Origin of the sequence: Nesterenkonia alba DSM 19423 (assembly GCF_000421745.1) — a bacterium.
GTDB lineage: Bacteria > Actinomycetota > Actinomycetes > Actinomycetales > Micrococcaceae > Nesterenkonia > Nesterenkonia alba.
Genome location: NZ_ATXP01000014.1, coordinates 1 through 57,671 on the forward strand (window position 1 = coordinate 1; position 57,671 = coordinate 57,671).

Below are 57,671 nucleotides of genomic sequence, written 5' to 3' on the forward strand. Positions count from 1 at the left end.
GCTTCTGGAGCTCTTTGAGTCGCTTGGCGTCCTCGGCCTTGAGCCCGCCGTATTGGTTCTTCCACCGGTAGTAGGTGCCCTCAGTAACTCCGAGTTCCCGGGCAACCGCGGCGACATCATGGCCTTGGGCCAGCATCTTCTCAGCCTCACCGAGCTTGCGGATGATCTGCTCCGGGGAGTGCCGCTTCCTCTTCGCTGTCATGGTTACACCAGTCTTCCTCCCGCCAAGAGCGGGCGCCAGTGCAACTCACATAACTACTGGACCGAAATCAAGGGGTCACTCCATTCGGATCGGTAGCACGAGGCACCGCTCACCAAAACAGCGACATCGACATCCTGGTGGAGATGGACCCGGAGGATGGAAATCTTCTGATGCGTGCCTCAGGGCTCCTAGAGGAAACCCGGGCACTCTTCGGACATGAGGACATCGACGTGTTCCCCGTCCAACTGCTCAAACGGCCGATCTCCGAGGCTGCCTCCAAGGAGTCAGTCGCCCTGTGAGCCGAGACGCCCAACAGCGCATCGCCGACATCTTGGATGCGATTGAGCGCTGTCGGAGGTACGCCGCTCACGTCGACGACGCCGATCAAGGCGTCCTGGCAGAGATGGCGGAAGACGCCATCGAGAGGAATCTCCAGATCATCGGGGAGGCCGCAAACCACCTTCCCAACGAGATTACCGATGCTCACCCTGAGATCCCCTGGCCTCAGATTCGCGGGTTCCGCAATATCCTGGTCCACGAGTACGTCGGCGTTGACCTAGCTGTGGTGGAAGACGTGGTGGCCTCCCACCTGCCAGCTGTGGAGTCAGCCCTGCGCCAGCACCTCGCTCCTTAGCTGCCCAAGCCTGCCTAGGCAGTCAGCGCCGTCCAGAGGTTATTCCGCTTCTGAACTCCACCGGTTTTAGGTCACCGCGGACCGGTTTCTTGGGCGATGGGCACGTCGTCCATCTGCGTCTCAGCTAGGCGCGTCGAGAACTTCCTTCGCGTGAGGGGGGGCGCCACCCTGTTTTCAGCAGCTCCGCCACCGGTGGGAAGAGGGGGTCAGGCAAGCTATCCCATGGGAACCATCCCCATTCTGCGATCTTCTCCGGCTCCTGGGTGACGGGCTCACCGGTGGCCTCCACAAGATGATGCAAGGTCACATAGTGCAGACCCCGATCCGCGAAAAGATCATGGGTCCAGGTGATGGGAGTGACCCTCGCCGGAATCAGGCCGGTCTCCTCGGTCAGCTCCCTGCCTGCCGCCTCCGCCGGTTCCTCTCCGGGGTCAACTTTACCTCCGGGGAACGACCATTCACCGTCTCCGTGAGAACTACGACGACACCCCAGTAGAACCTTGCCCTCACGTACGACGACACTGCTTGTCCCCAGCAGAGGTCCGCGCGGCGCAAGGGTCACATCACGCTCTGCAGCATCCTGCCACTTACCCACCGTGGCCGGCTGCCATAGGCTCAGCTCTTTCAGCAACTGGTCGATCTGGTTGCCGATCAGCAGCTGCTGGCGGTGCTCGACGCGCAAGAACCGCTCCCGTACCGCATGGTCAAGGAGTCGATCAAGGTCGTCATAGAACCCACCGGCAGAGAGCAGGCCTACCGGCTTGGCGTGGATTCCCAGCTGGGTCCAGGTGGAGACCTCCAGCACCTCTTCGAAAGTGCCCAACCCACCAGGCAGCGCAATGAACGCGTCAGCAAGCTCCGCCATCATCGCCTTGCGCTCATGCATGGAACTGACCACATGCAGCTCCGTAAGCCCGCGGTGTCCAACCTCGACTCGGTCCAGAGCTTCGGGGAGCACTCCAATGACTTCTCCACCGGCTTCCAGTGCAGCGTCAGCAACAGCGCCCATCAGCCCCACTTTTCCGCCGCCGTAGACCACGCCGACACCACGTTGCGCCAGCGTCCGGCCCAGTTCAACCGCTGCCTGGGCATACAGGGGATCTGCTCCAGGACTGGAACCGGCAAAGACACAGATACGCGACAAATGCATCCCACTATCCTCACACAAGCCCACGGCTGCTACCCGGAACAATCGAGACTGCCCAATCCTGCGTAGGCAGTCAGCGCCGCCCAGAGGTTATTCCGCTTTTGAACTCGACCGATTTCAGTGCCGCGCTCCGGCCTCTCCGAATGGGAAGCTGCATCGGCTGGTGTCGCCGCTCGGTAGAACGGAAGCATGACACCGGTCATCGATCCCGACCTACCGAGAAAATGCGTTGGTGGCCAGTGCCGTCGAACGGCAGTTCATCACCATCACGTCACGTCTCTCTTAGACGGCCCGGCTTAGAGCTCGACCGGCTTCGGTGATGTGCCCCAGCCTCAACTCGAAGCAGCGTGGACCTGCGACTCCGATAATGGCCTGTCAGCAGCAACTAGCCGGATGGCCTCCGGGTCGGGGTTTCCAGCATCGGGACCACGGTGCTGGACAGTGAGACCAACCTTCTCCGCAACACGAGCCGAAGCCTTATTGTGCTCAAGCAGTATCGCCACGACCGGTAACTCGGGGCGGACCACACGAGCTTCTTTCACGGCATGCCCGGAGACTCTGCTCGCGATGCCTCGGCCCTGTGCATCGTAGGCAAGCCGATACCCCAGATTCCAGAAAACATCCCGCTTGACCCAACATCCAGCATTCCCCAGCACAACTCCAGAGTCAGCATCGCGCACGATCCACGAGGAGAGCCCGTCTCGCTCCCACCCGTCAATCCACGCCTGCACCATCACTTCAGTCCTTTCCCTCTCGGTATGGCGACCGGAGGGAAGATGAGTCCACACTCGGGGATCGCTGTAGATGTCGAAGATGGCAGGCACATCGTCGAGAGTCGGCATATCGAGCCGTAGGTCATCCAACTGCACGCCCTCAAGCCTACCCGGCGCCTCTATCCCTCTCGCCGGTGTTGGCCACGGCTGCGTTGCCGGGCTCAGTGGAAACATCCAGACATTCACCTATGACGGGGCCGGCCGAGTCTCCATCAGCCTGAGCACAGTGGAGGTCGGCAGTACTCCCGCAAGCCGCCGGATCCACCGGTTGAACCTGCCAGAAATGATGCTGCTCGGCGGGCTGTTCTGCTCCAGCGCACGCAGGGTGGTGCTGACCACCTCCGCAGGGGTCTGGAACCGAACTCCCCTCTCACTGGTACCGGAGATGCTGTAGAACTCCGTGGCGGTGGGCCCTGGCGACACCGCGAGAACGGTCACACTCGTTGCGCGCACCTCATGGGCCAACGCCTCGGTCAAGCGAACAACAAATGCCTTCGACGCCGCGTAGACGGCCATTCCCGGCACGGGCATATAGGCCGTCAAACTCGCCACGTTGACGAGGGCACCTCGGCCAGATTCCACAAGTTGAGGAAGAAACGCATGAGAGACATCAACCGTGGCGTGGAGGTTGACGTTCAACTGCCGCCGAATCTCACCTTCGGTCGAGTTGCTGAAACTTCGGGTCACCCCCACACCGGCACAGTTGATGACGGTGTCGATCACGATGCCTGCCTCAGCGAGCTGGGTCGCCAGCACATAGCCGGCACGTTCGGCCGAGAGGTCGAGGGAGACGATATGCACCTGGCTGCCGGTGGTTGCACGAATGTCCTCGGCCACGGACTCCAGAGCATCAGCACGCCGCGCCACAATCACCACATCGGCACCCATCTCACCCAGACGCCGCGCGAACTCTGCCCCGATACCTGAACTCGCCCCGGTCACCAGGGCGGTCGTTCCCTTGTATTCCATTGCATCTCCCTCACATGTGAAGCTCACAGGCCTCTCAATGTGAGAGGTTTACACATCAACCTACGCCAGGAGTGTGAGAGGCTGCAACATTGGAGGTGCTCACCATGCCTGAACGCGGATATCACCACGGTGATTTACGCAATGCGCTGCTGGCCGCGACCCGGGAACTTGTCCGCCAGCGCGGGGCGCGCGGCTTCAGCGTCTCAGAAGCGGCACGGCAGGTGGGAGTCTCTTCCTCCGCCCCATACCGACACTTCGCAGACCGAGACGCCCTACTCGCTGCTACAGCCTTGGAGGGCTTTCTCGAATTGGAGGAGCAGCTCGCTGAGCTGCAGGCCCTCGAAACACTCCCCCATACGGCAGCGCAGATCACCACCGCGTACCTACGCTTCGCCCACGAGGATCCCGCTCGGTTCGAGGTGATGTTCGCCCATGGGCTCGATAAGACGCAGCATGAGGATCTGCTGCAGCAGACATTCCGGATTCAGGACCAGCTCAATGTCAGGATGGCCCGGCATCTCCCCCGCGCACAGGCGACCCAACGGGCCGCGGAGCTATGGTCGTTGGCCCACGGACTCGCCACGCTGTCCATCGGAGGCAATGTGCAGCATGTACTTCCTGAAGTCCAGATCGGCGAGCTTGCCGCATCGGCCGCGAAAGCGTGGGCGCGAGGCCTCACCCAGCGGCCCGGCGACTAACTCAGGGTCTGCCGAAACCTGAACCGACACCCCTGCCCTCATCCGCTGAAGCTACTTGCGCCCGCCCGAGGTGAGCCCGCTTTTGAACTCGACGACGTCGCCGTCGCGCATGATGTAATCCTTGCCTTCTAAACGGACCTTTCCGGCGGCTTTGGCCTCGTTCATGGAACCGGCCTCCACCAGATCCTCAAAACTGACCACCTCAGCCTTAATGAAGCCGCGCTGGAAATCCGTATGAATCACACCTGCCGCCTCAGGTGCCGTAGCGCCCTTGCGGATGGTCCACGCCCGTGCCTCCTTTGGCCCCGCCGTCAAGTAGGTCTGCAACCCCAGGGTGTCGAAGCCGGTGCGGGCCAACTGATCCAGGCCGGATTCCTCCTGCCCGTTGAGCTCGAGCATCTCGCGAGCTTCCTCCTCGTCGAGTTCCACCAGATCCGCCTCTAGCTTCGCGTCGAGGAACACCGCCTGCGCCGGTGCCACTAACTGCGCCAACTCAGCCTGCTTCTGTGCCGAACCCAAGACGGCGTCGTCGGCGTTGAACACGTAGATCTGCGGTTTAGCGGTGAGCAGGTTCAGTTGCCCCAGCTGCTCCATGTCCAGGCTGTCCTGGGCAGAGAAGACAGTACGCCCGTCGTCGAGCACCTCTTTGGCTGCCACGTAAGCATCCAGCGTGGCCTTCTCTGCCTTCTTACCGGCGACTTGCTTCTCCAGTTTGGGGATCGCATTCTCCAGGGTCTGCATATCCGCCAGGACCAGCTCGGTGTTGATGGTCTCCATATCGGAGGTCGGATCCACCTTGCCATCCACATGGGTGACATTCTCATCCTCGAACACCCGCACCACCTGGGCGATGGCGTCAGCCTCACGGATATTCGCCAGGAACTGGTTACCCAGCCCCTCCCCCTCCGAGGCGCCCTTGACGATGCCCGCGATGTCCACAAAAGACACTGTGGCGGGGATGATCTTCTGGCTGCCGAAAATCTCAGCGAGCTTCTCCAACCGCTCATCGGGGAGGTTGACGATCCCCACATTCGGTTCGATGGTGGCGAAAGGATAATTCGCCGCGAGGATCGTCTGCCGGGTCAGTGCGTTGAAGAGGGTCGACTTGCCCACATTGGGCAGTCCCACGATTCCGATAGTCAGTGCCACGGGGATACAGCCTACCGTGACGTTGACTCCGGTCTCTCCGGTTCTGCATGACCCTATGAACTCTGCAGCACGTGATAACCATATGCAGCGTTCATAGGGTTATGCAGGAATGGTGGTGGGTGTCAGAGCCAGCCGTTCTCGGCAGCCGTGCGGGCGGCGTCGTGCCGGTTCTCCGCCCCCGTCTTACCGATCGCTGCACTGAGATGGTTCCGCACGGTCCCGGCCGATAAGTGCAGGCGCGCGGCAATCGACTTCACAGAGCCACCATCGGCCGCAGCTTGTAGCACCTGCTGTTCCCGTGTGGTCAGCGGGTTCACCCCACCGGCCAGGGATTCCGCGGCCAGAGCCGGATCCACCACCCGGTAACCGGCAGCGACCCGACGCACCATATCGGCTAACTGCTGGGCGGGAGTGTCTTTCACCACAAAGCCGGCAGCCCCCGCATCCATGGCTCGGCGCAAGTACCCTGGTCGACCAAAAGTGGTGACAATCAGGCACCGCACTGCAAGCCCGGCCTCGGTGAGCTGGCGGATCGCCTCGATCCCGTCGATGCCGGGCATCTCGATATCAATGAGCGCGACGTCGGGGCGGTGCTTTTCGACGGCGTCGTACACCTGGTCACCGCGCCCGACTTCAGCAACCACCTCCACGTCCGGTTCCAGGTTCAGCAGTGCCGAAAGCCCACCGCGCACCAGATCCTGGTCATCGGCGAGCAGCAGTCTGATCCGCCGGTCGGCAGCCACAGCGCCCTCAGGTCTTGCAGTACCCACTGTCATGACAATGCCACCTCCACTCGAGTGCCGGGACGCTCAGCCGAGGTGCCCTCCAGCTCAGGGAAGGCCCGCCCCAGCACCACGCGTGCCCCGTTGCGCTGGGCCCGTTCGCGCACACCGCGCAACCCGTTGCCTTCCCGCGAGGTGCCGAGCCCCAGGCCGTCGTCGGCCACCTGGAGCCGGTTCGGGGTGACGGTGATCGCGCAGCGGGAAGCCTCCGAGTGGCGGACCACATTAGTGACCGCTTCCCGCAGCACCCAGGCAAGCAGCCGGTGGCTGTCGCGGTCAGTGTCACCGAGTTCTCTGTGGATCTCCGCCTGGATACCGGCCGAGGCCAGGGTGGAGCGGGCCACGTCGAGTTCGCCGGGCAGCTGAGGGGCTTTCAGCCGGGAAACAGTCGAACGCACCTGAGTCAGGGACTCGCGGGAGATTCGTTCGATGTCATCAAGTTCGGCCCGTGCCCGGTCCGGTTCAGCCTCCATGAGTCGGCGTGCCAGCTGCGCTTTGATGGACAGCACCGTCAGTGAGTGCCCCAACACATCGTGCACGTCCCGGGCGATGCGGTCCCGGTCCTCAGCGGCCCGGAGCGTCTCTGCCCGGCGGCGGTCCCGGTCCTCGTAGTACTCGGTGAGGCGCATCGCCACGATGAACCCCATGCCGATACCCGGCCCTGCGGCGATCCACAGCGGGTCGAAGTCTGCCCATATCAGCGCCAACAGGCTGGGTACCGCCCAGATGAGCACCCCGATGGGGATCCCCACCCGGGGCGATCGGGTGTAGATGATGAGTGCGGCCAGATAGGGGGTGAAGGCCACCACCCAGGGCCCGATCGCCGGCATGCTGACCGCCGCGATGAGTCCCAGCACCAGCTGACTGGCCCAGAGGTGGGACCAGCTGGGCGCGGAGGTGGGCTCCTCAGTAAACCACCGCCAGGCGCTCCACAGGTAGAGCACCGCGAAGAGCACTACAGATATGCCCGCCAGGACCCGCCACCCGATCGCCGCTTGACTGTAGTAGATGGCGATGACCGGCACGGCCAGAAACACGATCCAGACTCCGGCGTAGAGGAAGCCGGCGATGTGCTGAGTCCGGGTGGTCGGCTCGGCATCACCTGGTGTACCACCGGCGTCAGAGGCATCGGGGGGTTCTGCCTCTGTGCTGTGCGGCGTCGTCGTGCTCATGTGTCTTATCCTTCCACGCAGGGCCGTCTAGAGACTGCCTGCTTCCCGCCAGTGCCAGTCCCTGCCCTGGCTCGTTCAGCGTCGGGCGGTGGCGCGCCGCTGTAGCAGGATGCAACCGACGGCGAAGACGACCGTCCACACTGCGACGTTGAGCAGCAGCATCCACAGCGGGTCGGCGCCCTGAGTGGCGTCTCCGGCGGTGAGCAGCTCACCTTCGGTCAACGGGTAGCGCGCAATAGCGGTGACCCCATACATCGGGGTAAAGCGGCCGATATCCAACAGCAGTCCTTCCAGAGGGAAGAAGTTATTGCCGAGGAAGCCCAAGATGACCAGTACCCCGGAGGCTGCCCCCACGGCTGCGTCGGAGCGGAACGCCAGCCCGGCCAGCAGTCCGTAGAGCGCAAACGGCAGTGAAGCCGCCACGGTGAGCACGGCGGTACCCACCCAACGGCCAGGGTCCATCTCGGTGGCGGTCAACAGCCCCACCAGGTTGATGAGCAGCACCGGTAGTGCGGCCATGGTCAGTGCAATGATGGATTTGGCCAGTACGAACATCCCATGCGGCATAGCGGTCAGGGCCAGCTGCCGGCCCCACCCTTGCTGTAGTTCCACCGCAGCGGAACCGGCCAGCGATGTGGTGGCTGTGGCGGCCCCGTAGACCGCGATCCCCACCAGTGTGTGGGCACTGACATTCCCGGTACCACCGGGTAGCTCGAAGGCGTTCCATTCGGTGCTGACCCCGAAGATGAGAAACAACACAGTAGGCAGCACGATGATGAAGAAGGAATTGGCGAAGTTCCGTAGATTCCGCCAGAAGTCCATGAGGATGTAGGTGGTCAGGCTCATCGGGTGGCCTCCTGTGTGGTCTCGGGTGCCGCGTACTGGCTGGGTTCAGGCGGCGCGGGGTCTGTGGCCTGGGCGGTCAACTGCATGAATGCCTCTTCGAGGGTGGCCGGGCGCACGGTGATGCCGTGGGCTTCGGTGGCGGTGAGCAGGTAGCGGGCCAGCGCATCGGCGTCGTCAGTGCGGAAGGTGACCGTGGAGCCGTGGATTTCGTGGGAGATCACATGGGGCACTGCGTGAAGATCAGCCGACGACGGCGACCAGCTCACTCGCACATGGGCGGCCCCTGCCTGCTGGCGCACCTCATCCGTGGGACCGTCGGCGATGATCCTCCCGTGATGCATCAGTACTGTGCGCCGGGCGAACTGTTCGGCTTCTTCCAGGTAGTGGGTGGCGAACAGGACCGTGGTGCCCGCATCGGCGGTGATCCGCATCCGGTCCCAGAATTCGTGCCGGGCGGAGACGTCCATCCCAGCGGTGGGTTCATCAAGCACGATGATCTCCGGGCTGGGCAGCAATGCCAGGGCGAACTTCAGCCGCTGCTGCTGTCCCCCGGAGCATTTGCCGACGGTGCGGGAGGCGATCTCGGTCAACCCGGCGGTGGCGAGGACCTCACCTACCGGCAGCGGGTCAACGTGCAGGGCCGCGATGATCTGTACGGTCTCCTTGACCGTGAGATCAGGTAGCAGCCCGCCGGTTTGCAGCAGGGCGCCGATGCGCCCGCGTTGGGCGGCTTTCTTCGGTGATCCACCCAGCACGGTCACGGAGCCGGATTCGGGGTGGTTCAGCCCCAGCATCATGTCGATGAGGGTGGTCTTACCGGCCCCGTTGGGACCTAGGAGGGCGGTGACCTCACCGCGGGCGAAGCTCAGGCTCACAGAGTCGACCGCACGGAATCTCCCGCCGCTGCCGTCGGGAAAGGAACGGACGACCTCATCGAGGGTGATCGCTTCTGTTGAGTTTGTGTCTGGTGAGTTTGCGTCTGTGGTCATGTCTCCACGGTGCCGCCGACGCTGGCAGGACGCGTAGAGCAGGTGTCATGAGTTGAGCATGACGTTTGTCATCGGATGGTGGGTCCGGGCGCTTCCTCGGGGTTGAGCAGCTCCGGGGAGAGGTTGAATAGTCTCAGCCGGGCGCTGTTCTGGATCTGTTGGTCACTCAGGATGCGGATGATCTGGGCCTCGTCCTCTGCACTGAGGTCATCTCCCAGACCGGCCTTGGGCAGGGTGGATGAGACCGGTCCGGTGTGCAGCCGGATGTCGACGAAAGTGGTGGAGGCGTTCGTCAGTGGCACCCACCAGTGGGGCTGGACCAGCCCCAGGGAGCGCAGCAGCAGTCGCAGCGAACTGCCGTGGGAGACCAGCACCGTGGTGCGAACCTCGAAGCCCAGGTCAACCGAAGGAGTGGGTGTGGTCTCGGCGGTGGCGCGAACAGCGGCGAAGAAGGCCCGCCGCATCCGCTCGGTGACCTCCTCGTTGGTCTCTCCTCCGGGGGGTGTGTACTGGCCGCTGCGCATGGCGGTGAACAGCTCGGGCTGCTCATCGCGTAGTTCGGCGCCGCGGCGGCCTTCCCATTCACCGAACCCCATCTCACAGAGTTCGTCCCAGATACTGGGGGCGAAGCCCAGCTCAAAGGCTTCAAATGTCTGGTGAGTGCGTTGCAGGGTGGACACGTGTCCCTGGGTGGGGTTCTGGCCGCGGATGAGCCCACCGGCAAGGGTCGATTGGGTGAGCCCGGCCTCAGAGAGTGGGATGTCCGTGCGCCCCTGCATCCGCCCTTCGGCATTCCACTGCGTTTCCCCATGTCTGACCAGCAGAACCCGGATCATGCCCGCTCCTTATCACGTGCCTCATCAATGGTGTCTTCAACCTACGACGTCGACTCCGCCGCCTGACTACCCTATCCGCACCGCATGAGTTCTTCAGGTGAGGAGGTCACCGGCTATGTCACCGGTGGCTGGCACAGTAGACGCCATGGAGTGGATGCAATTAGTGACCGGGCTGGTGCTCGGAGGTGTGCTCGGGGCCGGGCTGCTGTGGTTTCTGCTGCGCGACCGAATGGACCAGGTCCGCAGCCTGCAGGATCAGCTCAGCGCCAGTGAACAGCAGTTAGCCGCCGCCCGGGGTCGGTTGGAGGAGGTGGACCGGGAACGCAGTCTGCGTGCGGAGGCGGAGGCTGAACGGGAATCTCTCCTGGAGCTGCTGCATCCGGTCCGGCAGGGGGTCACGGAGGTCCAACGGCGGGTCGCGGAGATGGAGCGGCACCGGGCGGCTGAGCACTCCCAGTTGGCTGAACAATTAACGGCAGCGGCCCGCACTGACGCCCACCTGATGGAGACCACCCACCAGCTGCTTTCGGCTCTGCACTCGACCTCGGCGCGGGGGCACTGGGGTGAGGTGCAGCTGCGCCGGGTGGTGGAGGCCGCGGGCATGTTGCCGCATGTGGATTTCCTCGAGCAGCACTCGGCCACCGGTGCGGAGGGGCAGTCGCTGCGTCCGGATCTGGTGGTCCGGTTGCCGGGCGGTCGGCACCTGGTCATCGACGCTAAAGCCCCGCTACACCCGGAGGATCCAGCCGGGCAGGCCCGGGCGCTGCGGGCCCGGATTCATGAACTGTCTCAGCGAAAGTACTGGCAGGCGGTGGAGCGCTCACCAGAGGTGGTGTTCTGCTTTCTGCCGGCTGAATCACTACTGGGCGCGGCACTGGAGGCTGACGCTGGCCTGCTCGACGACGCCGTCTCCCGCGGAGTGACCGTTGTCTCACCTGCTTCTCTGCTGGCGGCGTTAAAAGCCGTGGAGGCCGCCTGGCGCCAAGAGCACCTCATGGCCAATGCCGCCCAGCTGATCGACCACTCCCGGGATCTGTACCGCCGGCTGGCGCGGATGGGAGAGCATCTTCAGCGCACCGGGCAGCGGCTGCGGCAGACCGTGGATGCCTACAACGGGTTACTGGGCAATCTTGAGCGGCAGGTGTTGCCCAAAGTGGAGACGATGAGCCGTCTACAGGTCACAGAAAGCTCCGAAGGCTCTGGCGACCACCTGGATGCCCTGAGCCGTGGGGTTGAATCCTCCGCGGTGGAGCTAGAACTCAGCCCGCTGGGGCCGCGGTTGACCGTGGGCGCCCAGCAGACCGGCGAGCCCGAAAGTGAGGGGTCCGAGCAGGCAGAAAGCTCCGGTGAGAGCCTCGATGGACCCACCACTGCGTCCGATCAGGAACCCGATGGAGGGGCTAGAGCGTGAGGTCGAAGACCCACAACAGGATTGTCATCGACACAAGGGTGATGATGACAACCCCGATGATGTTCAACCACAGCCCGCCTTTGACCATCTGCCCGATCGTCACATAGCCCGACCCATAAGCAATGGCGTTGGGCGGAGTGGCCACCGGCAGCATGAAGGCGCAGGTCGCGGCCAGGGCCACGGGGGCGGCCAGCACTAGCGGATCGACGCCGGTTCCCATCGCGACACCGGAGGCCACCGGGAGGAATGTCGCCGCCGTGGCGGTGTTCGAGGTCATCTCCGTCAGCAGCAACACACCCGCGGCAGCGATGAGCACCAGGACCCAGACCGGGATACCGGCGAGTCCTTCGACTTGGGTGCCCAACCAGTCGGAGAGTCCCGAAGCGCCGAACTGTCCGGAGAGCGCGAGGCCTCCCCCGAAGAGCAGCAGCACACCCCAGGGCAATTTGACGGCGTACTCCCAGTCGAGCAGGCGGACGCCCTTCTTCGCCTTGCCGCCAGCCGGCAATAGGAACAGCAGCAAAGCGATGGCCATGGCGATACCGGCGTCATCGATGAAGGGCTCCGCATCGGGGTCCAGCACACCGACCTCGGCCAGTAAGTCAGTACCGAGCGGAATGAACACCCATGAGCAGGCGGCCAGGATGAAGATGAGCAAGGTGCGGATTTCCCCCTGGCTCATGGGCCCGAGCTTGTCCAACTCCGTTCGGACGAGTTCTCGTCCTCCGGGGACATCGTCGATCTCGGGGCGGAAAACCACTTTGGTGAGCAGGAACCAGGTGACCACAAGCATCACGATGGAGATCGGCACTCCGACGAGCATCCACTGCCCGAAGGTGATGACCAGGTCGTGGTTGGCATCCATGTGCCCCACCAACAGGGTGTTCGGCGGGGTGCCGATGATCGTTCCCAACGAGCCCACCGAGGCGGCGTAGGCGATACCGAGCATCAGCGCGGTCCCGAAGTTGGACTTGATGACCTCCTTCTTCGCCTCGTCTTCGTCCTCATCGGTCCCGGCGGTGGCGGGGTCCTCCCCGGCGACCACCTTGCGTACCAGCATGAGGATGGAGATCCCGATGGGCAGCATCATCACCGCGGTGGCGGTGTTGGAGACCCACATGGAGAGGAACCCGGTAGCGATCATGAACCCGGCAATGAGGTAGACGGGTTTTGACCCCATCAACCGCAGGGTCAACAACGCAATTCTGCGGTGGAGATTCCACCTCTGCATGGCCAGGGCAAGCATGAACCCGCCCATAAAGATGAAGATGATGTTGTTGCCGTAGCTGGCCCCGATGTCATCAACACTGACTCCCCCAGCGGCTTCATCGCCCGAGCCGTACTCATCCTCTGGCACCAGCACCGGGAAGATGACCAGCGGCAGCAGCGCGGTCGCCGGAATCGGCACCGCCTCGGTCATCCACCACACGCCCATCAGCACCGCGGTGGCGGCCACCAGCCGGGGCCATACTTCCAGGTCCCCGGGCATGATGGCGAAGATGAGCAGCGCGGCGGCGACACCGCCGAACAGCCCGAGCAGGCGCCGGATGATCGTAGGTTTCTCGAACCCCTCGGCTTGGTGCCCGGCAGAAAGCTGCGCCGCTTCCCGCTGGGACTGCTCTTGGGGGTCGTATTGCTTCAGGTGGTCCCCGGTGACCCGGGATCGTGGCGGCGTCATCATCTCGCACACTCCTGATGTTCTGTGGTCCGTGTCACTGGAGTCTACGGTGTGGGACGGCATGATCGCCACGCTGCGTCACCGGGTGGTTCTCTCCAAGCAGCTGCAGGTCAGCCTCCTGGGCGGGTCAGTCTCGGGGCAGGACCAACAGCGCCAGCACGGTGGCCGCTGCGGTGAGCCCTAAAACCATACCGACTGTGCCGGGCCAGCCAGCCAGGTGCAGAAACCATCCTCCGGCATAGCCGAAAAGGGATGAACCCCCGTAGTAGCCGAGGTTGTACAGGGAGGCCGACTGGGCTCGGCCTGCTACCGCAGCGGAGCCCGCCCACCCGGAGGCCACCGCATGGGCGGCAAAGAACCCTCCGGTCAGCAGTACCACCCCAGCGATAATGACGCCCAGATGCGGCACGAGGGTCAGCCCCACTCCGGCCATCATGATGAGGTTTCCGACCAGCAGTACTGGCCGCCGGCCGAAGCGCGCGGCGAACTGACCAGCTCGCGGCGAGGAGAACGTACCGGCCAGATAAGCCAGGAAGACCAGAGAAATCAGCCACAAGGGCAGCGCGAAGGGCTCCTCGGCCAGGTGAAAGGTCAGGAAGTTATACATCGCGACGAACCCACCCATGGTGAGGAAGCCCTGCAGGTAGAGCACCCCCAGCACCGGCGAACGCAGGTTCCCGGTCAGTGCTCGCAGCCCCGCGGCGATGTTTGTGCGGGCGGGGGTGAACTGACGACCCTGCGGGGCCAGCCACAGGAACAGCAGAACGCAGAGGATAGCGAGACCGGCGACGACGATCACTCCGGTCTTCCACCCCAGATGCTCCCCCACGGGTGCAGCCAGGATGCGTCCAGCCAGTCCACCCAGCGTGGTGCCGGAGATATAGGTCCCGGCCGCCACCGCTGCCACCCGCCGGCTGACTTCCTCGTTGAGATAGGCCACGGCCAGGGCGGGGACTCCGCCGAGCATGAGACCTTCGACGAAGCGCAACGTGATCGCAGCCCAGAAGCCGGGAACCAGCACCACCAGCACCGCACACAGGCACGCCAAGCTGATCGCCCACCCCATGGCCGGTTTCCGGCCGACGGCATCCCCGATGTACGACCAGGGAATCACCCCCAGGGCCAAGCCGAGTGTTGCCGCGGAAATCATCAGCGCAGCGCGGTCGGCGGTGACCCCGTAGTCAGTGGCGATCAGCGGCAACAGCCCCTGCGGAGAGTAGAGCTGAGCGAAAGTCGCCACTCCGATGAAAAACAGTGCCACCAGCAACCGCCGGTAAGCGGGGGTACCGGGAAGGTGCCCGGTGGCAGAAGACCCAGTGACGTCGTCGTTCACGTTGCCCTACCCTACGCCGCTGCCGTCAACGTGATCCGTTGCGTTCACCCGACCCCGGCTACCTCCAGGCTTCCACGGATGATGGCTCCGGCACCGCCGAGCCCGGCCAGTGTCATCGCCAGCCTCCGAGCCCAGGAAACCGGAACGTGGCGGGCCAGCCGCGTACCGAGGAACAACCCCACCAGCACGAAGCAGACGATCCCCAGAAACAAATACGGCACCGGTGGCAGCCCCTCCACGGGCGTGGAGTCCACTGAGCCCAGTGCCAGCTTGCTCAACGCGGAGACCGCACCCATGGTCATGAAGATCGGCTGCAGAGTTGCAGCGAAGCTGACCTGTTCCCACCGGGAAACCCGTGAGTAGATGACCATCACTGGCGCCGCCACCCCGGAGGTCGTATTGAAGAACCCGCCGAGGAACCCTGTGGCCACTGCAGGCAGTCGTCCGGTCCATTCGGGCAGGCGCCGCAGCGAGACCGTCACCAACAGGGCGAAGACCACAATGCTGCCCAGGATGATGGAGAGCCACCCGGCCGAAAGCTGACCCACCAGCCAGGCCCCCGGGATCGCACCCAGCACTGCAGGGGGAATGATGATCCAGAACTTCCGCCAGTCGATCGCTGACCAGACGGCGATCATGATGCACAGCCCGGAGACGAAAGTCGTCATATTCGTCAGCAGCACCCCGAAGGCCGGCCCCAGGATAAGGGAGAGCACAGGAGCGACCACCAGCCCCACTCCGGTGCCGGAGAGCCGCTGCAGCACAGTGCCGATCAGCACTGCCGTTGCGATGATGAGCAGCGCGAGGGTCTCGGTCATGGGCTCATCGTAAGCCTCCGGGGTCCGTGCTTCCCGTCGTCACGGGGTTCTATGCTCCGCACGTACCGGAAGTCAGTGGTTCCCAGGTGAGGAATTCCCAGGGTCAGGGATTCCCCAGGTCAGAGACTCCCCGGGTCAGTGCTTCCGCTCTCAGTGGCTTCTTGGTCAGGGTCTGCCTGCTGGGTCTCGGCACCATTGAGTGAGCTTCGGACCTCGTCAAGCCGGGTCCGTGCTCCGTCCAGCCACCGTTCGCACCGGTCGGCAAGAGCCTCCCCGCGCTGCCACAGCGCTAAGGATTCCTCCAAGGGGGCCCCGCCGCTTTCGAGTTTGGTCACCACCGCGAGAAGCTCCTCACGCGCCTGTTCGTAGCTGAGATTCTCAATGTCATCGAGCTCTGCGCTGCTGAATTTTTCCTCGGTGTTCTCACTCACGATGCTGTCCTCTCTGTCCGCACCTCGGTGACCTCGGCGGTGAATTCACCGGAGGCCACCATCACCTCAACTTCGGCCCCGCGCTGCAGGTCGGTGGCATCGCGCACAATACCGCCGGCGGGACTCTTCTGCTGCACCACGGCGTATCCGCGGTCCAGGGTGGACTGCGGCGACAGGGCCGTGATCCTGGCCCGGGTGTGCTCCACCCAGTCAGCTGCTCGAGTCAGCTGAGCGTCCATAGCCACCAGCTGACGCCGCCGCAACCGGTCGATATCTTCGGCCCGTGATTCGATCATCACCTCGGGGTGGGCCAGCGCCGGACGGGAGCGCAGGGTCTGCACCCATTCGGTCTCCTGAGCGATGAGCCGCTGCACACCGGTGGACATCCGAGTCCGGGCCTGGTTCAGCTGTTCGCGTTCGACGGCCTCCTCTGGAACGAGCAACTTGGCTGAACCGGTCGGTGTCGAGGCACGCACATCGGCGACCTCGTCGAGCAGTGGGCGGTCGGCCTCGTGCCCGATCGCTGAGACCACGGGGGTTGTGGCTGCGGCGACCGCCCGGATGAGCCGCTCATCAGAGAACGGCAGGATGACATCTTCCAGGGAGCCGCCACCGCGAGCGATGACGACGACGTCGACCTCGGGGTTCTCATCCAGGTGCGCCAGTGCTGCGGTCACCTCCATGGGTGCCCGCTCCCCCTGGGTGGAGACTTCGATGACCTCGAACTCCGCAGCGGCCCAGCGGGCCCGCACGTTGCGGATGATGTCCTTTTTGGCATCGGAGTCCCGCCCGGTAATGACCCCGATTCGCTGTGGCAGCACCGGCAGTGGCTTTTTCCGGTCCTCGGCGAAGAGCCCTTCGGCGGTCAAGGTGGCCTTGAGTTGTTCGATCCGAGCTAGCAAGTCCCCCAGCCCGACTTCGCGCATCTGGTGGGTGACCAAGGACAGCTGACCAGTGCGCTCGTAGAGATTGGGTTTGACCAGCGCGACCACTCGGGCACCAGGGTTGACACTGGCCTGCAGCTTCGGGGCGATCTGCCGCCAGGCCAGGGCACTGAAGGAGATCTCCTGCTCGAGATCGCGCAGCGTCATATAGGCGATCCCGTTGACCATTTTGAACCGCACCAGCTGACCTTCGATCCAGGTGGGGTCCACACCGTCGAGGTAGTCGCGTAGTTTGCGGAAGTAGTGGCTCAGTGGCCAGGGAGTCTCTGCGGAGGTCTGGGCGGCGGTGGGAGGGATCGCAGCCAGCGGGGTCTGCTCAGCCGCGGCTGTGCCCTGTGCCCCGGGGGCACCGGGTGCACCAGCCGCGTGCTCAGCCTCAGGTGAACCTTGGGCCTGGGGGGTGCTGTGGTCCATACTCCTAGAGATTACTTGTTCCCCCGGAGACGGCGAGCCGCCCAGCTCGCCGGAGAGGATCCGATGCGCCAGCTGTTCAGCCTGCTGTTTCTGCTCACCGCGGCGCTGCTGTCCGCTGCCGGTTTGGCGGGTCACCAGATCGACCAGCTGCTGCGGGATGAAGAACCGATCCGGCACATCGCCGGAGATCTCCCGGAGCAGGAACACTTCTCCGAGGCCGTGGGCTCGATGATGGTCGATGAGCTCGCTGAGCGGGTACCGTCCCAGGCCCAGGGACTCATCGGTGACCAGGTCGAGGGACTGGTCACCGGGCTGATCGCCGATGTGCTGGAATCCGACCGCACCCGCACCGCCTGGGATGAGACCCTGCAGACCACTCGGTCCGATTACGCCGAACAGTTGGAAACGCTCTTTGCCGAAGGGTCCAGCGGAGATCCGCGGGAGCTCGACGTGGAACTGGATCTCACGCCACTGACCGAAGCGATGACCGAACCCTTGCGGGAGGGGCTGACCCAGACACTGGGCTGGCTGCCGTTCCTCGATGAGACGAGCTTCGATGTCTTGGCCCCGGAGATCGTCGTCGATGTCGAAGCCGCCACCGATGAGCAGGCGGATCCTTATACCTGGGCCACTTTGGCGGGGATAAGCCAGTACTGGGTGTGGTTCTTCGTCGCCGCGGGTGTTCTCCTGCTGGCCGGTGTACTGCTGGGCCCGGGAAGGTTCCGATGGGCGGCGCTGAGCTTCTCGGCCGCCGTAGCCGCCGGGATCGGACTGTGGATCGCCCTGACGGTGGCCTCTCCCCGTTTCGAACAACCTCCGGGTGCGGATCCGGCAACGCTGGCCATCCTGGACCACGTCCAACATCGGGTCACTGAATGGGCTCAGCCGGGGTGGTGGGTCTTCACCGGCGTGGCGGGCTTCCTGGCTCTGGCAGCTCTGGTGGCAGCAGTGGCCACCCCCTCTGCTCGCCGCCGTTGACCATCAGCCCGGAGATAACGACTGCTGCAGCGAGCCGCACCCTGAAGCGGATGAGGGGCTGTTCAGCTCCCGCCGGTAGAATCTTTTGCTATGAGCACAGCAACTCCTGAGGCCCCCACGGCACGACGCCGGCACATCTCCGTGCCGACCCCGCAGGTGCCGCGTAGCCGACGCAGTCCGGAGGAGATCGCGGCCGCTTCCACCTTCGAAGGCCCGCGGCGAGTGCTGTTGGCAGCGCCGCGGGGGTACTGTGCCGGTGTGGACCGTGCGGTCATCGCCGTGGAGAAAGCCCTCGAGCAGCACGGCGCCCCGGTGTATGTCCGCAAGGAGATTGTGCATAACCGCCACGTGGTCGACACCCTCCAGCAGAAGGGCGTCATCTTCGTTGAGGAGGCCGACGAGGTCCCCGAAGGCGAACTGTTGGTCTTCTCAGCCCACGGGGTCTCCCCCGCGGTGAAGCAGCTGGCCTCGGACCGCAACTTGGAGACTATTGACGCCACCTGTCCACTGGTGACCAAAGTCCACCGCGAAGCAGTGCGGTTCACCACCAAGGATGACTATCACATCCTGCTCATCGGTCACGATGGCCACGAGGAGGTGGAGGGCACCTTCGGTCACGCCCCCGAACGCACCACCATCGTCAACGGTCCGTGGGAGGTCGACCAGATCGAGGTCCCCGACCCGGATAAGTTGATTTGGCTCTCTCAGACCACCCTGTCGGTGGACGAGACGATGGAAACGGTCAATAAGCTGCGCGAGCGGTTCCCCAATTTGCAGGACCCGCCCAGTGATGACATCTGCTACGCCACCTCCAACCGGCAGGCCGCCATTAAGAAGGTCGCCCCGCAGGCGGACCTGGTCATTGTGGTGGGCTCGGCGAACTCCTCGAACTCCGTGCGGCTGAAGGAAGTCGCTCTGGAGTACGGTGCCGCCCGTGCCGAGCGGGTCGATTTCGCCAATCAGGTCGATGAGGCATGGTTCACCCAAGCGCAGACCATTGGTGTCACCTCAGGAGCCTCGGTGCCGGAGGTCCTCGTTCAAGATGTCCTGCGGTTACTGGCCGAATACGGCTACGACGACGTCGAAGAAGTCGTCACGGCCGAAGAGGACATCGTCTTCTCCCTCCCCAAAGAAATCCGCAAGGCCCTGGCCGAAGCCGGACACGACGACGTCGGGCGCGGCGGCCGCAAACGCACCGCCTGCTCAGACTGAACGGCGCACCACTGAACTGCGCACCCCTGAACGACCCCGAGGGAATCTCTCCTGGCTAAAAGTCTCCGGTGATCGCAGGCTGGCCTTACCCGCGGGCGACGGCGTCGCGGTACTCGGCCAGGTAGTCGGCGATTCCTTCCAACGCGGCTTCGAGCTCGTCCACCGCGGGAAGCGCGACCAGCCGGAAATGCTGGGAGTCTTCCCAGTTGAAGGCCCGCCCGTGGGAGACCAGGATCTGCTTCTGCCGCAGCAGCTCGATGACGAATTGCTCGTCATCCTCAATGGGGTAGATCTCCGGGTCCAGCCGGGGAAAGAGGTACAGCGCACCCTGGGCTGGGTGAACCTGAACCCCTTCGATGTCGCTGAGTAGCTGATGGGCTGCATGCACCTGCTCGTAAAGCCGGCCCCCGGGGGCGACGAGGTCCTCGATGGACTGGTGACCACCCAGAGCCGCTTGGATCCCGTGTTGGGCGGGAACATTGGCGCACATGCGCATATTCATCAGCAGCTCGAGGCCTTCTAAGTAGTTCCGCGCCCGATGCTTGGGTCCGGAGACGTAGATCCACCCGGAGCGGAACCCGGCCACCCGCCAAATCTTGCTCAGGCCGGAGAAGGTAATGGTGAGCACATCCTCAGACAGGGTGCAGGCGTTGACCATTTCGGCGTCGTCATAGGTGATCTTTTCGTAGATCTCATCGGCCAGCAGCATCAGGTTGTGCCGGGCACAGATATCTGCCATGGCCTCGAGGATCTCCCGGGGATAAACCGCACCGGTGGGGTTATTCGGATTGATGAGCACCAGAGCCTTGGTCCGATCGGTGACCTTGGACTCGATCTCTTCAGGGTCCGGCCACCAATTGTTCTGCTCATCGCAGACGTAATGCACCGGGGTGCCGCCACAGAGCTTGGTGGCACCGGTCCACAGTGGGTAGTCCGGTGAGGGGATGAGCACCTCGTCACCAGGGGCCAGCAGCGCTTGAAGCACCATGGAAATCAGCTCGGAGACCCCATTGCCGAGGAAGACGTCGTCGACGTCGGCCTCCACCATGCCCTTGGACTGGTAGTACTGAGCCACTGCGACCCGAGCGGGGTAGATCCCCCGGGAGTCGGAGTACCCCTGGGCGGTAGGCAGCTGGGCGATCATGTCCTGCAGGATGGAGTCCGGCGCCTCGAAACCAAACGGTGCGGGGTTGCCAATATTCAACCGGGTGATTCGGTGCCCGGCCCGCTCCAGTCGGGACGCCTCCCGGGCGATCGGACCGCGGACGTCATAGCGAACATCTGCCAGTTTCGGGGACTGGACGAACTCGGAGAATTCCTGCATGGACCTATCCTGCCCCACTCACCGGCCAGCGGTGGCGAAGGCGTCCCGGTAGTCGGCGAGGAATTCGGCGATACCGTTGATCGCTTCCTCCAGCTCGTCGACGGCGGGCAAGGTGACCAAACGGAAGTGCTGGTCATCGATCCAGTTGAAAGCCCGCCCATGGGAGACCAGGATCTGCTTCTGCCGTAGCAGCTCAATGACGAAAGCCTCGTCGTTCTCAATGGGGTAGATCTCCGGGTCCAGCCGCGGGAACAGGTACATCGCACCGTCCATCTGATGGACTTCCACGCCTTCAATATCAGCCAGGAGCTTATAGGCCACAGTGCGCTGCTCGTAGAGCCGCCCGCCGGGGTGGATGAACTCATCAATGGACTGATACCCGCCCAAGGCGGTCTGGATAGCGTGCTGCGCCGGCACGTTCGGGCACATCCGGAGGTTCGACATCAACGTCAGCCCCTCCAAGTAATTCTTCGCCCGGTGTTTAGGACCGGAGATGTACATCCACCCGGAGCGGAACCCGGCCACCCGCCAGGTCTTCGACAGCCCCGAATAGGTAATGGTGAACACGTCATCAGAGAGCGTGCAGGCGTTAATCATCTCTGCGTCGTCGTAGATGATTTTTTCGTAGATCTCATCGGCCAACAGCATCAGGTTGTGCCGCCGGCAGATATCGACCATCGCCTCGAGGATCTCCCGGGGATAGACCGCACCGGTGGGGTTATTCGGGTTGATGAGCACCAGAGCCTTGGTCCGATCGGTGACCCGGGATTCGATCTCCTCGGGGTCCGGCCACCAGTTGTTCTGTTCATCGCAGATGTAGTGGACCGGCACGCCCTGGCACAGGGCGGTGATCGCCGACCACAGGGGATAGTCCGGTGAGGGGATGAGCACCTCATCACCGGGGTTGATGAGTGCCTGCAGGGTGATGGTGATGAGCTCGGAGACCCCATTGCCCAGAATGACGTCTTCGACGTCGGCGTCTTTCATCCCCTTGGTCTGGTAGTACTGGGCCACCGCAGTGCGCGCGGAGTAAATCCCCTGGGAGTCGCTGTAGCCCTGGGCGGTGGGCAGGTTTTTGATCATGTCGACCAAGATGGAGTCAGGAGCCTCGAAGCCGAAGGGCGCCATATTGCCGATGTTCAGCTTGGTGATCCGGTGGCCGGCGTACTCCAGACGGGCTGCTTCCTCGGCGATGGGACCGCGGACGTCGTAGCGGACGTTACGTAGCTTCTGCGCCTGGACAAAGTCTTCGAACTGCTCCATATCCAGATTCTGCCTTACAAGAGCGCTCTGCGCAGAATCCCCGAAAACAAGCCTCAGCCCCAATGCTCTGGTTCGGCGATGAACCCTTCTTCGACGAGCCAGTATTCAGCAGCTTCCTCCGGGGTCAGTGAGTCCTGTCCGGTGAGCAGACGCCGCAAGGTCAGCAGCGCCTCAGTATCGAGTTCAGCAGAAATTTCATCAACGACGTCGGGTACCTCCTCGGCGATGCGGGATGAGACCACCGGGGCGTACTGGTCATGAGGGAAGGCCCGAGCAGTGTCCTCCAGTTCGACCAGGGCGTGGTCGTGGACCGCAGGGTGCGCACTGGTGATGAAGGCGACGTCGATCTCGGCTTCAACGAGCAGTGCGACCAGTTCGGATTCCCCGGCAGTGATGGTCTCCTCCGGGGTGCAGTCATAGAACGCCTCGACGGTCTCCGCAGGATCGATGAGGTCCTCACTGAAACCCACGGTGAGCTCATCGCATACTCCAGTGAGCTCCTGGGCCCCTTCAGCGGGATCTTCTTCGAATTCCTGTGATTGGGCGACGACGGCGGTCGTCACCGCTGAGACCGTCAAGGTCGCCTCAGTGGGGGTGAACAGTTCGGCGTCGTGGAGGTTCTCGGTGATGAGCTCGTTGAGGTCGGCCGGTTCGGCCGCCGGGGCAGGGCCGGTGCCACCCTCGCCGGTGAGTGTCTCAAGCCCCTCGGCGTCTAAGGTCTGAGCCAGGGCGAGGGTACGGGTGAGCACGATCTCATAGCGGTCGTCCTCTGGTTCGCCGGAGTCCTCGTCACTGGCGTTGCCGTCCTCGTGAGTCTCACCATCCGTACCCTCATCGGCGTCGTCGTCCCCCTCGTCGGCGCCGGGCTCCTGCGCGAGGGCTGCGGCTGCCTCGTGGGTGGCTGTCTCGGTATCGACGACCACAGTGGGGGCCTCACGGGAGTTCAACACCAGCGAGTAGATCTCAGCGATCGTGCGGTCTAGCGGATCATCGCCGACGGCGATGCGCCAGGCGCGTTCGAGGTCTTCTCCGGTGGGTTCTTCTGCCGGCGGCGGATCACTACAGCCGGTGAGCAGCATCACACTGAGTGCGGCGGCTGTTCCCAGGCGCGCAGAGGCCCGGGCAGCAGAAGTCATGGGTTCGATTGTACGCAGGAATGTTCTGCTGGCCTGCCGCGCTACTGTAGGTGTGATGAGCAGTGATCACGACCTTGAGGTTGAGCTGCCCGCACGGCTGACTGCGCGGCTGAGGTCCCTGTTGCAGAATCCGGTCGCCGCCGAGCAGCACGCTCAGACCGCCCGTGGCTGGTTGGACCTAGCCTATGAGGCCGCCTACGGTGAGCGGTACTACGCCGCCGTGGCGGCTGCGGAGCAAGGCATGGAAGCTCCCGGCGGCGAAGATCCGGAGAACCGCTTGATGCTGCTGCGGCTGTTGGCTGGCGTCCACGAAATGCGCGGGGACTCGGAGACCTCTTCGGGGTACTTACAGCAGCGCGTGCAGTTGCTGCGGCGGCTGCGCCGTGACCGGCAAGCCCGGATCGAGGAGCAGCTGGGACCGATTCTGCTGCGCGAACCGGACCGGGTCGAAGCCCAGATCCTGGCCACTACTGCCGAATCTCTCGCCGATGATCCGATCACCCCAGAACGGGCTGATGTGCTCTCCTCCTTGGCGGTACGCACACTGCACGATGAAGGCCCAGAGGCAGCCCTTCCGCAGGTCGAGGAAGCCTGCACGATTCTGCGTCAGCTCCACCGCGATCAGGCCCTGGCCAGTGCCAGGATGTTCTTAGCCCATGCTCAGTTGCTCTCTGGAGACACCGAAGCCGCCGAAGAGACCGCGCAGCTGGTGCTCAGCGCTCCGGCGAACCGGGCGGTGCGTGGGGCCATGGCCATGCTGCGCGCCACAGTGCACCACCAGGCTGACCGGATGGACCAGGCAGTCACCGATGCGATGACCGCCGTGGAGCTCTACGCGCTGTGCGGGGTGCGCCGGGGGGCCGCATCGGCCTCAGCCCTGCTGGCGGGGATCACCTCCTCGCTGAACCAGCCAGAGATCGCGGTACTGGCCTGGCGAGTCGCGGTCCAGCAGGCCGAGCTCGGGGAGTTCTCCGAATCCCGGATGCTCTCCTTGGCCCTGGGACAGCAACTGCTGGAGATGGAGGAACACGCCGAAGCCGAGCGCATCCTTGATGCGCTCTCCCTGCGGCTGGCCTCCGGGGAGGAAGACCATTCCACCCGCGGCCGGGCGCTGATGGGCTTAGGCCATGCCGTCACCCAGCAGAAACGGCCACTGGAGGCGATGGCACACTGGGCCGAAGCCGCCGGGCAGTTCTTGGCCGCCGACGAGATCGACGAGGCAGCACGCGCCCACCTGGCTGCTGGGGCGTTGGCCGCCTCACTGGAGAAGATCGACGTCGCCCGTTCCCACTATGAACGAGGCCTGCAGTTGGCTGACCAGGGGGAGGACACCGACCCGCTGATGCTGCTGCAGGCACTGCATTCACTGGGGCATCTGCTGTGCCGCCATGAGGACCCCACTGGGCTGCAGTACCTGGATCGCGCCCAAGCCATCGCCGATGAACACGGCAGCGCCTGGCAGCGAGCCGATATCACCGACACCCGAGCTCGGGGGCTCACCGCTCTCGGGGAAGGCACCCCGGCGGTGGCCGCTGCCCTGGAAGCTGCCGACCTCTTCACCGAGGCCGAGGATGCGGCTGCTGCAGCCGATGCTGAGATCTTTGCCGCCACCGTGCTCCAGCAGATGGGGCGGGCTGAAGAGGCCGAGACCCTCTTCCGGATGACCGCTGCCGACCGTGACCCCACCGATCCAGCCCTGCTGCGGGCGTTAGAAGGTCAGTTGGAGGCGTTACGGGATCTGGGCCGGCATGAGGAGCTCTTCGATCTCACCGAACGGATCGAGGCGCTTAAAGACCGGCAGGCCAATGAGGCAGATCCCCACCGGGACGGGTAAGTCCCACCACTGCCTCGGCGCACCGCAACCGATGCTCAGCGGCAGCCTCCCAGCCAGTACGGCGAGCATCCCGAGCCCCGGCCACCAGGGACAGCGCCACCGAGGCGGTGCGCAGTTGCAAGCTGCGGGGATGCACGGTGGTGCGGAAGGCCCGGGCAAACCGGTCGAATCCGGCCGTGGCGTGAATGTAGCGGGCATCGACCGCCGGCAGCACGGCCAGGTGCCCCAGGAAGCAGGCGAGGTCATCCACCCGGTGGCCGGGGCCCAGGGAGTCGACGTCAAGCAGGCAGGAGACTCTCCCGTCATCCATGAGCAGGTTGGCTTCGTAGAAGTCCCCGTGGGTAGGAACCACCGGCCCCCGGTCGGTGCGTGGCAGTTCGGTGAGGATGAGGTCCTTCAGCGCGGTGATCCGCTCCGCGCATTGCGGGAGGGCGGCCTCGGCGGCGGAGGCGTAGGCGGCCAGGCGGTCAGTCCAGGCTTCCCGGGCGGGTAACGCCATCACCGAGGCGGGCAGTGCGTCGAGCACCGCGAGGATGCTGGAGGGTCTGATCCCGGCGCCACCATCGGCCAGGAAGTGTTCGGCCAAGGGCAGGCCGCGGCCCTGTTCCAGGGCGAGGACATCGTGGACCGGTTCGCGCACCAACCGCGGTGCCGGCACTCGTGCCCGCAGCAGGGCAGTGTGCCGGGCTTCGAGGTCGGCGGCACGACCGCTGCGGAGCACTTTGAGGTAGATCCGGGAGCCATCGGAGAAATCCGCGGCGATCACCGCACGGCGCAGTGGCCGGTAGCTGATGGTCTCTAGGCCGGTCAGGGTCCGACCCATCCCCCAGATCCGCGCCACCGAATGCGGGTCGGTGGCCGCCGGTAACCCGGGCAGGGAGGGGTCGGCCGGATGCCGCCAGGCAATAAGTACCCCGACGGGGCTGGCGCACACAGCGGTCTGATCGTCGTCGACAGCCAGGGGCTCGCTGGTGATCCCTACGTAACGCTCAACAGGGCCACCGCCGGGGGCGCGGACACGGAAGATCCCGGTGACCCCAGCGCCGGGCCGGTGCTGCAGGGATTCTAGGTGAATCACCGAGGTGGCGGGTTCTTCAGGTGTCTCCCCCAGGGCCTGGGCCACCACGGGATGGATCTCATCGGAGGCGAGGTAAGCCAGTTGGTGGGTCTCCAACTGGCGCCGCTGACTGCTGCCCGGCGGGTGCGGCGGGCGGGGAAGACCGCCGGGATCCTGTCCCCACGGCTCTGGCTGCATCTGGGTGTTCTGGTGGTGTGCCCCCTGAGTAGGGGTTCTCTGGCTCTGAGTCCCCTGGCTTGGGGTTCCCCAGGTCTGGGAGCCGGGACGGTTCAGCGGCACGGAGGGCAACGCTCAGGCAGTGGTGACTCAGGCCCGGCGACGGGCGAGGACAGTGTCGAGATCCATCGAGCCTGCACTGGAACGGCGAGTCGCCTCAGCCTGCTCGGTGGATTCATCGGTCTTATCCCGCCGGGGCGCACCATCGCCGGGCTGACGCAGTGGAGTCTTAGCGGCGGGCTTCTCAGGTGCCTCGAGCGGCTCGGCTGCCGGCCGGTCAGCTTTCTCCGCCACCAGGTACTTCGGCTGAGGCACCTGGCGCGGCTGCCAGGAGTGCTCAGCAGTCGGCGCCTCGCTTTGGTCGAAGACAGCGGAATTCTCCACCGGGCCGGCTCCTCCCCCGGCCAGTACTCGTTCAGCGGAGTCAGGCAGACCGTCTTCATCGAGTTTGACCAGGGAGTCGGGGCCGCCTTGGCCAGTGGCGTCGGGCGCCAGAGCGTCAAACGGGGCTGCGGAGGTCTGTGCGGCGTTCTGCTGTCCGGCCTCATTGGCGCGTGCCAAGGAGGCGGAGCGAGCCGGGTATTCGGAGGCCTGTTGTGGCTGTGCCGTGGGGCTTTGCCGAGCAGCCGCTGTCTGCGGGTCGGCTTCCATCGCCTGGCGTAGGGCCGCTTCGACACGAGCACGACGACGGCGCCGACGCCGGATCACCGCTGTCACCTGGAGGGTCAGCAGACTCGCCACAAGCACTCCAGCGCACACCAACGGAACCAGGGCCGTCACAGTGCCCACTGCGGCGAGGACTCCGGTCACCGCTCCGCCGAGCAAAGCCACCAGGCCCAGGGCAGCGAGGATGGTGCGGCCCCAGTAGATCCGGAAACCGCCGCTGGTCTCGGTGCGAGTGTGCTGCTGGCTCATGGTGGTCCTCTGTTCCTTCCGTCTGGCACGGCGGGCCCGGCGTGCCAGTGCACGATGCCGTGCGAGGCGCGCGGCCACCGGGGAAAGCCCTTCGTGCCGCGTCGGCTGCGGCCGTGCGGCCAGCCGCTGGGCCCTGAGCATCAGCGTCGCCAGGAAGAGCCCGGCCGCCAAGACCACCAGCACGGAGGAGTGGAGAGAGACAGATGCGATGGCGTCGAGAATTCCGACCTGCACGGGCCGGAGTCCTTCGCCCATCACATCCCCTTTCACCCGATCTGAGGTACTGACGGCCGTTTGGAGGCGGCGGGTGTGCCGCTGATGGCCTCAAGAGTATCTGATCCCCCGGCGGTGGAGGACATATACGCGCTGGGCTGCACAATCTTGCATCCCGTGACGCAGAATGGGAGCTGTGACTTCACAGACGAGCCGTACGCGATTCGCCCCTGACCGCATCGCCATCCTCGGAGGAGGTCCCGGCGGCTATGAGGCCGCTATGGTTGCCGCCTCGGCCGGGGCTGAGGTGACCGTTGTCGAGGAGAAGGGCCTCGGCGGATCCGCGGTCCTGACCGACGTCGTCCCTTCGAAGACCCTGGTGGCCACCGCTGATGCCATGCGCCGGGTCAACGCCTCCGTGGCCTTCGGGGTCCGCTTCGGTGCTAACGGGGCAGATGAGTATGAGACCGAGGCCTGGGCGGACTTCTCCCGGGTCAATGAGCGCCTGCTCAAATTGGCCGAGACCCAGTCAAAGGATATTCACGCCTCTTTAGAGTCGGCAGGTGTACGCATCGTGCTGGGGAGGGGAAAGCTCCGGCCGCCGCACCACATCGAAGTGACCGACCGTGCCGGACAGACTGAGCTCATTGAGGCCGACGCCGTCATCGTCGCCACCGGCGCCACGCCCCGCCAACTGCCGACGGCAGTCCCCGACGGCGAACGCATCCTCAACTGGACCCAGGCCTATAACCTCACCGATGTCCCCGAGCACATGATCGTCGTCGGCTCCGGTGTCACCGGTGCTGAGTTCGCCTCCGCATACCGCCGCCTGGGGGCAGAGGTCACCTTGGTCTCCTCCCGGGACCGGGTGCTGCCCGGGGAAGACTCCGATGCCGCCCGGGTCTTGGAGAACGCCTTCGCCCGTGTGGGGGTCAAAGTGGCCTCCCGCACCCGTGCCGAATCCGTGGAACGCACTGCCGATGGGGTGAAAGTCACCCTGACCAATGGGGAGACCCTCACCGGTTCACATTGCCTGATGGCTGTCGGTGGGGTACCGAACACCTCCGGTATCGGGTTAGAGGACTGCGGGGTGGAGACCACCGAGTCCGGGCACGTACTGGTCGACACCGTCTCCCGGACTACTGCCACGAATATTTATGCCGCCGGGGACTGCACGGGAATGTTGCCCTTGGCCTCGGTGGCCGCGATGCAGGGCCGGATTGCCGTGGCCCATATGCAGGGCGAGGCGGTCAAACCCCTGAAGCTGCACCTGGTCTCCTCCAATGTCTTCACTTCCCCGGAGATCGCTACCGTGGGGGTGACTCAGGATCAGGTGGACTCAGGGACCTATCAGGCCGATGTCATCAAACTCGATCTGACCACCAACCCCCGGGCGAAGATGATGAACATCCGGGAGGGTTTCGTGAAGATCTTCGCCCGCTCCGGCTCCGGTACGGTCATCGGGGCGGTCATCGTGGCTCCGCGGGCCTCGGAGCTCATTTATTCTCTGGCTCTGGCGGTGACGCACAAGTTGCATGTCGACGATGTCGCCACCACCTTCACCGTCTACCCCTCACTCACCGGTTCCCTCTCTGAAGCGGCCCGGCGCCTGCATAACGCCGGCGGCGGGCCTCAGTAAACCGGCCAGTCAACCGGAACAGCGTCAATGCAGACACGGTAGGTTGAGACTATGAGCGAGGACCTCGAACCGGAGACCGTCCGCCCGGCGTTCGGCCACGTCGAACCCCGACCCGGCCAGCTGCCCACCTCAGATGCCACCGCGGAGGTCAATCAGCAGGCCGAGGAGGCCGCCAAGGTGATCCTCGCCGCAGCGGAGATCGACCGGATCCACTTGGCCTGCACGCTGGGCTCCGGATGGGGGGAGGCTGCCGGGCAGCTGGGCACCCTGGTCACTGAACTCGACGCCGAAGATGTCCCCGGCTTCGAAACCTCCGGGGTTCCCGGCCATTCCGGGACACTTCAGGTGGTGCGGACCGACCCCAGTGTGGGGGCCGAACCGAAGCACATCCTGGTCATCGGAGCCCGCACTCACTTCTATGAAGGCCGCGGAGTCGGGGCTGTGGCCCACGGGGTGCGCAGCGCGGCCGCCGCCGGGGCTGAGATCATGGTGCTGACCAACGGTTGCGGGTCATTGCGGCCGGAATGGGCCCCTGGCACCCCGGTGATGCTCGCCGATCACATCAACCTCACGGCCGCTTCCCCGCTGCAGGGAGCACACTTCGTGGATCTCACGGATCTCTACTCCCCCAGGATTCGCCGGATCGCTGCGTTCATCGAACCGCACCTGGCTGAGGGGGTGTACGCGCAACTGCCCGGACCGCACTATGAGACTCCTGCGGAAATCCGGTACCTGCGCACCATCGGGGCAGATCTGGTGGGCATGTCCACCGCCCTGGAGGCCATCGCAGCCCGGGCGGCCGGGATGGAGGTCTTTGGCATCTCCCTGGTGACGAATCTCGCCGCCGGGACCACCCATGAGCCGCTGAGCCACCAGGAAGTCCTCGAAGCCGGCCGGGAAGCGGCCCCACGGATTTCCGAGCTCCTCAGCGCGGTCATCACACGCACCCTGGACGGCTGAGCCCACCAGCACTTCACCCCACCAGCTGGCCATCCCTGAGCAACCACCCAACGAGGAGTCGATGTGACAGAGAAAACTGTGACAGACAAGACCCAGGACACCCTGCTCGCCACTGTGCGGCGCTGGATCGAACTGGACCCGGACCCGCGTACCCGCACCGAGTTGGAGCAGTTGCTCTCCTCAGCCGAAGCCGGTGAGGACACCGCCTATGATTCCCTCGAGCGGCTCTTCGCCGGGCGACTGAGCTTCGGTACCGCGGGGCTGCGCGCCGAGCTGGGACCCGGCCCGATGCGGATGAACCGCCTAGTGGTCCGGCAGACCGCCGCCGGGCTGCTGAAGTATGCCGAGGCGGTCCTGCAACAAGCCCGAGTGCACAATGACAATCCCCACGACGTCGCCGCACCGGCTGCCCACCGCATCGTCATCGGGTATGACGCCCGCCATCAGTCCGATGAGTTCGCCCATGAGACCGCCCGGATCTTCGCCGACGCCGGGTGGGATGTGCGCCTATTCGATACTCCCGGTCCCACACCGCTGCTGGCGCGGCAGGTACTCACCCTGGATGCGGAGATCGGGGTGATGGTCACAGCCAGCCACAATCCGCCTCGCGACAACGGGTACAAGGTCTACCTCGGCGGGGAGATCTCTCGTTTTCTGGAACGTGACGGCTTAGGCGTCGGGGCGCAGATCGTGCCCCCAGTGGACCGGGATATCGCTGCCACAATCGACGACGTCGTCGCCGCTGATTTCGCCGCCGACTCCCCCACTCCCGCTGCGGCTGAAGAGCCTGAGGTGCCCCGTCCAGCCGGTGTGAGCACCCTCGCCGAACCCGAACGCAGCACGTATGTACGCCAGGCGGTAGAACTCCTCGATCCGCAGAACTATCCGCACCGGGACCTGCGGATCGTCTACACCGCCATGCACGGGGTAGGTGGGGACATGGTGGTCAGCCTGCTGCGCGAAGGCGGCTTCACCGATGTGATCCCCGTGGCCGAACAGCAGCAGCCGGACCCGGACTTCCCCACCGCCGATTTCCCCAACCCGGAAGAACCCGGGGCCCTAGACCTGGCCCTGCGGGCGGCCGCAGAACACCGCGCTGATCTGGTGCTGGCCAATGACCCCGATGCTGATCGGCTCTCCGCTGCGGTCTATGACACCGAGGCCGGATCCTGGCGGCAGCTCAGCGGCGATGAAATGGGCGTGCTCCTGGGCCGACACGTCCTGGACCGCGGCCCGCTGCGGACAGGCTGGCAAACCACCTCCTCCGGGGAGGACACCTCACCGGTGCTGGCGAATTCTCTGGTCTCCTCCCGGCAGTTGGGCGCGCTATGTGCTGCCCGCGGCGTGGGCCACGCCGCCACGTTGACCGGGTTTAAGTGGTTGGCCCGGGTGCCGAATCTGGTCTTCGGTTATGAGGAGGCCATCGGGTTCGACGTCGACCCGGTCCACGTGCGCGATAAGGATGGGGTTTCAGCCGCGCTCATCTTCGCCGAGTTGGCCGCCGACCTCAAAGCCAAGGGCACCACCTTGCTGCAGGCTCTTGATGAGATCGCCGCCGAGGCGGGGGTCTTCCTCACCGGTCAGGTCACCGTCAGGGTGGAGGACCTCTCTGAACTGGGTGAGGTCACCGCCGGTTTGCGGGCCGACCCGCCGAGGCACATCGCCGGTGAGGAGGTCACCGAGGTGCTCGACCTCAGCCGGGATCCACTGCCCGGCGCTGAACCCGATGAGGCCAAACTCACCGATGTGCTCATCTACTACACCGCCGCCGGGGACCGGGTCATCGTCCGGCCCTCCGGCACTGAGCCGAAGGTCAAGTGCTATGTGGAGGCCACCGCTGAGCCCACTTCGGCCAGCGCACACGCCCTGACCGAGGCACGCGCCGCCGCGGCCACCCGGTTGGAACAGCTGCGTGCGGCCATGACTGAAACCCTGGGAGCGTGAATCCGATGAGCCCCGCCTCCCCTTCCCCGGTGCAGTTGGCCGCGGTCATCGACCACACCGCACTGACACCCGACACCGATGAGCAGACGGTGCGGCGCATCGCCGCCGAGGCGCTAGAGCACCAATTCGCCGCAGTGTGTATCAATCCCAAGTGGGTGCCGTTGACAGCCTCTCTGCTGGCGGGCAGCAAAGTTGCCGTCTGCACTGTGGTGGGTTTTCCCTTGGGAGCGACGACGACGGCGTCGAAGGTCACCGAGGCTGCTGAGGCCGTGGACCATGGGGCTGAGGAGATCGACATGGTCGTGGACATCGCCGATGCCAACGCCGGCAAGGAAGCTGAGGTCCTCGGACAGATCGCCGCAGTGGCCTCGGTGGTACATCGCAGCGGGGCGCGGCTGAAGGTGATCTTAGAAACCGCACTGTTGAGCGAATCCGCGAAAGAACTGGTGTGCCGGGCAGCCGAAGAGGGTGGAGCCGATTTTGTGAAGACCTCCACCGGGTTCGCCGGTGGCGGCGCGCAGGTCGAGGATATCGCTCTGATGCATCGAATGGTCGGCGGACGGCTGGGGATCAAAGCCTCCGGGGGTATCCGCACGTACCAGGACGCAGTGCGGATGCTCACCGCCGGTGCCACACGCATCGGGGCCTCGGCCTCGCTTGATATTGTGGGAGCAGCACAGAACGGCTCCGACACCAACGGCTACTAGCCAGGTGGCGGACTTCGACACTTTGAGCAGCAAGGGGATCTGAGATGATCAGCAACGGGCAGGTGAAGGCCTACTCCGGGCAGGGCCAGTTTTTCGGCAATTTTGTGGCCTTTATCGTGGTCATGGCGCTGATGATCGGTTCCGCTGTGGCCCTGGTCTCCTGGGACTTAGACGAAGTGTGGTTGCCGGGCCTGCTCTTCCTGGGGCTCTACACTGCGGCGTTCTTCGTGGCCAAGGAGATCATCGGCCGTTCGGACACCCTGGAGCAACAGCCGCTGCACGGTGAGCACGGGGAACCTCTCGATGCAGAGGCCTCCCGGGCCGCGGAGTCCAAGGCTCCGGTGCGCGAACGGAAACCTGAGGCGCAGCACCGCTGAGCACCTCACACCGGCAGCGCACTCGGCGCAATGCCGGGATAGATCTACTCCGCGTCATCTCTGTGGTGGCCGTGGTGCTCGGTCACGCGTGGCCGTTTATGCCCGGCGAGGAGTACCTTCAGATCTGGCGGATGCCGCTGTTTTTCTTCCTGGCCGGGTTTTTCTTCTCCACCACACGTGATCTCGCCGCGGAGTTCCATGTCCGCTGGCGGACTCTGGGGATCCCTTACCTGACGTGGTTGGTGTTGCTGTGCGGGCTGGTCATCATCCATCACTACACTCCACGGCCCTTCGAGGACACGTGGTGGACGGTCATCGGAGCGCTCTACGGCGGCGGGTTGACCGATATGCCGTTTCTGGCGTTCTGGTTCATCTCAGTGCTCTTCACCGCAGCCCTGCTGCTCCGGTTGGTCGTGAGACTGCCATGGTGGGCACAAGTCCTCTGCGCCGTCGGGGGCCTGGCCCTGGCGAAGGTTCCCGAGTCGGGGATGTCTTTCACCCCCTTGGCCATCGGCTTAGCCCCCGCCTGTATGGCCTATATGCTCGCCGGCTACTGGACCCGTCGGCTGATTGCGCATCCTCGTCTCACCGCGGCCGCACAGTCCGTCTGGGCCGGTGTGCTTGGCGTGGCACTCGTGGTGTTGGGCATCGGCAGTGTCGCTGCGGGAGTGCGGACGATGAATATGAAGTGGTCCGGGTTCGGGGACTTCCTGCTCTCCCCCGCGGTGGCAGTGACCATCTGCATCGGTCTGACATTGATCTTCTCTACCTGGGCGCAGTGGGGCTTAAGCCGGCTGCCTCGGGCGGGGGTCGCAGTGTCTGAGCTGGTCCGCACCGGCACACTGGTGGTCTTCTTCCACCCCTATGTGCTGTTTGTCATCTGGGATGTCATCGACGTGCCCCTGCTACGGGTCGCCGTGGCACTAGCGGTGTGTTGGCCGCTGGGGTTACTGGTCAACCGGACAGTGCTCTCTCCGTATCTCACCGGACTGCCCAGAGAACCCAAACCACCCCGATCAGCACCGCGGACCGCGGCGGCACCAGGCTAGAGCTGCCTCCGGTATCCCGCCCTGCGGGCCAGTCATCCCGCTAACGGCTCAGACGCCCGTTCTCAGCCGACGATCGGCCACCGTTATGTGGTCGCCGGAGTCGGGGCGAAAAGTGCGGTGTAGACCTCATCGAGCCACGCCAGCAGCTCGGCATCGCTGAGCTCAGTCCCTCCGATGGCCCGGGTGGTCGGTTTGGGGATGAGCACCTGTTTCAACGACTGTTTGTGCTGGGCACCGCGGTACATTCGCTCCATGCGCAGCTGGCGGGACTCAGGTAACTCCTCCACCGGGGCGAACCGGATGAACTTGCCTTGGACTCCGACGTCGGTGATGCCCACCGCCCGGACCCGGTTGCGGAACCGGGCCACCGCCACGAGGTTGCCGGCCGCCTCCGGCAGTTCTCCATACCGGTCCTCCCACTCTGCGACGACTTCAGCGACGCGCTCATCAGTATCCGCCGCAGCGAGTCGCCGGTAGCCCTCCAACCGTAGCGGCTCGGAGGGGATGTATTCCTCGGGCAGGTGGGCGTTGATCGGCAGTTCGATCTTCACCTCCGCCGGCTGGGCGTCATCCTCCCCCCGGTAGTCGGCCACAGCTTCACCCACCATGCGCAGGTAGAGGTCAAATCCGACCCCTTCGATGTGCCCGGACTGTTCCCCACCGAGGAGATTCCCGGCCCCGCGTAGTTGCAGATCCTTTTTGGCCAGTTGGAACCCAGCACCCAGCTCGTTGTGCGCGGCAACGGCTTTGAGCCGTTCAAGGGCGTCCTCCCCTAGTGGCTTCTCTGCCGGGTAGAGGAAGTAGGCATAGGCCCGCTCACGGGAGCGGCCGACCCGCCCACGCAGTTGGTGGAGCTGGGAAAGCCCGAATGCGCTGGCACGGTCGACGATGAGCGTATTCGCATTGGAGATATCCAGCCCGGTTTCGATGATCGTGGTGGAGACCAGCACGTCAAACCGTCTCTCCCAGAAGTCCTGGACGATCCGTTCCAGTTGGGTCTCGCTCATCTGCCCGTGGGCGACCTCCACTCGGGCCTCGGGCACCAGTTCGCGCACCCGGGCGGCGACTGACTCGATGGAGGCCACCCGGTTGTGGACGTAGAACACCTGACCTTCGCGCATCATCTCCCGGCGAATCGCCGCGGAGACCTGCTTATCGGTGTAGGGGCCCACATAGGTCAGCACCGGGTGGCGTTCCTCCGGTGGGGTGTTCAGCTCCGAGGTTTCCCGAATCCCGGCCAAGGACATCTCCAGGGTGCGGGGAATGGGCGTGGCGGTCATGGCCAGCACATCAACGTTGGTGCGCAGCTTCTTCAGCTGTTCTTTGTGCTCGACGCCGAAGCGCTGCTCCTCATCGATAATCACCAGTCCCAGGTCGCGGAACTGGACTTCTTTGCCGAGCAACCGATGGGTTCCGATGACGACGTCGACACTTCCGTCTTTCAATCCGGTGAGGACATCCCGGGCTTCGACAGAGGTTTGGAACCGGGAGAGTGCCTTCACCCGCACGGGGAAACCGGCGTAGCGTTCGGTGAACGTCTCATAGTGCTGGGAGACCAAGAGCGTGGTGGGTACCAGCACTGCGACCTGTTTGCCGTCCTGGACGGCTTTGAAGGCCGCACGGATGGCGATCTCAGTTTTGCCGAAGCCGACGTCGCCGGAGATGAGCCGGTCCATGGGCGCCTCGGCCTCCATGTCCCGTTTGACCTCTTCCATGGCCGTGAGCTGGTCGGGGGTCTCCACGTAGGGGAAGGCGTCTTCGAGTTCCTTCTGCCAGGGAGTATCAGGCCCGAAGGCGTGCCCCCGGGTGGCCATCCGAGCCGCGTAGAGCCGGATAAGTTCGGCGGCGATCTCCTTGACGGCCCGCCGGGCCTTGCGTTTGGTGGCCGCCCAGTCGCTACCGCCCATTTTGGACAGGCTCGGTTCGTCCCCGCCGACGTACTGGCTGACCTGGTCGAGCTGGTCAGTGGGCACCATGAGCCGGTCCGCTGGGGCTCCGCGTTTGCGGGGCGCGTATTCGAGAACCATGTATTCCCGCGTCCCCGCGGTTCCGGCCTTGATCGCCTGTGGGGAGCCGACCGGGCGTTGGATGAGCTCGACGAACCGACCAATCCCGTGCTGTTCGTGGACCACATAGTCGCCCTTGGTCAGAGCCAGCGGGTCAACGGCGTTTTTCCGTTTGCGGGCCTTGACTCCGCTGGAGCGGGTGGCCTCCCGGCGGATGGACCGGCCCAACATCTCCGTCTCCGTCAGCAGGGCCAGTTGGAGGGCATCCACAGCGAAGCCCTGGGCCACCTCCGCGGTGGTGACGGTCACCTGCCCAGTAGCCGGAGGCTGCGTCAACGACTCGGTCTTCTGGTGCGGGACCTCGTGCTCGGCGAGCAGCTCCGCGACCCGAGTGGCCGAACCGGTTCCGGCGGTGGTGACCACCACACGCCACTGGTCAGCAGCGCGCTGCGCGAGGAACTCCATGACGTGTTCCACCGACCCCCGGTAGCCGATAGGCTCCCGCGAATCAATGGAGACAATATCGGCATCCTGGGTCAGCTCCACAGCTGCCGAGCCCCCGCTGAGCTCTGAGTCGGCTGCCGTGAGGTCGGTAGCACCCCCGGAGGCTGCTGTTTCGGGGTCCAGTCCCAACGAGGTGATTGACCACCATCCGGCACCGTGCTGCAGGGAGTGCTCCCGGGTCTCGGAGAGCGTGGCGAAGGCCCCCGCAGACAGGCTCTGGTGTTCTTCTTCACTGATCTGCAGCGGTGCGGAGCCGCCGTCGGAGGCTGCCTGCCACGCTGCGGCAAGGAATTCCTCGTTCGTGGCAGCCAGGTCATGGGCGCGGGTGCGGACCTTCTCCGGTTCGATGACTACCGCCAAAGAGCCCTCCGGCAGTTCGGAGACCAGAGGCACCATCTTCTCGGCCAGCACCGGAGTCAGTGATTCCATGCCTTCTACGGCCTGGTACTGACTGATTCTCTCCAGCATGTCCACCGCATGGGGCATCGTGGCCATGAGCTCTTTGGCCCGGGTGGCGACCGCCTCGGTGATGAGCAGCTCCCGGCAGGGCACCGCATCCATGACCTCCGGTGGGTTCTCCGATTCCAAGGAGCGTTGGTCTGCCACGGAGAACCAGCGCATCTGCTCGACTTCGTCACCGAAGAACTCCACACGCACCGGGTGTGTCTCGTTCGGGGGGAAGACATCCAGGATGCCGCCGCGCACGGCGAACTCACCGCGCCGGGTGACCATATCCACCCGGGTATAGGCCGCAGCACCCAGGCGAGCGACGACGTCGTCGAAGGCGTAGAACTCCCCGGTCCGCAAAGTGACCGGCTCCAAGTCCCCGAGCCCGGCAACGATCGGCTGGATCACCGCGCGGATGGGGGCAACGACCACATCGAGCCGTCCGGCCTGCTGCGGGTGGGCCAGCTGCCGCAGCACCCCGAGCCGACGCCCGACCGTATCCGAACGCGGAGAGAGCCGCTCATGCGGCAGTGTCTCCCAGGAGGGAAAGTGCGCCACAGACGTTTCCGGCGCGAAGGCCCCCAGGGAGGCTTCAAGCTCGGCGGCTTCCCGGTCAGTGGCGGTAATGGCCAGGATGACGGCGTCCTGGTGTCGGCTGCGCACTCCGGCGGCGATGTCTCCCAGCAGTGCCGGACGCAACCCGGCGGCCGCGGCGATCTGCAGCTCCCCGGTACGTTGGTCGGCGGGATGCCTGGCGGCGGCAGCCACTCGCGCGTAGGAGGAGCTGTCAGCCAGCGCCTGACGCAGACCCTGCAGAGACACGCACAACACCTCACCATTCAGCGGTCACCGGGAGAAAAGAAGCCTCCCATACATTACCGGGTACTGGCGGAGGCTTCTGGCCTCACCGGATCTAGGGAGCGCGCAGTCTGTGTGACGAAAGATGGAGCAGGTGACGCCGACGACGTCGCCAGTAGGCTAATATGAAGACTTCCCTGAACATATTGTGGCATTCAGGGGCGTCACCCCTACTCGTTTGCTCTCACTGGAGAGGCTTTTGATCGAACTTACTGATGTCAGCAAGGTCTACCCTGGCGGCGTCACGGCACTGGATCATGTCAGCCTGCGTATCCCCGCAGGTGAGATTCACGGCATCGTGGGCCGCTCCGGGGCCGGCAAGTCCACCCTGATCCGCTGCCTGACCGGGCTGGACAAGGCGACCTCCGGCACAGTACGGATCCACGGCACCGACATCGGCGCCGCCACTGGGTCCCAGCTGAAAAAAGCTCGGCGCAGCATCGGCATGGTGTTCCAGCATGTCAATCTGCTGGACTCCCGGACTGCTGCGCAGAATATCGCTCATCCCTTGGAGATCTCCGGGGTGCCGCGGCAGCGGCGGCGGGAGCGAGTAGCCGAACTACTTCAGTTAGTGGGACTGACCGATCGGGCGGATAACCACCCGGCCCAGCTCTCCGGTGGACAGAAGCAGCGGGTGGGTATTGCCCGCGCCCTGGCGGCTGAACCGCAGGTGTTGTTGTGTGATGAGCCGACCTCGGCATTGGATGCCGCCACCACCCGGCAGATCCTGGGGCTGATCCGCCAGCTGCGCGAGAAGCTGGGGATCACCGTCATCATCATCACCCACGAGATGTCGGTGGTCCGGGAAATCTGTGACGCCGTCTCTCTGCTGGAGGATGGCCGGGTGGCCCGTTCCGGGAACCTGTTGGAGGTCATCTCCGATTCGAGTTCCTCGCTGTCCCGGGAGCTGATCTCGCTCCCTCCGACCACGCACTTGGCCCCCGGGGAGCAACTCATCGACGTGCTGCTGACCCCCGGCGGGGAGGTCACCCATATTGGGGAACTGGTGAACCTGCTGCAGTCCCAGGGGCTGCCAGCCGAGGTGGCCGCCGGATCCATTGAGACCATTCAGGATCACCAGGTCGGTCGGCTGCACCTGAAACCTCAAGATCCGTACTCCGCCCAGCGCACGGTGGAGACACTGACCAGCGCAGGGGTTCAGGCTGAACTGCTCACCGCAGAAGACATCGCCGCTGAAGAGGCGGCCCAGCACGCAGAAGACCCCGCGGAGGTGACCTCGTGACCGCAACGCTTGTGGCCGGTGACACCTGGCTGAACAACCCCGTGGTGGAGAACCAGCTGCCCGATGCCATCTTAGAAACCCTCTATATGACCGCGGCCACCGGGTTCTTCACCGCACTTTTCGGTCTGCCGCTGGGGATTCTGTTGCACAACTTAGGCCCCAAGGGTCTCACCCCCGTGCCGGCGCTTTACCGGGCGCTGTCTCTGGTGGTGGACTTCGGCCGGGCGGTGCCGTTCATCGTGCTGATGCTGTGGATCATCCCCTTCACCCGACTGGTGGTGGGTACCGCGATCGGGTGGGAAGCCGCCGTCGTGCCTCTGACGGTAGGGGCCATTCCCTTCTTCGCCCGGCTGGTCGAAAACTCGCTGCGCGATGTGGCCTGGGGCAAGGTTGAGGCCGTGCGGATGATGGGGGCCTCGGATCTGCACGTCACCGTCAATGTGCTGGTCCGGGAGGGGCTGCCCGGCATCGTCGGCGGGTTCACCATCACCCTGGTCACCCTCATCAGCTACACCGCCATGGCCGGGGCCGTCGGCGGCGGGGGGCTGGGCCAATTGGCCATCAACTACGGCTACCACCGGTATCAGGGCGATGTGATGCTCATCTGCGTTCTGTTGCTGGTCCTGATCGTCACAGTGGTGCAGTACACGGGCAATTTCATCGCCCGGCGGCTGGACCACCGTGAATCCTCAGCTGCTGGCCGTCGCCGGTTCATTCCGGTGCCGGTCCAGCAGGTCTTTCCCATTCACCTACCTTCGAGAGGAACCCCTTCATGACCCACACCTACCGTTCCCTGTCCATCGCTGCCGCAGCGGCCGCTGCCTTGGTGCTGTCCGCCTGCGGCAATGGCGACAACGGTGACGACGCCGATGACGCCGACGCCGATGCTGACAGCGACGAGGTCGTCGAACTGGTGGTCGGCGCCTCGCCGGTGCCGCACGCCGACATCCTCGCCTTCATCAACGAGGAACTGGCCGAGGACGCCGGCATCTCCTTACAGATCGAGGAGTTCGAGGACTACCTCATCCCCAACCAGGCCCTCAATGACGGTGACCTGGATGCCAACTATTTCCAGCACGAGCCCTGGTTCAACAATGAGGTGGAGGAAAACGGCTACGACATCGTCCACTTCGAGGGTGTGCACATTGAGCCCTTCGCGCTGTACTCCAATGAGCACGACGACGTCAGCGACCTTCCCGAAGGCGCCACGATCGCCCTGAATAATGACCCCTCCAACCAGGCCCGCGGTCTGGTGCTGCTGGCCGAGGCGGGGCTCATCGAGCTCGACGCTGAGGCTGATGAGGAGTCAGCCACGATCAACGACATCGCTGAGAACCCCAACGACTTCGAGTTCATCGAAGCCGACGCCTCGGCACTGACCCGTACTCTGGACGACGTTGACGCCGCGGTCATCAACGGCAACAACGCTTTAGAGGCCGGGCTCTCCCCCACTGCGGACGGGCTGCTGCTGGAATCCGGTGAGGACAACCCTTACGCCAACTTCTTGGCAGTGCGTTCAGAGGATGAGGACAATGAGGCCGTCCTCACTCTGCAGGACCTGCTGACCTCCGATGAGGTTCGCGACTACATCGAGGAGACCTGGCCTGACGGTGAGGTCATCCCTGCCTTCTGATCCGGTTCTTCGGGCTCTTTCGCACTGAAAGACCCCGGTTGAAAGACCTGGTTGAAAGACCCTGCTCAAGATCCTTGAATAACGCTAAACCCCCGGATGGAGACTCTCCGACCGGGGGTTTAGCGTATGTGCTCATCAAATCCTCGACCACGCCTCTGCCCTCGAGGGCGGAGGCGCAACCGGGGACACTCAGGGTCTTGGGGGTGCTTCTGGTGCGGTGGGAAGAGGTGCGTATTCGCCATAGTCGTCCTCGCCGGTGTCGGGCTCCTCCCCGCTGCCGTGCCGCTGCCCCAGCTCGTATGCCGCCAGGGAGAGCAACCACAGGGCGGTAATCGGCAGCACGAACCACAACATGGCAGCACTGAAGGGTCGCAGCGCGGCGTGGTCAGCGGCAGAGAGCACTAAGTAGACCACGTAGGCGACGTACATTCCGAATAGCAGCAGGCCTTCCCACTGCACAATCGCCTGGGCGGTGAACGCCAGCGGAACGAGCACCAGGGCCGCTGCGATCATCACCGGGATGTCGAAGTTCACTGCTGCTGGTTCCACGATGACGGCCCGCGGGGACACCATCGCGGTGAGTCCGAGCACCGCTCCGAGGTTGAAGATGTTCGAACCCACGAGGTTGCCCACCGCTAGGTCGCGCTGTCCGCGGACTGCGGCGATCACGCTGGTGGCCAACTCGGGTAAGGAGGTGCCGATGGCCACGATGGTCAGCCCGATGATGAGGTCGCTGACCCCCAGGGAGGCGGCGATGCTCGTCGCGGAGGTAACCAGCACCTGGGCGCCTAGGACCAGCAGGGCCACGCCCCCGCCCACCAACACCAGGTCCACTGTGGTCGACCGGAGGGTGGTGCGGCGCAGGCTCGCGGTGATCCGGCCAGCGGCCCCATCGGAGAGCACCTCATCGACTTTCAGGTCGGGCTCCTCGCCCCGGGAGTAGACCTTCCGGGCCCACACCAGGGTCACCACCAGGTAGATCAGCAGCAGTCCGAAGAGGATCGCCCCGTCGAGGAAGGAGAGACCCCCATCGAGCGCCAGCAGCAGGGCGAGCACGGAGAAGGCGATCATCACCGGGATGTCGGCCTTAATGAGCCGTAGCCGGACGAACAGTGCGCCGAAGACGGCGGTGAGCCCGAGGACGAAGAGAATATTGGCGATATTGGAACCGACCACATTGCCCACGGCGATACCGGGCGAGCCGCTCGTTGCTGCGCCGAGGCTGACGGCTAGCTCCGGTGAGGAGGTCGCGAAGGACACCACGGTCAGCCCGATGACCAGTGACGACAGCCCGATGGTCTTGCCCAGGTGGGCAGCACCGCGCACCAAAGCCTCTCCACCGAGAATGAGGAGCACGAAACCACAGATCAGGGCAAGGATACTCATGAGCGTCACCGTGCATAGCTTACCTGGCATTAGACGAAAGTTGACATCCCCCACTGAGGGTGATTGACACCACTGCCCATCACCGCCTGGTGGGGACAGCCGGGCTACGATGGTCACACCGAGCAACCGACGCCAAGGAGTTCATGGTGGGCATTGAAGCCGAGAAGATCATCCCGCACGCCGCCGAAGATATTGTTGCCGCCTACACGGACCGGCAGTTCCACGAGCACCTGGCAGCCAAGGTGGGTGCGACTCTGCTGGGTTTCGATGTCTCCGGGTCGGTGCCGACTGAGGTGAAGATCTACTCGAAACAGTCCATGCCGGCGGACAAACTGCCGGAGATCGCCCAGAAGGTCCTCAAGGGTACGGTCACCGTCTCCATCACCGATACGTGGTCAGCACCGGATGCCGATGGCTCCCGTCGTTCAGACACCGTGGTGGAGGTCTCCGGAGCCCCCATCAAGGCGCTGGCCTCTCAGACGCTGCACGCCCGCGGAGAGGCCGAGACCAAAGCCACTGTCCGCGGAGACGTTGAGGTGAAGATCCCGTTGATCGGTAAGAAGGTGAAATCCGCGGCAGAACCGTATATCCGGAAGTTCGTGGAGCTACAGGCCAAGGAGGTCACCGCCTGGCTCAACAAGCCAGCCTGATCGCTGGAGTGGTCACGGGTTAGTGGATCTTGTTCTGCGCGGCGGTGAGCCCTTCGGTGAGGATCAATTCCACCGCGTCGGCTGAGCGGCTGATGATCGCAGGCAGCTCCTTCTGCTCGGCTGCGGAGAAGTTCTGCAAGACGTAGTCGGCGGTGTTCATCGGCCCGTTGGGGCGGCCCACTCCCACACGTACGCGGAGGTATTCGCGCTCACCACCGAGGTGCTGGGTGATGGATTTCAGGCCGTTGTGGCCTCCTTCGGATCCGCCGCGTTTGAGTTTGATGCGACCGAAGTCCAGGTCGACTTCGTCGTGGACGACGACGAGCCGTTCAGTGGGCACGGAGAAGTAATCCATCAGTGCCCGGATGGGTTTGCCGGAGCGGTTCATGTAGCCCTCGGAGATGGCGAAGACCAGTTTCGGACCGGCGGGTCCCAGTTGGGCCGCCACAGCTTTGGCCCCGACTTTCGTGCGGGTGTAGCGGGCATTGATCCTCTCCAGCAGTTCGTCGAGGACCATGTGGCCAATATTGTGCCGGGTATGACGATAGCGGGTCCCGGGGTTACCGAGACCCGCTATCAGCCAGGTTTCTGAAGCCATGGACTCCAGGCTACCGAAGTGCGGACCGACCCAGGGACCGGCTGCACCTGACGGGGAGGATCACTCCTCCTCGGCAGCCTCCTCGCCGGACTCCTCGGAGTCTTCGGCGGCACCCTCTTCGGCGCCTTCGGCGGCGTCATCGGTGTCCTCTTCGAGGTCCTGCTCCTGCGGCTCGTAGATGGAGACGATCGGAGATTCGAGGTCGGCCAGGGCCAGCTCGGAGCCTGCCGGGAGGCTGAGGTGCTCGGGCAGGGCGTTCTCGTCGCGGTCGGTGATGTCCACGGTGATGGACTCCGGCAGAGCGGTCGCATCGGCCTCGACGGGCACAGTGGGCTGCTCCAGGAAGTACTCGTAACCGTTGGCGGGCTCACCGATGACCTCGACGGGCACGTCGACGACGATCTTCTCACCCTTGCGCACGGCGAGCAGGTCGAGGTGGTCGACGAATCCGCGGATCACATCCCGCTGGATGTCTTTGGGCACCACCATTTGCTCGTCCCCTTCGATGTCCAGGGTGATGAGCGCGTTGGGGTTACGCACGGCCAAGGCGGTTTCGTGGCCGGGCAGCAGCACGTGACGCGGGTCGTCACCGTGGCCGTAGATGACCGCGGGGATCTTATCGGCGCGGCGTGCCCGGCGGGCGGCACCTTTACCGAATTCGGTGCGCACTTCGGCGCGGATGAGCAGTTTATCTGCCATGGGATCGTGTCCTTCGTCAGTCGGGATAGTCCCCCAGACGCTGACGCAAGGTGAGCCGACGACGTCGTAGCGTCGTCGTACTGTATCTCGCCTCGTCGATCACGGAACCACCAGTGGTGACTCCCTCGCCTGGGCACAAGTGAGAAGTCTACAGGGTTTCAGGCACTGCCGTCGAAGAGGGTCGTCACGGACCCGTCTGTGAAGACTTCCTTGATGGCCCGGGCCAGGATGGGGGCAATGGAGAGCACCGTGAGCTGTTCGAAGCGTTTCTCCGGCGGAATGGGCAGGGTGTTCGTCACCACTACTTCCCGGGCCCCGCAGTTGGAGAGCTTCTCGGTGGCCGGCGGGGAGAGGATCGCGTGGGTGGCAGCGATGATGACCGACTTGGCTCCGGCATCTTTCAGGATGCTCACCGCCCCGGCGATGGTGCCGCCGGTGTCGATCATGTCGTCAATGAGCACGCAGGTCTTGCCCTCGATCTCACCAACGACCTGCTTGGATTCGGCCTTATTCGGCTGGGTGAGGTCGCGGGTCTTGTGCACAAAGGCCAGCGGCACCCCACCGAGCCGGTCGGCCCACCGTTCGGCCACCCGCACGCGACCAGTGTCCGGAGAGACCACGGTGACTTCTTCTCCGGCAACCTGGTCGCGGATGTAGTCGGCCAGCAGAGGGATGCCGAAGAGGTGGTCCACCGGACCGTCGAAGAAGCCCTGGATCTGGTCGGTGTGCAGATCAACGCTCATAATCCGGTCAGCCCCGGCGGCCTTGTACAGATCGGCGACCAATCGGGCGGAGATCGGTTCACGCCCGCGACCCTTCTTGTCTTGGCGGGAGTAGGGGTAGAAGGGGCTGACCACGGTGATCCGCTTGGCAGAGGCGCGTTTCATCGAGTCGATCATCAACAACTGTTCCATCAGCCAGTTGTTCAGCGGGGCCGGGTGGGACTGCAGCAGGAAGACGTCCTTGCCGCGCACCGACTCGGCGGAGCGAACGTAGATCTCCCCGTTGGCGAAGTCGTAGGCGCTCATGGGCAGCAGCTCAGTGCCCAGCTCGTCGACAATCTCCTGGGCCAGTTGCGGGTGCGCCCGCCCGGAGGCCACGACCATTGTCTTCTCGGTGCTCTGCCTGATTTCGTCCACGGTGTTGGTGCTCCTACTCCCCTGCCGACTGATCCGTCTGGGCCTGTGTTGCCTGCTCAGCGGCTTCCGCTGAGCCAGTCCCGGGCCGCTTGCGCTTCACCCATCCTTCCATGTTGCGCTGGGGTGCCACGGTGATGGCCAGCGCCCCGGGCGGAACATCTTTGCGGATGATTGCCCCGGCTCCGGTGTAAGCACCGTCGGCGACCTCCACGGGGGCGACGAACACGGTGTTGGAACTGGTGCGCACGTGGTCGCCGATGACGGTGCGGTGCTTGGCTTGGCCGTCATAGTTGGCGGTGATGTTGCCGCAGCCGATATTGGTGTTCTCCCCGATGTCGGCGTCTCCGGCGTAGCCGAGGTGGGAGAGCTTCGAGCCGGCCCCGATGGTGACGTTCTTCGTTTCGTAGAAGGCGCCGATCTTCCCACCGGCACCCAGTACAGTCCCGGGCCGTAGGTAGCTGTAGGGACCCACTGTGGCCCCTTCAGCGATCTGTGCTCCCCGACCGTGGGTGCGGGTGACGGTGGCGTCTTCTCCGATGATGACGTCGGTGAGGGTGGTGTCGGGGCCGACGACGGCGCCTCGGCCGATCTGGGTGGCACCGTGCAGTTGGGTGCCGGGCAACACTGTGGTGTCTTCAGCCAGGGTGACAGTGGCATCGATCCACGTGGTGTCCGGGTCAATGACAGTAGTGCCTGCGCGCATGGCGTTTTCGACCGTGCGGCGGTTGAGTTCTTTGCCGAGGGCGGCCAGCTGAACGCGGTCATTGGCGCCTTCGACCTGCCAGTGGTCTTCGGTGATGACGGCGGCGACCCGCCCACCATCAGCCCGGGCGATCTGCAGCACATCGGTGAGGTATTTCTCGCCTTGGGCGTTCTCTGTGGAGACCTCTTGCAGTGCGGAGGCGAGCACCCCGGCGTCGAAAGCATAGATACCGGAGTTGATCTCCCGGATGCTGCGCTGGGCTTCATCGGCGTCTTTGTGCTCCACGATGCCGGTGACTTCGGACCCGTCGGGGCTGCGCAGAATACGCCCGTAACCGGTGGGATCCTCTACCACCGCACTGAGGACGGTGACAGCGTTGCCCTGGTGTTCGTGTTCGGTGACCAGTTGAGCCAGCAGATCCCCGGTGAGTAGGGGGACATCGCCATAGGTGACCACCACAGTGCCGGATGTGGCGGGGGTTCCGGCCTCGGCCAGGGTCGTGAGTCCGCATTCGGCGGCGCGTCCGGTGCCGGGGATCTCGTCCTGGTCGGCGATGAGCACCTCGGGGTCGTGGTCCAGGATGTGCGCGGCGACGATATCGCGCTGGTGCCGGACCACGGCGACGAGGTGGTGGGGGTTGATACTGCGTGCAGTGTTCAGCGCGTGCCCGATCATGGAGATCCCACCCAGGGTGTGGAGGATCTTAGGAGTCCGGGAGCGCATACGGGTCCCGGCACCGGCTGCGAGCACGATGACAGCAGCTGGTTCAGTTGCGGTAGTCACACAGGCACCTTACCGTTCGGACGGTTGACTCGCAGTCCGGGCTGGTGTCAGCTCCGCCACTAGGATTCGAACCTAGACTAGCGGTACCAAAAACCGCTGTGCTGCCCTTACACCATGGCGGACTAATTCAGCCTCACCAGGGTACCGTATGGCTTCCGCTGAGTTCAGATCCACCCGGTTTAGAACAGGTCTTTATGTCTGGTGTAGTGCTCGATGGCGGGTTCGGTGGGACCAGTGCCGTAGACCCTGAGCACTTCGGCTAGTCGGGGATGGTCTTCGGCCAGCAGCTCGGCGGCGGAGCGCAGTTCCGCCCCGGAGGCCACCGCCCGCAGCAGGTTACGGAACCCGGCGACGACGGTGGCGTCGTCGGCAACCTGGTGTGCACGGGTGGTACGGGTCATCGCTCCGGTGGAGGAGCGGATCGTGTCCAGCCGTGAGGCGATCTGGTCGGCGGGCACCTGACCGGCCTGGTGGGCTTCGGCGAGTTCCTGGAGCTGCTGCAGGCGCCCGAGCACCGCGGGGTTTCCGATCTTGACTCGCTGAGCAGAGTTCAGCTGGGAGAGCATCGGTGCGGAGAGTCCGAGCACCTGGGCTAAGCCGGCCTGATTGAGCCCGAATGCTTCACGCAGGCGACCGAAGATCTCACTGAGCGGTTCACCATAGGCCGCTTCCTGGGCTTTGCGGTTGCGTTCGGCCACCTCGGACATCGCACTCTCCCTTCACTCGCCGTTTGCTTGAGTGAAGTTTAACAGCCTTAATCACCCCTCAAGAGACACACAGACCCCTATTGACTTTGCAATCGCCACCCATTATATTTGCACAAGTGAACACCGTGGCGGTCATCCTGGCGGGAAGCCACTCGGGAGACCTTCGAGGAGACCACTCTGCGCGCACCGGAGTATCCGGTGTCGCAGGCTGGGAAATCCCCGGGCATTCTGGTGGACAATGAGGAGAACACCGATGAGCACGCCCAGGATGAGGACGAGGACACCGATGAGCGCCAGGACGATGCGCGCGACGACGCCGGCGAGGACAACACCCCTGAAGACCGCGAGCCCGAGGAGCGCGGCTCAGACACCACGGACCCGGACGACATCGATGAACAGGCGGGCGTGGCCTCGGCAGCCTCACTCTTCGACGGTGCGCCCGTGCCGGTGGGGTGCTGCGGCCCTGGTCTCAGCGGTTGTGCTGAGCATGGCTCCGGCCTCCGCCTGGGCAGATGAGGACGATGAGCAGGATGAATCCCACCAGAGCGGCTTCACCCTCACCGGGGAGCCGGTCTCCGGTGGTCACAATGCCGGGGACGCCGTGGAGCTGGAACCCGGTATGGCCTATGTGGATGAGCTCTCCGAGGGCACGTTGTATTACCGCATCCCCCGCGGCATGGACCATTCCGCCATGCATGTCAGCATTGCCACCCACCGGGATACCGCCCCGGAGGCGTACTCCTGGCTGGAGGCTCAGCTGAGCACCTGGGAGTCGGATACCTGTTCGTCGAATTCGATGTCGGCCTCTGGGGACACCCGGGACCGGTTGACCTCGCTTCACCTGGCGGCGTTCCCCGACCCGGAAGCTGATCCTGAGGATGAGCCCTATGACCCCTGCGGGGAGGCCGGGGAGCTGGTGCTCACGGTCTCCGGGGCTGAGGAGGCCGAGCTGGTCGGCGATCCGTTCCAGATCTCCATCTATGAGGAGCCGCACCCGGGCAACGCTGATGACTACGAGCTCGAGGTCGACCACGGCGATGTCGAGTGGAGTGAGATGGGCCGGGACATCTCCGGTGCGGAAGCGGTGGAGCCGGGTGGGACCTTCGCGGAGGCGCCACAGCTGGAACCGGGAAGCACCTATGAGGCCGCGGTCCGGCCCGGTGAGGTGCAGATCTTCCGGGTCCCGGTGGACTGGGGGGAGCGACTGCAGGCCGAGGCGTTCTTCCCCGAGCCCGGGGATACGCTCAGCGAACAGTTGGGGGGCATGGACAGTGTCTCCCTGGCGGCGTTCAGTCCCCTGGGTGGGTACATCACCGGTAACTTCACCTCCTTGACGGGGCGTTCGGCCTCGGAGCTGCGCACCGGGACGGTGCCCGTGGCGTGGAATAACCGGTATGAGCGCGGTGGTCGGCCGATCAGCATTGCCGGGGACTATTACGTGGTGCTGGTCGCTGATGAGCACGACGACGGCACCGATGTTTCCATTCCGTATCGCCTCACGGTGGACACTATCGCCTATGAGGCGCCCGACCCGCCGGCGTACCCGGAGGATGCGGAGCTTGACCCCAATGCTGCCCTGACTGCTGGGGCGGATGAGGGCTCAGGGTTCTGGCCCTTCGGCGGCGAGGACGCAGGCTCCGCCGATGAAGAGCGCACCGGGTTCTTCACTCCGGCTCGGGGTGTGCTGCTGGGTATTGGCGCTGTGGGGCTGTTGTTGATGGCTGCCGGGGCGGTGTTCCTGGTGCGGACGCTGCGTTCGTCACGCAGCCAGCCGATGCACTACTGATGCTCAGGCGAAGATCATCCACAGGATGATGGTCAGCACCACGAGCCCGAGCCCGGTGCCGAGCAGGGCGATGGCCAGGCCTATTCCGGAGCGGCCCCCGCTAGCGGGCAACTGGCCGGAGTCTGACCCGCCGTAGGGGGCGTGGGGGTACCCGGAGTGGTTGTGCTGCCCCGGGGCGTACCCTGCACGGGCGGCTGGGCCGGCCCGGTTCGGCCCGGTGTCAGGGGAGCCTGCCGGTGAGCCCGCGTAGGGACCCTGCGGCGGGGAGAACTGTTGATCCGGTCCACCCTGGTGCTGTGTCAGGTTGCCCTGCTGCTCAGGGGTCTCAGGCGGCCGGTAGGTGGGTCCGGGAACTGTGTTGGCATCCCGCAAGCCCAACTGCGGCACGGGTACCTGCCCGGAGGGTGCTCCCCGCCCAGGGTGCCGTGCGCTGGCTTGGGTTCCAGCCTGTACCTGCTGCGGGGAACCGTGGTGGATTCCACGGGGTGGCTGCCCCTGTGTCTGCGCCGGTTGGGTGCTCTCCACCCGGTGGTGTTCGGCCGGCTCGACCCGTCGCGTTGGTGCCGGAGTATCCCGGGACCCGGCCCGGTCAGCCTCGGGCTGGCCAGTCGTGGTCTCCACCGGGGCGGGCTCGGGCTCCACGGGTACACCTGCCCCGGTGGCCGGGTAAGGTCCCTGCGGCGCGGGGGTATCACCTTCTGGCCCGTGCTCACCCCACCCTTCGGGCAGCGGCGGGATCTGGTCGAAGACTTCAATCTCCCCCAAGATGTGCTCAGTGGGGGCGGGTTCCAGCAACCCGGTGCGGCGCAGTGCATCCCGGGCCTGGGTGGCACTCTGGTACCGCTCAGTGATGGCCGGGTGTTCCAGCCGGGCCACCATGGCCACGAAATCTTCAGGCAACGGCTGCGGCAGCTCGGCGAAGGCCAACGCTTGCCGGGCGGTGTCTTCAGCCTCCGGGGTGGTACCCAAGAGCATCTCCACCGCACACCGACCTGCGGAGTAGAGGTCGGCCCGCACATCGGGTTGCCAGCCGTGATGCAAGCACTCTGGAGCCACATAACCCGGGGTGCCCATGGCGAAGGGGCCCTGGGTCAGGCGCGGGGCGTCGTCGCCGGCTGCGATGCCGAAGTCCCCCAACCACAGGTGCGGGTGTCCCCGTCCGGTGGCATCCAGCAGGAGATTGGCGGGTTTGACATCGCGGTGAACAATCCCTTGGGTGTGGATGGCTTCTAAAGCGATGAGCAGCTGGTCCAACAGCACTGCCGCCAGCCGTGGCGGCAGTGGCCCAAAGTCTCCCACCAGGGTGGCCACGGATCCCCCGCGCACGATCGGCATGGTGAACAGGACTTTGTCGTCTTCACCGGCCCAGCCTGTGGGGGCGAGCACATGGGGGTGGTCCAGGCGCATGGATTGTTCCCGCATGAACCGCAGCAAGGATGAGGCGTCGACCTGCCGGAGGACTTTGGCCGCACTGTAGCGGCGGTGTTTGTGGTCCCAGACACGCCAGACCACACCGGCACCGCCCTCACCGAGGGGGTCGACCAGTTCGTAACGGCCTGCGAAGATGTCACCCATCGCAGCTCAGTCTATGCACACCGGTGTTCTCAGTCAGGGTCATGACTCTGCGATCTCGCTGGCTTCCAGCCACGCTTCCTCGGTTTCAGCCAGTTCGGTCTCTACGGCCTGAAGCTCGTTCTGCAAGCCGGTGAGGGTATCGAAGTCCATCGTCTGGGAGGCCTCGGCCATCGCGGCGTGGAGCTCTTCCTGCCGGGCTGTGAGCTTCTCCATCTGCCGTTCGGTGCGTTTGAGGACTTTGCGCGCTTGGTGCCGTTGGGCCTCTGAGAACGCACCGGTGGGTGCCGACTCCCCTGCGGAGGCTGGGCTGGTCGCGGGAGTGGACTGCCCCCGGTAGGTGCGGCCATCGACCGCCGGTGCCGGTTCCTTTCCGGCCCGGATGCGCAGGTACTGTTCCACTCCCCCGGGGAGGGCACGGATGGCGCCGTCACCGAGCAGGGCGACCTGATGGTCGGTGATGCGTTCCAGCAGGTACCGGTCATGGGAGACCACCACCAGGGTGCCGGGCCAGGAGTCGAGCAGATCTTCCATGGCGGCGAGGGTGTCGGTGTCCAGGTCGTTGGTTGGCTCGTCGAGGCAGAGCAGATTGGGTTCCCCGGTGAGGAGTTTGAGCAGCTGGAGCCGACGTCGTTCCCCTCCGGAGAGGTCCCGGATGGGGGTCCATTGCCGGGAGCGGTTGAACCCGAGGGTTTCCAGCAACTGGGCCCCGGAGAGTTCCTTCCCCCCGACGTCGAAGACGTTCTTCTCCTCGGTCATGAACTCCAGCACCCGCATGTGTTCCCGGGACCGGAGTTCTTCGACTTCCTGGGTCAGCACCGCTGAACGGACGGTTTTACCGCGGCGGACCCTGCCGGCTTCAGGGCTGATGCGCCCGTCGATGAGCCGCAGCAGGGTGGATTTGCCTGCTCCATTGACGCCGACGACGCCGACCCGCTCCCCCGGTCCCAAGCGGAACGTCACATCCTTGAACAGTGCCATGGGTTGCCCCTCGGGCCCGGGAACCGTGTAGGTGAGGTTCTCGATGTCGATGACGTCTTTGCCCAACCGTGCGGTGGCCATCTTCTTCAGGTGGACTTCATCGCGGTGTGCAGGGACGTCGTCGATGAGCGCGTTAGCGGCGTCGACCCGGAATTTGGCTTTGGTGGTGCGGGCGGGGGCTCCGCGGCGCAGCCAGGCCAGTTCTTTCTTCACCAGGTTCTGGCGTTTCTGTTCTTCCACGGCCGCAGCGCGGTCGCGTTCGGCACGGGCCAGGGTGTAGGCGGCGTAGCCGCCGTCGAAGGCATCCACGGTGGCGTCGTGGACTTCCCAGGTGCGGGTGCAGACCTCGTCGAGGAACCAGCGGTCGTGGGTGACCACGAGGAAGGCACCTTCGGTGGGTTTCCACCGGGTTTTCAGGTGCTCGGCGAGCCAGGCGACCCCTTCGACGTCCAGATGGTTGGTGGGCTCATCGAGCATGATGACGTCGTGTTCGCCCATGAGCAGCCGGGCCAGGGCGGCACGGCGGCGTTGACCACCAGAGAGCGCCCCCACGGGCTGGTCCCAGTCGAGCCCGGTGAGCAGGCCTTCGGCGACATCGCGTTTGACCGGGTCGGCGGCCCATTCGTGTTCGGCCATCTGGCCGATGACCGCGGTGCGCAGGCTGGCCTTGTGGTCGAGGACATCGGCCTGGTCTAAGAACACGACGGTGACCCCGCCACGCCAGGTGATCCGCCCGGCGTCGGGTTCGGCCCGGCGGGCCAGCAACCGCATGAGCGTGGATTTGCCGTCACCGTTGCGTCCCACCACACCGATCCGGTCGCCTTCGTCCAGCCCGAGGGTCACCTGGTCGAGCACGGTGCGGGTACCGAAGGTGATGGAGAGCCCTTCGGCGCCGAGAAGATGAGCCATAGCCTGTCTAGTGTACGCAGGCGGCTCAGACCTCGGCCGGTTCGTCCTCCGGCTGCTCAGCCTGGGCCTGGGACTTCGGCCGCAGGACGAGGAAGTAGTAGATCGCAGCAGCCAGCACCAGCAACAGCACCACGGCCCCGCCGATGATCCAGGGCAGGACTCCGGTGCCTTCATCGGCTTCACGGTCCACGGTCTGCCAGGCTTCCTGGCAGCCGAGCAGCTGCTGCCCCTGGGCTGGGCCCACGCAGACACTGGAGGTGAACTGCACCTCGGTGTCGGAGGGCGCCTCGGGCGCATCGGGGTGTTCGACCTCCACGAGCTGACCGCCTTCGACCTCTTCACCGGTGCCGGCTTCCACGGTGTGGGTGAAGGTGTGGGTGTCCCCGTCTTCGAAGGGTTGGGTCCAGATGATCTCGTTTCCGGAGAGCTCCCCTTCGGGTTCGGCGGAGACGTGCTGGAAGCCGGCGGGCAGGGCATGGACCACGAACGCGTCGGGGAGGTCTGCACCTTCGACGGTGACCTCGATGCTGTAGGTCACCTCGTCGCCGGCGGAGAGGGTGCCCTCGGTGTCGGGCTCGTTGATGATGGTGACGTCGACATCCTCGGCGGAGAGACCGCCGTCGTCTTCGGCCTCATCAACCTCCGGCTCATCGGCCTCGGGTTCGTCTTCTTCGGCACCGTTGTCGGCGTCGTCGTCTTCCGTCTCGGCAGCGACCGCGGTGGCGAAGAGTCCCCAGCCAGCCCCCAGGACCAGCAGCAGGGCGAGCATCAGCGCCAGCAGGCGCACTCCGGGGGTGAGTTTCATCAGGAGTTCCTCCGACGGTTGACCAGGTAGACGGCAGCGCCGAGGGCGAGCAGTCCGAGTGCGATGAGTGCAAGGGTACCCACAGTCGCGCCGGTGACGGCAAGGTCGTCGTCGCGGCTCGGGTCGTCTTCCCGGTCCTCATCGGGCCGGTCGGTGGGCTCGCGCTCATCCTCATCACGCTCGTCATCATCGTCCACGGGTGGGACCACCACGGTGATGGTGTCCTCGTCCATGACTTCCCCGGTGCTGGGGTCGATGATCTGGACCACATAGTCGCCCGGGTCGGTGCCCGGCGGGATGGTGATCTCGACTTCGAACCGGCCGTCCTCGTCGGTGCGGACAGGCACCTCAAGGATGGGCTCCCCCGTGTCGGGGTCACGGATGATGATGATGTAGTCGGTGTCCGGTTCGAGGCCGTCACCGCCGATGATGATCTCTTCCCCGGGCTGGATCGGGCCGTCGGGGACGTCGATCTGCGGGTCGATGATCGTGATGGTGTCCTCGGTGTAGACATCGTCAGTGTCGGGGTCGACGATGACGACGTCGTAGTCACCGGGTTCGAGGTCATCGGGCAGTTGGATGGGCACCTCGATGGTGCCGTCTTCATCCACGATGACCGGGACTTCGACGATCGGTTCACCGGTTTCCGGGTCGCGGATGATGATGATGACCTCTTCGCCGGGGGGCAGGTTCTCCCCTTCGACGATGATCTCATCACCCGGCTGGGCGACATCCGGCACGGTGATCTGCGGCGGAAGCACCGTGATGGGCTCTTCCTGCTCATCGGGTTCTTCGACGTCGGGAACGTCGCCGATGATGACCACCACGTAGTCGCCAGGTTCCAGACCCGGGGGCAGCTGAATGTCCACGGTGAAGCGGCCGTCGTCGTCGACGTCGACTTCCACCCGGATGATGACATCTCCGGTCTCCGGGTCGCGGATTTCGACGATGACGGTGCTGCCGGGCACATAACCCTCACCTTCGACGGTGATGGTCTCCCCGGGCACAGCCTCCGGTGGGACCTCAACGATCGGGTCCTCGATCTCGCCCAGCGGGACGGTCGCGGTGTCCTCGTTGTTGTCCTCGTCGGGGTCGTAGGTGTCTGACTCGACGACGGCGGTGTTGACCAACTGCGTGGCCCCACCTTGGTAGTCCTCGGCGAGTTGGACGGTCAGGGTGACTGACTCGGAGTCGCCGGGCAGCATATCCGCCATGGTGCAGGCGATCTGCACCGGGGAGGCCTCTGTGGTCAGCAGCGGCTCACAATGCGGGTGGTCGGCGAAGGTGACGTCCTCGTTGACCACGAGCTCTTCAGGCAGCAGGTCAGTGACCACGATGTTGCGGGCGGTGGAGGGCCCGTGGTTGGTCACCGTGATCTCGAAGTCGAACTCGTCCCCCGGCGCGACGTCGGTGGCGTCGGTGGTCTTGTCGATCTCGAGGTCGGCCTGCGGGTCGGCGACGTGGGAGACCCAGTTGTCCTCGCCGTCGTCGGCGTCCTCGTCACGGTGGCCGAGGAAGGCTTCGTCGGCGTCGTTGGATCCCTCTGGGTCATAGACCGCGCCTTCGACCCGGGCCACATTGGAAACACCGTCGCCGTCGCCGGTGTAGCTGGGGTCCAGCTGCAGTACGACGTCGATGGTGACCGTTTCATTAAGACCCAGGGTGCCGAGTTCGCACTCCAGAGTGGAGCGGCCGGTGCTGCACTCCCCGGTTTCTGGGGTGACCTCGATGACCTGGAGCTCATTGGGGAGCTCATCGGTGACCACCACATCCGGTGCCACCGAAGGCCCATAGTTGGTCACGGAGATCGTCGCATCGAAGGTCTCACCGGGGATGATCTCCTCACCGTAGTCGTGCGTCTTAGTGATGCCCAGGTCGGCGGCAGGCCGGCCGGTCATCCCGGAGGGTACGCCCGCGGTGGTGGAGTTGTTGGAAAGCATCGGGTCGTAGGTTTCGGCGGTGACCCTGCCGAGATTGACGATGTCGGTGCCGTCCCCGGTGTAGGCAGGGTCCAGGTAGACCTCGACCTCGATGGTGGCCACATGGCCGGGCTCCATCTGAGGGATGTCGCATTCGATGGTGACACCGTAGTCGCCGCCGTCGGCGCACTCCTCTTCGAAGAGCACATCAGAGTCTGCGTCTGCCGTCTCCCGGACGGTCTTCTGCACGTGCTCCAGGCGGAGCTGGCTGGGCAGCTCGTCGGTGACGGTGATCTCCCGTGCGGTGGAGGGGCCGTCATTGGTGACCACCAGCTCGTAGCTGAAGGTGGTGCCCGGGGTGACGGGCTCGGTGCCGATGGGAGCCTTGGTGATGGCCAGGTCCGCGGAACCGGAGCCGACCAGGGCGCCGTCGACCTCAACCAAGTTAATGTCGTCCGTGGCCGGGTCGGAGGTGGGGTTGCCGTCCTGGTCGTAGGCGGTGGCGGTCACCGGGCCGGTGTAGAGGTCGGTACCGTCGCCCTCATAGCTGGGGTCGATCTGGCTGACGATGGTGATCGTCGCCGACTGACCGGGCGGGATCTCATCGATGATGCAGGTGATGGTGCCTGCTTCATCGTCGATGGTGCACTCGCCGGTGGAGGACAGTTTCTCCAGCTCCGGGCTCCACGGGAAGGTGACTTCCACGTTCCGTGCGGTGGAGGGGCCATCGTTGTGCACGGTGACTGTGTGATGGATCTGCTGGCCGGGTGCTGCCGGCTGGCCATCCGGGGTGGTCACCGAGGAGTCCACGCTCAGCTCGCTGTGTGGGGGGCCGACGAGGTCGTTGAAGGAGACTTGGGGTGCCTCCGGGTTACCGTCGTCGTCGGTCCGCTGGGTGACGGTGGGGCCGCTCACACTCGGGGTGGAGACCAGCCCGGGAGTGTCCTCATCGGGGAGGTAATCGGGGTTGACCCGCAGCGGGATGGTGAGGTCCAGATCCTCCTCCGGGCTGAGCTCTGCGATGACGCAGACCACAGTGCCGTCCACCTCGGAGCAGGTCACACCCTCGGGGTACTCCCAGCCATCGGGAACGTCGTAGCTCATGCCCGGTGGGATGGGGAAGGTGACGGTGACGTTGCGGGCTGTGGAGGGCCCGTCGTTGACCACAGGGATGGTCACGTTGGCGCGGTTGCCCGGTGTGACGTCGCCACTGATGGCGTTGCCGTTGTCATCGGCTGCGGTGACTTCGGGGGTGCCGAAGCCGACAGTGGAGTGCGGCTGTGCGACGGCGTCAGTGGGCAGACCGGCGGTGGCGCGGTTGTTCAGGGTGCTGAAGTCGGCGGTGGCTGCATCGACAGTGGCGATATTGACCACACCGTCGGCACTGCCGGAGTAGCTCGGGTGCAGCTGGACCACAATGCGGACCGTCACGGAGTCGCCAGAAGCGAGGTCGTCGTACTCATCGAAAGTGACCGGCTCGCCGTAGCCTCCGTAGTCGGCTTCGTCCCCGGCGAGGTCCACCGGGTTGTTGGGCGCGGCTGCGATGAACTGCAGGTGGTCGGGCAGCTCATCTTCGATGACGATTCCGTCAGCCTCGGAGGGGCCGTGGTTGGTCACGGTGATCTCATAGCCGAACATCTCACCGGGAGCGATCGGCTGGAGGTCAGTGCTGCTGAAGACCCACTCGCCGTCCTCTTCGGAAGCGTTGAGCGGCGCCTTCTCGATCTCCAGATCGGCCAGGGGAGCACCCACGGGGACCCCGACGGCGTCGTCATTATTCGTCAGGTCCGGGTCGCCGTTGTTCAACGCGGAGTCTTCAGTGATCGTCGCGGTGTTCACCAGTTCTTCGAGTGCCTCCACGAAGTCCTCATCGAGGTCTTCGAGGTCCAGATCGCCTCGTTCGAAACCGGCGAAGTTAGCGGGCAGGAGCACCGGGATCTCAATGGTCGTAGAGGCACCGGCGGCGAGGTCGGAAATCTCACACTCGATGAGTTCACCGTCAGCGTCAGTGGTGACCTCACAGTTAGTCGGTAATCCTGGCTGGCTGTGGATCTCAAGCGCCTCAGGCAAGCGGTCCTGCACCACGATCTCATTGCCAGCATCGGAGGGGCCGTCATTGGTCACGGTGATGACGTAGGTCAGGCCGCGCCCGGGCAGCAGCACCGGGTTGCCGTCCTCGGTCACGTCGTCGGCGTGCATGGACCCCAGGTCAATGGACTTATCCAGCCACAGGTCCGCAACGGGGCCACTGATCCGACCGTCCAGGTCAGCT

The 57,671-nt window shown here is 64.8% G+C and carries 50 protein-coding genes and 1 tRNA gene (1 of these 51 running past the window's edge); 19 read left to right on the forward strand and 32 right to left on the reverse strand.

What is annotated here, in order from left to right:
* The coding region (locus tag H578_RS0109920; RefSeq protein ID WP_022873532.1) for an IS3 family transposase at positions 1 to 202 on the reverse strand (202 nt) is incomplete at its 3' end.
* 56 nt (positions 203 to 258) lie between these two features.
* Between H578_RS0109920 and H578_RS14660 the strand changes: the two genes are divergently transcribed.
* Positions 259 to 501 (forward strand): nucleotidyltransferase family protein, encoded by a 243-nt coding sequence (locus tag H578_RS14660; protein WP_051130860.1) that lies wholly within the window; start codon positions 259 to 261, stop codon positions 499 to 501.
* Entirely contained in the window at positions 498 to 836 is a 339-nt protein-coding gene (locus H578_RS0109930) for a HepT-like ribonuclease domain-containing protein (RefSeq protein ID WP_022873534.1), read from the forward strand. The genes H578_RS14660 and H578_RS0109930 overlap by 4 nt, the downstream gene beginning before the upstream one ends.
* A 124-nt stretch (positions 837 to 960) precedes the next feature.
* Here H578_RS0109930 and H578_RS0109935 read toward each other — a convergent pair whose 3' ends face one another.
* The 3 genes from H578_RS0109935 to H578_RS0109945 form a co-directional block, all read right to left on the reverse strand.
* Positions 961 to 1,986 (reverse strand): TIGR00730 family Rossman fold protein, encoded by a 1,026-nt coding sequence (locus H578_RS0109935; protein WP_022873535.1) that lies wholly within the window; start codon positions 1,984 to 1,986, stop codon positions 961 to 963.
* A gap of 329 nt (positions 1,987 to 2,315) precedes the next feature.
* Complete coding sequence (locus tag H578_RS0109940) at positions 2,316 to 2,852, reverse strand: GNAT family N-acetyltransferase (protein WP_245554972.1); 537 nt, start codon at positions 2,850 to 2,852, stop codon at positions 2,316 to 2,318.
* A 90-nt stretch (positions 2,853 to 2,942) separates the two neighbouring features.
* Positions 2,943 to 3,725, reverse strand: coding sequence for an SDR family NAD(P)-dependent oxidoreductase (locus H578_RS0109945; protein WP_022873537.1), 783 nt, complete (start codon positions 3,723 to 3,725; stop codon positions 2,943 to 2,945).
* A 104-nt stretch (positions 3,726 to 3,829) separates the two neighbouring features.
* Here H578_RS0109945 and H578_RS14665 point away from each other — a divergent pair, with 104 nt between their 5' ends.
* The gene (locus H578_RS14665; RefSeq protein ID WP_156837296.1) at positions 3,830 to 4,423 is read left to right on the forward strand and encodes a TetR/AcrR family transcriptional regulator; all 594 of its coding nucleotides are present in this window, start codon (positions 3,830 to 3,832) and stop codon (positions 4,421 to 4,423) included.
* 51 nt (positions 4,424 to 4,474) lie between these two features.
* Here the strand turns inward: H578_RS14665 and ychF are convergent, their stop codons facing one another.
* The 6 genes from ychF to H578_RS15720 all read right to left on the reverse strand — a co-directional run bounded on the left by ychF (position 4,475) and on the right by H578_RS15720 (position 10,197).
* The gene (gene ychF, locus H578_RS0109955) at positions 4,475 to 5,572 is read right to left on the reverse strand and encodes a redox-regulated ATPase YchF (RefSeq protein ID WP_022873539.1); all 1,098 of its coding nucleotides are present in this window, start codon (positions 5,570 to 5,572) and stop codon (positions 4,475 to 4,477) included.
* 122 nt (positions 5,573 to 5,694) lie between these two features.
* Positions 5,695 to 6,348 (reverse strand): response regulator transcription factor, encoded by a 654-nt coding sequence (locus tag H578_RS0109960; protein ID WP_051130862.1) that lies wholly within the window; start codon positions 6,346 to 6,348, stop codon positions 5,695 to 5,697.
* Positions 6,345 to 7,526 (reverse strand): sensor histidine kinase, encoded by a 1,182-nt coding sequence (locus tag H578_RS14670; protein ID WP_022873541.1) that lies wholly within the window; start codon positions 7,524 to 7,526, stop codon positions 6,345 to 6,347. Before H578_RS14670 ends, H578_RS0109960 begins: the two co-directional genes overlap by 4 nt.
* Before the next feature lie 75 nt (positions 7,527 to 7,601).
* Positions 7,602 to 8,372 (reverse strand): ABC transporter, encoded by a 771-nt coding sequence (locus H578_RS0109970; protein WP_022873542.1) that lies wholly within the window; start codon positions 8,370 to 8,372, stop codon positions 7,602 to 7,604.
* Entirely contained in the window at positions 8,369 to 9,361 is a 993-nt protein-coding gene (locus H578_RS14675; RefSeq protein WP_022873543.1) for an ABC transporter ATP-binding protein, read from the reverse strand. The genes H578_RS0109970 and H578_RS14675 overlap by 4 nt, the downstream gene beginning before the upstream one ends.
* Before the next feature lie 68 nt (positions 9,362 to 9,429).
* Complete coding sequence (locus H578_RS15720; RefSeq protein WP_022873544.1) at positions 9,430 to 10,197, reverse strand: histidine phosphatase family protein; 768 nt, start codon at positions 10,195 to 10,197, stop codon at positions 9,430 to 9,432.
* A gap of 115 nt (positions 10,198 to 10,312) precedes the next feature.
* Between H578_RS15720 and H578_RS14685 the strand changes: the two genes are divergently transcribed.
* On the forward strand, positions 10,313 to 11,608 hold the full coding sequence (locus tag H578_RS14685; RefSeq protein ID WP_022873545.1) for a DNA recombination protein RmuC: 1,296 nt from the start codon (positions 10,313 to 10,315) through the stop codon (positions 11,606 to 11,608).
* Here H578_RS14685 and H578_RS0109990 read toward each other — a convergent pair.
* From H578_RS0109990 to xseA, 5 genes are all read right to left on the reverse strand, one after another.
* Positions 11,598 to 13,286 (reverse strand): SLC13 family permease, encoded by a 1,689-nt coding sequence (locus H578_RS0109990; protein ID WP_245554973.1) that lies wholly within the window; start codon positions 13,284 to 13,286, stop codon positions 11,598 to 11,600. The two genes, H578_RS14685 and H578_RS0109990, sit on opposite strands and share 11 nt — an antisense overlap.
* A gap of 127 nt (positions 13,287 to 13,413) precedes the next feature.
* Positions 13,414 to 14,619 (reverse strand): MFS transporter, encoded by a 1,206-nt coding sequence (locus H578_RS0109995; RefSeq protein ID WP_022873547.1) that lies wholly within the window; start codon positions 14,617 to 14,619, stop codon positions 13,414 to 13,416.
* Positions 14,620 to 14,663: 44 nt separating this feature from the next.
* Positions 14,664 to 15,437 (reverse strand): sulfite exporter TauE/SafE family protein, encoded by a 774-nt coding sequence (locus tag H578_RS0110000; protein ID WP_022873548.1) that lies wholly within the window; start codon positions 15,435 to 15,437, stop codon positions 14,664 to 14,666.
* Between the two features lie 119 nt (positions 15,438 to 15,556).
* Positions 15,557 to 15,868 (reverse strand): exodeoxyribonuclease VII small subunit, encoded by a 312-nt coding sequence (locus H578_RS0110005; protein ID WP_022873549.1) that lies wholly within the window; start codon positions 15,866 to 15,868, stop codon positions 15,557 to 15,559.
* Positions 15,865 to 17,226: an exodeoxyribonuclease VII large subunit gene (xseA, locus tag H578_RS14690; protein WP_022873550.1), complete on the reverse strand. Its 1,362-nt coding sequence runs from the start codon at positions 17,224 to 17,226 to the stop codon at positions 15,865 to 15,867. The genes H578_RS0110005 and xseA overlap by 4 nt, the downstream gene beginning before the upstream one ends.
* A 63-nt stretch (positions 17,227 to 17,289) precedes the next feature.
* Here xseA and H578_RS0110015 point away from each other — a divergent pair, with 63 nt between their 5' ends.
* Positions 17,290 to 18,204, forward strand: a complete 915-nt coding sequence (locus H578_RS0110015) for a hypothetical protein (RefSeq protein ID WP_022873551.1) — start codon at positions 17,290 to 17,292, stop codon at positions 18,202 to 18,204.
* Positions 18,205 to 18,294: 90 nt separating this feature from the next.
* Positions 18,295 to 19,416, forward strand: a complete 1,122-nt coding sequence (locus H578_RS0110020) for a 4-hydroxy-3-methylbut-2-enyl diphosphate reductase (RefSeq protein ID WP_028464160.1) — start codon at positions 18,295 to 18,297, stop codon at positions 19,414 to 19,416.
* Positions 19,417 to 19,501: 85 nt separating this feature from the next.
* On the opposite strand, the gene H578_RS0110025 is transcribed toward H578_RS0110020, so the two are convergent.
* The 3 genes from H578_RS0110025 to H578_RS0110035 are packed head-to-tail and all read right to left on the reverse strand — an operon-like array spanning position 19,502 to position 23,139.
* Complete coding sequence (locus H578_RS0110025; RefSeq protein ID WP_022873553.1) at positions 19,502 to 20,740, reverse strand: pyridoxal phosphate-dependent aminotransferase; 1,239 nt, start codon at positions 20,738 to 20,740, stop codon at positions 19,502 to 19,504.
* Between the two features lie 18 nt (positions 20,741 to 20,758).
* The gene (locus H578_RS0110030) at positions 20,759 to 22,003 is read right to left on the reverse strand and encodes a pyridoxal phosphate-dependent aminotransferase (protein ID WP_022873554.1); all 1,245 of its coding nucleotides are present in this window, start codon (positions 22,001 to 22,003) and stop codon (positions 20,759 to 20,761) included.
* A gap of 53 nt (positions 22,004 to 22,056) precedes the next feature.
* Complete coding sequence (locus tag H578_RS0110035; RefSeq protein WP_022873555.1) at positions 22,057 to 23,139, reverse strand: glycine betaine ABC transporter substrate-binding protein; 1,083 nt, start codon at positions 23,137 to 23,139, stop codon at positions 22,057 to 22,059.
* A gap of 55 nt (positions 23,140 to 23,194) precedes the next feature.
* On the opposite strand from H578_RS0110035, the gene H578_RS0110040 reads away from it, so the two are divergent.
* Positions 23,195 to 24,973, forward strand: a complete 1,779-nt coding sequence (locus H578_RS0110040) for a tetratricopeptide repeat protein (protein ID WP_022873556.1) — start codon at positions 23,195 to 23,197, stop codon at positions 24,971 to 24,973.
* On the opposite strand, the gene H578_RS14695 is transcribed toward H578_RS0110040, so the two are convergent.
* Together H578_RS14695 and H578_RS0110050 are read right to left on the reverse strand one after the other, a co-directional pair.
* Positions 24,927 to 26,228, reverse strand: coding sequence for a phosphotransferase (locus H578_RS14695; RefSeq protein ID WP_084710173.1), 1,302 nt, complete (start codon positions 26,226 to 26,228; stop codon positions 24,927 to 24,929). The genes H578_RS0110040 and H578_RS14695 overlap by 47 nt on opposite strands.
* 129 nt (positions 26,229 to 26,357) lie before the next feature.
* Positions 26,358 to 27,437 (reverse strand): prolipoprotein diacylglyceryl transferase, encoded by a 1,080-nt coding sequence (locus tag H578_RS0110050; RefSeq protein WP_022873558.1) that lies wholly within the window; start codon positions 27,435 to 27,437, stop codon positions 26,358 to 26,360.
* Between the two features lie 145 nt (positions 27,438 to 27,582).
* Between H578_RS0110050 and H578_RS0110055 the strand changes: the two genes are divergently transcribed.
* The 6 genes from H578_RS0110055 (at position 27,583) to H578_RS14705 (ending at position 34,071) form a co-directional block, all read left to right on the forward strand.
* Positions 27,583 to 29,034 (forward strand): NAD(P)H-quinone dehydrogenase, encoded by a 1,452-nt coding sequence (locus tag H578_RS0110055; RefSeq protein WP_028464161.1) that lies wholly within the window; start codon positions 27,583 to 27,585, stop codon positions 29,032 to 29,034.
* Positions 29,035 to 29,085: 51 nt separating this feature from the next.
* Positions 29,086 to 29,994, forward strand: a complete 909-nt coding sequence (locus H578_RS0110060; protein ID WP_022873560.1) for a purine-nucleoside phosphorylase — start codon at positions 29,086 to 29,088, stop codon at positions 29,992 to 29,994.
* A 63-nt stretch (positions 29,995 to 30,057) separates the two neighbouring features.
* A complete protein-coding gene (locus H578_RS0110065) occupies positions 30,058 to 31,938 on the forward strand; it encodes a phospho-sugar mutase (RefSeq protein ID WP_022873561.1) in 1,881 nt (626 codons plus the stop codon).
* Positions 31,939 to 31,943: 5 nt separating this feature from the next.
* Positions 31,944 to 32,645, forward strand: a complete 702-nt coding sequence (gene deoC, locus H578_RS0110070) for a deoxyribose-phosphate aldolase (protein WP_028464163.1) — start codon at positions 31,944 to 31,946, stop codon at positions 32,643 to 32,645.
* A 44-nt stretch (positions 32,646 to 32,689) separates the two neighbouring features.
* Positions 32,690 to 33,022: a hypothetical protein gene (locus tag H578_RS14700; protein ID WP_022873563.1), complete on the forward strand. Its 333-nt coding sequence runs from the start codon at positions 32,690 to 32,692 to the stop codon at positions 33,020 to 33,022.
* 38 nt (positions 33,023 to 33,060) lie between these two features.
* Positions 33,061 to 34,071, forward strand: a complete 1,011-nt coding sequence (locus H578_RS14705; RefSeq protein WP_281163353.1) for an acyltransferase family protein — start codon at positions 33,061 to 33,063, stop codon at positions 34,069 to 34,071.
* Between the two features lie 83 nt (positions 34,072 to 34,154).
* Here the strand turns inward: H578_RS14705 and mfd are convergent, their stop codons facing one another.
* Positions 34,155 to 37,850, reverse strand: a complete 3,696-nt coding sequence (gene mfd / locus H578_RS0110085) for a transcription-repair coupling factor (protein WP_022873565.1) — start codon at positions 37,848 to 37,850, stop codon at positions 34,155 to 34,157.
* 235 nt (positions 37,851 to 38,085) lie between these two features.
* Here mfd and H578_RS14710 point away from each other — a divergent pair, with 235 nt between their 5' ends.
* Genes H578_RS14710 through H578_RS0110100 form a run of 3 tightly spaced genes read left to right on the forward strand, consistent with a single transcriptional unit; the run spans position 38,086 to position 40,762 of the window.
* Complete coding sequence (locus tag H578_RS14710) at positions 38,086 to 39,129, forward strand: methionine ABC transporter ATP-binding protein (protein ID WP_022873566.1); 1,044 nt, start codon at positions 38,086 to 38,088, stop codon at positions 39,127 to 39,129.
* Positions 39,126 to 39,905, forward strand: coding sequence for a methionine ABC transporter permease (locus tag H578_RS14715; protein WP_022873567.1), 780 nt, complete (start codon positions 39,126 to 39,128; stop codon positions 39,903 to 39,905). The genes H578_RS14710 and H578_RS14715 overlap by 4 nt, the downstream gene beginning before the upstream one ends.
* Entirely contained in the window at positions 39,902 to 40,762 is an 861-nt protein-coding gene (locus H578_RS0110100) for a MetQ/NlpA family ABC transporter substrate-binding protein (RefSeq protein ID WP_022873568.1), read from the forward strand. The genes H578_RS14715 and H578_RS0110100 overlap by 4 nt, the downstream gene beginning before the upstream one ends.
* A gap of 189 nt (positions 40,763 to 40,951) precedes the next feature.
* On the opposite strand, the gene H578_RS14720 is transcribed toward H578_RS0110100, so the two are convergent.
* On the reverse strand, positions 40,952 to 42,148 hold the full coding sequence (locus H578_RS14720; protein WP_342664314.1) for a calcium/sodium antiporter: 1,197 nt from the start codon (positions 42,146 to 42,148) through the stop codon (positions 40,952 to 40,954).
* A gap of 143 nt (positions 42,149 to 42,291) precedes the next feature.
* Between H578_RS14720 and H578_RS0110110 the strand changes: the two genes are divergently transcribed.
* Positions 42,292 to 42,798 carry a DUF2505 domain-containing protein gene (locus H578_RS0110110; protein ID WP_022873570.1) on the forward strand — a complete coding sequence of 169 codons (507 nt, stop codon included), beginning with the start codon at positions 42,292 to 42,294 and terminating at the stop codon, positions 42,796 to 42,798.
* Between the two features lie 19 nt (positions 42,799 to 42,817).
* Here the strand turns inward: H578_RS0110110 and pth are convergent, their stop codons facing one another.
* The 6 genes from pth to H578_RS0110140 all read right to left on the reverse strand — a co-directional run bounded on the left by pth (position 42,818) and on the right by H578_RS0110140 (position 47,427).
* Complete coding sequence (gene pth / locus H578_RS0110115) at positions 42,818 to 43,396, reverse strand: aminoacyl-tRNA hydrolase (protein WP_022873571.1); 579 nt, start codon at positions 43,394 to 43,396, stop codon at positions 42,818 to 42,820.
* Between the two features lie 60 nt (positions 43,397 to 43,456).
* Positions 43,457 to 44,095: a 50S ribosomal protein L25/general stress protein Ctc gene (locus H578_RS0110120; RefSeq protein ID WP_022873572.1), complete on the reverse strand. Its 639-nt coding sequence runs from the start codon at positions 44,093 to 44,095 to the stop codon at positions 43,457 to 43,459.
* A 158-nt stretch (positions 44,096 to 44,253) separates the two neighbouring features.
* Complete coding sequence (locus tag H578_RS0110125) at positions 44,254 to 45,234, reverse strand: ribose-phosphate diphosphokinase (protein WP_022873573.1); 981 nt, start codon at positions 45,232 to 45,234, stop codon at positions 44,254 to 44,256.
* 13 nt (positions 45,235 to 45,247) lie between these two features.
* A complete protein-coding gene (glmU, locus tag H578_RS0110130; protein ID WP_022873574.1) occupies positions 45,248 to 46,720 on the reverse strand; it encodes a bifunctional UDP-N-acetylglucosamine diphosphorylase/glucosamine-1-phosphate N-acetyltransferase GlmU in 1,473 nt (490 codons plus the stop codon).
* A gap of 51 nt (positions 46,721 to 46,771) precedes the next feature.
* A tRNA-Gln gene (locus tag H578_RS0110135) sits at positions 46,772 to 46,842 on the reverse strand.
* Between the two features lie 57 nt (positions 46,843 to 46,899).
* Complete coding sequence (locus tag H578_RS0110140) at positions 46,900 to 47,427, reverse strand: helix-turn-helix domain-containing protein (protein ID WP_022873575.1); 528 nt, start codon at positions 47,425 to 47,427, stop codon at positions 46,900 to 46,902.
* A 198-nt stretch (positions 47,428 to 47,625) separates the two neighbouring features.
* Between H578_RS0110140 and H578_RS0110145 the strand changes: the two genes are divergently transcribed.
* Together H578_RS0110145 and H578_RS0110150 are read left to right on the forward strand one after the other, a co-directional pair.
* Entirely contained in the window at positions 47,626 to 47,943 is a 318-nt protein-coding gene (locus H578_RS0110145; RefSeq protein ID WP_022873576.1) for a hypothetical protein, read from the forward strand.
* Complete coding sequence (locus tag H578_RS0110150; RefSeq protein WP_022873577.1) at positions 47,915 to 49,213, forward strand: hypothetical protein; 1,299 nt, start codon at positions 47,915 to 47,917, stop codon at positions 49,211 to 49,213. The genes H578_RS0110145 and H578_RS0110150 overlap by 29 nt, the downstream gene beginning before the upstream one ends.
* 3 nt (positions 49,214 to 49,216) lie before the next feature.
* On the opposite strand, the gene H578_RS15725 is transcribed toward H578_RS0110150, so the two are convergent.
* The 4 genes in view from H578_RS15725 to H578_RS16235 are tightly spaced (at most 39 nt apart) and all read right to left on the reverse strand, a layout consistent with a single transcriptional unit that may run on beyond the window.
* Positions 49,217 to 50,788 (reverse strand): serine/threonine protein kinase, encoded by a 1,572-nt coding sequence (locus H578_RS15725; RefSeq protein ID WP_051130863.1) that lies wholly within the window; start codon positions 50,786 to 50,788, stop codon positions 49,217 to 49,219.
* Between the two features lie 39 nt (positions 50,789 to 50,827).
* Positions 50,828 to 52,675, reverse strand: a complete 1,848-nt coding sequence (locus tag H578_RS0110160; protein ID WP_022873578.1) for an ABC-F family ATP-binding cassette domain-containing protein — start codon at positions 52,673 to 52,675, stop codon at positions 50,828 to 50,830.
* Positions 52,676 to 52,700: 25 nt separating this feature from the next.
* Positions 52,701 to 53,480 (reverse strand): DUF11 domain-containing protein, encoded by a 780-nt coding sequence (locus H578_RS0110165; RefSeq protein ID WP_022873579.1) that lies wholly within the window; start codon positions 53,478 to 53,480, stop codon positions 52,701 to 52,703.
* Positions 53,480 to 57,671, reverse strand: partial view of a DUF11 domain-containing protein gene (locus H578_RS16235; protein ID WP_022873580.1) — the 3' portion only. Its footprint extends 6,563 nt past the window's final position; only the last 4,192 of its 10,755 coding nucleotides appear in the window; the start codon falls outside the window, past its right edge; it ends in the stop codon at positions 53,480 to 53,482. Before H578_RS16235 ends, H578_RS0110165 begins: the two co-directional genes overlap by 1 nt.

Coding starts and splice junctions, on each gene's coding strand:
- H578_RS0110140 (WP_022873575.1), bottom strand. CDS start 47,427: ATGTCCGAGGTGGCCGAACGCAACCGCAAAGCCCAGGAAGCGGCCTAT.
- H578_RS14670 (WP_022873541.1), bottom strand. CDS start 7,526: ATGAGCACGACGACGCCGCACAGCACAGAGGCAGAACCCCCCGATGCC.
- H578_RS0110150 (WP_022873577.1), top strand. CDS start 47,915: ATGGCTCCGGCCTCCGCCTGGGCAGATGAGGACGATGAGCAGGATGAA.
- H578_RS0110015 (WP_022873551.1), top strand. CDS start 17,290: ATGCGCCAGCTGTTCAGCCTGCTGTTTCTGCTCACCGCGGCGCTGCTG.
- H578_RS0109960 (WP_051130862.1), bottom strand. CDS start 6,348: ATGACAGTGGGTACTGCAAGACCTGAGGGCGCTGTGGCTGCCGACCGG.
- H578_RS0110120 (WP_022873572.1), bottom strand. CDS start 44,095: ATGGCAGATAAACTGCTCATCCGCGCCGAAGTGCGCACCGAATTCGGT.
- pth (WP_022873571.1), bottom strand. CDS start 43,396: ATGGCTTCAGAAACCTGGCTGATAGCGGGTCTCGGTAACCCCGGGACC.
- H578_RS14675 (WP_022873543.1), bottom strand. CDS start 9,361: ATGACCACAGACGCAAACTCACCAGACACAAACTCAACAGAAGCGATC.
- H578_RS14685 (WP_022873545.1), top strand. CDS start 10,313: ATGTCACCGGTGGCTGGCACAGTAGACGCCATGGAGTGGATGCAATTA.
- H578_RS0110165 (WP_022873579.1), bottom strand. CDS start 53,480: ATGAAACTCACCCCCGGAGTGCGCCTGCTGGCGCTGATGCTCGCCCTG.
- H578_RS0109935 (WP_022873535.1), bottom strand. CDS start 1,986: ATGCATTTGTCGCGTATCTGTGTCTTTGCCGGTTCCAGTCCTGGAGCA.
- H578_RS0110160 (WP_022873578.1), bottom strand. CDS start 52,675: ATGGCTCATCTTCTCGGCGCCGAAGGGCTCTCCATCACCTTCGGTACC.
- H578_RS14695 (WP_084710173.1), bottom strand. CDS start 26,228: ATGCAGCCAGAGCCGTGGGGACAGGATCCCGGCGGTCTTCCCCGCCCG.
- H578_RS14665 (WP_156837296.1), top strand. CDS start 3,830: ATGCCTGAACGCGGATATCACCACGGTGATTTACGCAATGCGCTGCTG.
- H578_RS0110060 (WP_022873560.1), top strand. CDS start 29,086: ATGAGCGAGGACCTCGAACCGGAGACCGTCCGCCCGGCGTTCGGCCAC.
- H578_RS0110040 (WP_022873556.1), top strand. CDS start 23,195: ATGAGCAGTGATCACGACCTTGAGGTTGAGCTGCCCGCACGGCTGACT.
- H578_RS15720 (WP_022873544.1), bottom strand. CDS start 10,197: ATGATCCGGGTTCTGCTGGTCAGACATGGGGAAACGCAGTGGAATGCC.
- H578_RS0109945 (WP_022873537.1), bottom strand. CDS start 3,725: ATGGAATACAAGGGAACGACCGCCCTGGTGACCGGGGCGAGTTCAGGT.
- H578_RS0109990 (WP_245554973.1), bottom strand. CDS start 13,286: ATGACGCCGCCACGATCCCGGGTCACCGGGGACCACCTGAAGCAATAC.
- H578_RS0110020 (WP_028464160.1), top strand. CDS start 18,295: ATGAGCACAGCAACTCCTGAGGCCCCCACGGCACGACGCCGGCACATC.
- deoC (WP_028464163.1), top strand. CDS start 31,944: ATGAGCCCCGCCTCCCCTTCCCCGGTGCAGTTGGCCGCGGTCATCGAC.
- H578_RS14720 (WP_342664314.1), bottom strand. CDS start 42,148: ATGAGTATCCTTGCCCTGATCTGTGGTTTCGTGCTCCTCATTCTCGGT.
- H578_RS0110035 (WP_022873555.1), bottom strand. CDS start 23,139: ATGACTTCTGCTGCCCGGGCCTCTGCGCGCCTGGGAACAGCCGCCGCA.
- H578_RS0110110 (WP_022873570.1), top strand. CDS start 42,292: ATGGTGGGCATTGAAGCCGAGAAGATCATCCCGCACGCCGCCGAAGAT.
- xseA (WP_022873550.1), bottom strand. CDS start 17,226: ATGGACCACAGCACCCCCCAGGCCCAAGGTTCACCTGAGGCTGAGCAC.
- H578_RS0110025 (WP_022873553.1), bottom strand. CDS start 20,740: ATGCAGGAATTCTCCGAGTTCGTCCAGTCCCCGAAACTGGCAGATGTT.
- H578_RS14700 (WP_022873563.1), top strand. CDS start 32,690: ATGATCAGCAACGGGCAGGTGAAGGCCTACTCCGGGCAGGGCCAGTTT.
- H578_RS0110000 (WP_022873548.1), bottom strand. CDS start 15,437: ATGACCGAGACCCTCGCGCTGCTCATCATCGCAACGGCAGTGCTGATC.
- H578_RS0110050 (WP_022873558.1), bottom strand. CDS start 27,437: ATGGGCGAAGGACTCCGGCCCGTGCAGGTCGGAATTCTCGACGCCATC.
- H578_RS15725 (WP_051130863.1), bottom strand. CDS start 50,788: ATGGGTGACATCTTCGCAGGCCGTTACGAACTGGTCGACCCCCTCGGT.
- H578_RS0110030 (WP_022873554.1), bottom strand. CDS start 22,003: ATGGAGCAGTTCGAAGACTTTGTCCAGGCGCAGAAGCTACGTAACGTC.
- H578_RS0110055 (WP_028464161.1), top strand. CDS start 27,583: ATGGGAGCTGTGACTTCACAGACGAGCCGTACGCGATTCGCCCCTGAC.
- H578_RS0110100 (WP_022873568.1), top strand. CDS start 39,902: ATGACCCACACCTACCGTTCCCTGTCCATCGCTGCCGCAGCGGCCGCT.
- H578_RS0109970 (WP_022873542.1), bottom strand. CDS start 8,372: ATGAGCCTGACCACCTACATCCTCATGGACTTCTGGCGGAATCTACGG.